Origin of the sequence: Salmonella sp. 32100201201700099SM, assembly GCF_017572645.1 — a bacterium.
GTDB classification, from domain to species: Bacteria; Pseudomonadota; Gammaproteobacteria; order Enterobacterales; family Enterobacteriaceae; genus Salmonella; species Salmonella enterica.
This window is the reverse complement of sequence record NZ_JAGERQ010000010.1, coordinates 1-57,671: the sequence shown is the minus strand read 5'-3', so window position 1 is coordinate 57,671 and position 57,671 is coordinate 1. Positions and strand designations below refer to the sequence as shown.

61 protein-coding genes and 1 pseudogene (1 of these 62 running past the window's edge) are annotated in these 57,671 nt (G+C 53.5%); 42 read left to right on the top strand and 20 right to left on the bottom strand.

Features of this window, described 5'->3' with window-relative positions; all coding sequences use genetic code 11:
* Positions 1-1,604 carry the 3' portion of a glucans biosynthesis glucosyltransferase MdoH gene (gene mdoH, locus J4685_RS16395; RefSeq protein WP_001044610.1) on the top strand. Its footprint begins 940 nt before the window's first position, so only the last 1,604 of its 2,544 coding nucleotides appear in the window; its start codon lies off the left edge, out of view; the stop codon is at positions 1,602-1,604.
* A gap of 73 nt (positions 1,605-1,677) precedes the next feature.
* Entirely contained in the window at positions 1,678-1,905 is a 228-nt protein-coding gene (locus J4685_RS16390) for a YceK/YidQ family lipoprotein (RefSeq protein ID WP_001217832.1), read from the top strand.
* On the opposite strand, the gene J4685_RS16385 is transcribed toward J4685_RS16390, so the two are convergent.
* From J4685_RS16385 to J4685_RS16375, 3 genes are all read right to left on the bottom strand, one after another.
* A complete protein-coding gene (locus J4685_RS16385) occupies positions 1,906-2,280 on the bottom strand; it encodes a MysB family protein (protein WP_000180071.1) in 375 nt (124 codons plus the stop codon).
* Positions 2,281-2,361: 81 nt separating this feature from the next.
* Positions 2,362-3,576, bottom strand: coding sequence for a multidrug efflux MFS transporter MdtG (mdtG, locus tag J4685_RS16380; protein ID WP_000075043.1), 1,215 nt, complete (start codon positions 3,574-3,576; stop codon positions 2,362-2,364).
* Positions 3,577-3,730: 154 nt separating this feature from the next.
* Positions 3,731-4,651 carry a Kdo(2)-lipid IV(A) acyltransferase gene (locus J4685_RS16375; protein WP_000163977.1) on the bottom strand — a complete coding sequence of 307 codons (921 nt, stop codon included), beginning with the start codon at positions 4,649-4,651 and terminating at the stop codon, positions 3,731-3,733.
* A 219-nt stretch (positions 4,652-4,870) separates the two neighbouring features.
* Between J4685_RS16375 and J4685_RS16370 the strand changes: the two genes are divergently transcribed.
* Positions 4,871-5,923: a rhodanese-related sulfurtransferase gene (locus J4685_RS16370; RefSeq protein WP_001144637.1), complete on the top strand. Its 1,053-nt coding sequence runs from the start codon at positions 4,871-4,873 to the stop codon at positions 5,921-5,923.
* A 51-nt stretch (positions 5,924-5,974) separates the two neighbouring features.
* On the opposite strand, the gene J4685_RS16365 is transcribed toward J4685_RS16370, so the two are convergent.
* The 10 genes from J4685_RS16365 to mdtH all read right to left on the bottom strand — a co-directional run bounded on the left by J4685_RS16365 (position 5,975) and on the right by mdtH (position 13,384).
* Entirely contained in the window at positions 5,975-6,550 is a 576-nt protein-coding gene (locus J4685_RS16365) for a YceI family protein (protein WP_000739886.1), read from the bottom strand.
* Complete coding sequence (locus tag J4685_RS16360) at positions 6,547-7,119, bottom strand: cytochrome b (RefSeq protein ID WP_001159778.1); 573 nt, start codon at positions 7,117-7,119, stop codon at positions 6,547-6,549. Before J4685_RS16360 ends, J4685_RS16365 begins: the two co-directional genes overlap by 4 nt.
* Positions 7,120-7,381: 262 nt before the next feature.
* Positions 7,382-7,495: a YceO family protein gene (locus tag J4685_RS16355; protein WP_001253282.1), complete on the bottom strand. Its 114-nt coding sequence runs from the start codon at positions 7,493-7,495 to the stop codon at positions 7,382-7,384.
* 40 nt (positions 7,496-7,535) lie between these two features.
* Positions 7,536-8,654, bottom strand: coding sequence for an N-methyl-L-tryptophan oxidase (gene solA, locus J4685_RS16350; RefSeq protein ID WP_000873577.1), 1,119 nt, complete (start codon positions 8,652-8,654; stop codon positions 7,536-7,538).
* Between the two features lie 112 nt (positions 8,655-8,766).
* Positions 8,767-9,021, bottom strand: a complete 255-nt coding sequence (gene bssS / locus J4685_RS16345) for a biofilm formation regulator BssS (protein ID WP_000414441.1) — start codon at positions 9,019-9,021, stop codon at positions 8,767-8,769.
* A gap of 289 nt (positions 9,022-9,310) precedes the next feature.
* Positions 9,311-9,556: a DNA damage-inducible protein I gene (dinI, locus tag J4685_RS16340; RefSeq protein ID WP_001217763.1), complete on the bottom strand. Its 246-nt coding sequence runs from the start codon at positions 9,554-9,556 to the stop codon at positions 9,311-9,313.
* 73 nt (positions 9,557-9,629) lie between these two features.
* A complete protein-coding gene (gene pyrC / locus J4685_RS16335) occupies positions 9,630-10,676 on the bottom strand; it encodes a dihydroorotase (RefSeq protein ID WP_000126589.1) in 1,047 nt (348 codons plus the stop codon).
* 103 nt (positions 10,677-10,779) lie between these two features.
* Positions 10,780-11,340 carry a lipoprotein gene (locus J4685_RS16330; RefSeq protein ID WP_000713054.1) on the bottom strand — a complete coding sequence of 187 codons (561 nt, stop codon included), beginning with the start codon at positions 11,338-11,340 and terminating at the stop codon, positions 10,780-10,782.
* Between the two features lie 124 nt (positions 11,341-11,464).
* Positions 11,465-12,112, bottom strand: a complete 648-nt coding sequence (grxB, locus tag J4685_RS16325) for a glutaredoxin 2 (RefSeq protein WP_000780893.1) — start codon at positions 12,110-12,112, stop codon at positions 11,465-11,467.
* Positions 12,113-12,175: 63 nt separating this feature from the next.
* A complete protein-coding gene (gene mdtH / locus J4685_RS16320) occupies positions 12,176-13,384 on the bottom strand; it encodes a multidrug efflux MFS transporter MdtH (protein WP_000092178.1) in 1,209 nt (402 codons plus the stop codon).
* 236 nt (positions 13,385-13,620) lie between these two features.
* On the opposite strand from mdtH, the gene rimJ reads away from it, so the two are divergent.
* From rimJ to murJ, 4 genes are all read left to right on the top strand, one after another.
* Positions 13,621-14,205: a ribosomal protein S5-alanine N-acetyltransferase gene (gene rimJ, locus J4685_RS16315; RefSeq protein WP_000468204.1), complete on the top strand. Its 585-nt coding sequence runs from the start codon at positions 13,621-13,623 to the stop codon at positions 14,203-14,205.
* Positions 14,206-14,240: 35 nt separating this feature from the next.
* Positions 14,241-14,888 (top strand): YceH family protein, encoded by a 648-nt coding sequence (locus J4685_RS16310; RefSeq protein ID WP_000873044.1) that lies wholly within the window; start codon positions 14,241-14,243, stop codon positions 14,886-14,888.
* 1 nt (position 14,889) lies between these two features.
* A complete protein-coding gene (locus tag J4685_RS16305; RefSeq protein ID WP_001259728.1) occupies positions 14,890-15,813 on the top strand; it encodes a Gfo/Idh/MocA family protein in 924 nt (307 codons plus the stop codon).
* Positions 15,814-16,116: 303 nt separating this feature from the next.
* On the top strand, positions 16,117-17,652 hold the full coding sequence (gene murJ, locus J4685_RS16300) for a murein biosynthesis integral membrane protein MurJ (protein WP_001537775.1): 1,536 nt from the start codon (positions 16,117-16,119) through the stop codon (positions 17,650-17,652).
* Positions 17,653-17,733: 81 nt separating this feature from the next.
* Here the strand turns inward: murJ and flgN are convergent, their stop codons facing one another.
* From flgN to flgA, 3 genes are all read right to left on the bottom strand, one after another.
* A complete protein-coding gene (gene flgN, locus J4685_RS16295; protein WP_000197547.1) occupies positions 17,734-18,156 on the bottom strand; it encodes a flagella biosynthesis chaperone FlgN in 423 nt (140 codons plus the stop codon).
* A gap of 4 nt (positions 18,157-18,160) precedes the next feature.
* Positions 18,161-18,454 (bottom strand): flagellar biosynthesis anti-sigma factor FlgM, encoded by a 294-nt coding sequence (flgM, locus tag J4685_RS16290; RefSeq protein ID WP_000020893.1) that lies wholly within the window; start codon positions 18,452-18,454, stop codon positions 18,161-18,163.
* A 91-nt stretch (positions 18,455-18,545) separates the two neighbouring features.
* Complete coding sequence (gene flgA, locus J4685_RS16285) at positions 18,546-19,205, bottom strand: flagellar basal body P-ring formation chaperone FlgA (RefSeq protein WP_001194088.1); 660 nt, start codon at positions 19,203-19,205, stop codon at positions 18,546-18,548.
* A 156-nt stretch (positions 19,206-19,361) separates the two neighbouring features.
* Between flgA and flgB the strand changes: the two genes are divergently transcribed.
* The 11 genes from flgB to flgL all read left to right on the top strand — a co-directional run bounded on the left by flgB (position 19,362) and on the right by flgL (position 29,212).
* Positions 19,362-19,778: a flagellar basal body rod protein FlgB gene (gene flgB / locus J4685_RS16280; protein ID WP_000887046.1), complete on the top strand. Its 417-nt coding sequence runs from the start codon at positions 19,362-19,364 to the stop codon at positions 19,776-19,778.
* A gap of 3 nt (positions 19,779-19,781) precedes the next feature.
* On the top strand, positions 19,782-20,186 hold the full coding sequence (gene flgC / locus J4685_RS16275) for a flagellar basal body rod protein FlgC (protein ID WP_001196448.1): 405 nt from the start codon (positions 19,782-19,784) through the stop codon (positions 20,184-20,186).
* 11 nt (positions 20,187-20,197) lie between these two features.
* Positions 20,198-20,896 (top strand): flagellar hook assembly protein FlgD, encoded by a 699-nt coding sequence (gene flgD, locus J4685_RS16270; protein ID WP_000020450.1) that lies wholly within the window; start codon positions 20,198-20,200, stop codon positions 20,894-20,896.
* Between the two features lie 26 nt (positions 20,897-20,922).
* A complete protein-coding gene (gene flgE / locus J4685_RS16265) occupies positions 20,923-22,134 on the top strand; it encodes a flagellar hook protein FlgE (RefSeq protein WP_000010566.1) in 1,212 nt (403 codons plus the stop codon).
* Positions 22,135-22,154: 20 nt separating this feature from the next.
* Entirely contained in the window at positions 22,155-22,910 is a 756-nt protein-coding gene (locus tag J4685_RS16260; protein ID WP_000349280.1) for a flagellar basal body rod protein FlgF, read from the top strand.
* A 13-nt stretch (positions 22,911-22,923) separates the two neighbouring features.
* On the top strand, positions 22,924-23,706 hold the full coding sequence (flgG, locus tag J4685_RS16255) for a flagellar basal-body rod protein FlgG (RefSeq protein ID WP_000625851.1): 783 nt from the start codon (positions 22,924-22,926) through the stop codon (positions 23,704-23,706).
* A gap of 54 nt (positions 23,707-23,760) precedes the next feature.
* Positions 23,761-24,459, top strand: a complete 699-nt coding sequence (flgH, locus tag J4685_RS16250; protein WP_001174897.1) for a flagellar basal body L-ring protein FlgH — start codon at positions 23,761-23,763, stop codon at positions 24,457-24,459.
* Between the two features lie 11 nt (positions 24,460-24,470).
* Positions 24,471-25,568, top strand: a complete 1,098-nt coding sequence (locus J4685_RS16245) for a flagellar basal body P-ring protein FlgI (RefSeq protein WP_001518955.1) — start codon at positions 24,471-24,473, stop codon at positions 25,566-25,568.
* Entirely contained in the window at positions 25,568-26,518 is a 951-nt protein-coding gene (gene flgJ / locus J4685_RS16240) for a flagellar assembly peptidoglycan hydrolase FlgJ (RefSeq protein WP_000578685.1), read from the top strand. Before J4685_RS16245 ends, flgJ begins: the two co-directional genes overlap by 1 nt.
* A gap of 64 nt (positions 26,519-26,582) precedes the next feature.
* Positions 26,583-28,244, top strand: a complete 1,662-nt coding sequence (flgK, locus tag J4685_RS16235; protein ID WP_000096425.1) for a flagellar hook-associated protein FlgK — start codon at positions 26,583-26,585, stop codon at positions 28,242-28,244.
* Positions 28,245-28,258: 14 nt separating this feature from the next.
* The gene (flgL, locus tag J4685_RS16230) at positions 28,259-29,212 is read left to right on the top strand and encodes a flagellar hook-associated protein FlgL (RefSeq protein WP_001223032.1); all 954 of its coding nucleotides are present in this window, start codon (positions 28,259-28,261) and stop codon (positions 29,210-29,212) included.
* A 258-nt stretch (positions 29,213-29,470) separates the two neighbouring features.
* Here the strand turns inward: flgL and rne are convergent, their stop codons facing one another.
* A complete protein-coding gene (gene rne, locus J4685_RS16225) occupies positions 29,471-32,674 on the bottom strand; it encodes a ribonuclease E (RefSeq protein WP_016505392.1) in 3,204 nt (1,067 codons plus the stop codon).
* Between the two features lie 573 nt (positions 32,675-33,247).
* Between rne and rluC the strand changes: the two genes are divergently transcribed.
* Complete coding sequence (rluC, locus tag J4685_RS16220; RefSeq protein ID WP_000846323.1) at positions 33,248-34,207, top strand: 23S rRNA pseudouridine(955/2504/2580) synthase RluC; 960 nt, start codon at positions 33,248-33,250, stop codon at positions 34,205-34,207.
* A gap of 82 nt (positions 34,208-34,289) precedes the next feature.
* On the opposite strand, the gene J4685_RS16215 is transcribed toward rluC, so the two are convergent.
* The gene (locus J4685_RS16215; RefSeq protein WP_001137603.1) at positions 34,290-34,874 is read right to left on the bottom strand and encodes a Maf family protein; all 585 of its coding nucleotides are present in this window, start codon (positions 34,872-34,874) and stop codon (positions 34,290-34,292) included.
* A gap of 197 nt (positions 34,875-35,071) precedes the next feature.
* Between J4685_RS16215 and yceD the strand changes: the two genes are divergently transcribed.
* From yceD to ptsG, 14 genes are all read left to right on the top strand, one after another.
* On the top strand, positions 35,072-35,593 hold the full coding sequence (gene yceD, locus J4685_RS16210; RefSeq protein WP_001174494.1) for a 23S rRNA accumulation protein YceD: 522 nt from the start codon (positions 35,072-35,074) through the stop codon (positions 35,591-35,593).
* 51 nt (positions 35,594-35,644) lie between these two features.
* On the top strand, positions 35,645-35,818 hold the full coding sequence (gene rpmF / locus J4685_RS16205) for a 50S ribosomal protein L32 (protein ID WP_000290727.1): 174 nt from the start codon (positions 35,645-35,647) through the stop codon (positions 35,816-35,818).
* A gap of 133 nt (positions 35,819-35,951) precedes the next feature.
* Positions 35,952-37,031, top strand: a complete 1,080-nt coding sequence (gene plsX / locus J4685_RS16200; protein WP_001518286.1) for a phosphate acyltransferase PlsX — start codon at positions 35,952-35,954, stop codon at positions 37,029-37,031.
* Between the two features lie 79 nt (positions 37,032-37,110).
* Positions 37,111-38,064, top strand: coding sequence for a beta-ketoacyl-ACP synthase III (gene fabH / locus J4685_RS16195; RefSeq protein WP_000288147.1), 954 nt, complete (start codon positions 37,111-37,113; stop codon positions 38,062-38,064).
* A gap of 15 nt (positions 38,065-38,079) precedes the next feature.
* A complete protein-coding gene (gene fabD, locus J4685_RS16190; protein ID WP_000191345.1) occupies positions 38,080-39,009 on the top strand; it encodes an ACP S-malonyltransferase in 930 nt (309 codons plus the stop codon).
* A 12-nt stretch (positions 39,010-39,021) separates the two neighbouring features.
* Positions 39,022-39,756, top strand: a complete 735-nt coding sequence (gene fabG, locus J4685_RS16185; protein WP_000007236.1) for a 3-oxoacyl-ACP reductase FabG — start codon at positions 39,022-39,024, stop codon at positions 39,754-39,756.
* 155 nt (positions 39,757-39,911) lie between these two features.
* Positions 39,912-40,148, top strand: coding sequence for an acyl carrier protein (acpP, locus tag J4685_RS16180; protein WP_000103754.1), 237 nt, complete (start codon positions 39,912-39,914; stop codon positions 40,146-40,148).
* A gap of 85 nt (positions 40,149-40,233) precedes the next feature.
* Positions 40,234-41,475 (top strand): beta-ketoacyl-ACP synthase II, encoded by a 1,242-nt coding sequence (fabF, locus tag J4685_RS16175; protein WP_000044664.1) that lies wholly within the window; start codon positions 40,234-40,236, stop codon positions 41,473-41,475.
* Positions 41,476-41,598: 123 nt separating this feature from the next.
* Positions 41,599-42,408 carry an aminodeoxychorismate lyase gene (gene pabC / locus J4685_RS16170; protein ID WP_000478651.1) on the top strand — a complete coding sequence of 270 codons (810 nt, stop codon included), beginning with the start codon at positions 41,599-41,601 and terminating at the stop codon, positions 42,406-42,408.
* A 2-nt stretch (positions 42,409-42,410) separates the two neighbouring features.
* On the top strand, positions 42,411-43,433 hold the full coding sequence (gene yceG / locus J4685_RS16165) for a cell division protein YceG (RefSeq protein ID WP_000736459.1): 1,023 nt from the start codon (positions 42,411-42,413) through the stop codon (positions 43,431-43,433).
* Positions 43,423-44,064 (top strand): dTMP kinase, encoded by a 642-nt coding sequence (gene tmk / locus J4685_RS16160; RefSeq protein ID WP_000535396.1) that lies wholly within the window; start codon positions 43,423-43,425, stop codon positions 44,062-44,064. Before yceG ends, tmk begins: the two co-directional genes overlap by 11 nt.
* Positions 44,061-45,065, top strand: coding sequence for a DNA polymerase III subunit delta' (gene holB, locus J4685_RS16155; protein WP_000872458.1), 1,005 nt, complete (start codon positions 44,061-44,063; stop codon positions 45,063-45,065). Before tmk ends, holB begins: the two co-directional genes overlap by 4 nt.
* 10 nt (positions 45,066-45,075) lie before the next feature.
* Positions 45,076-45,873 (top strand): metal-dependent hydrolase, encoded by a 798-nt coding sequence (locus J4685_RS16150; RefSeq protein ID WP_000480272.1) that lies wholly within the window; start codon positions 45,076-45,078, stop codon positions 45,871-45,873.
* Between the two features lie 294 nt (positions 45,874-46,167).
* Positions 46,168-47,601 carry a PTS glucose transporter subunit IIBC gene (ptsG, locus tag J4685_RS16145; RefSeq protein ID WP_000475692.1) on the top strand — a complete coding sequence of 478 codons (1,434 nt, stop codon included), beginning with the start codon at positions 46,168-46,170 and terminating at the stop codon, positions 47,599-47,601.
* Between the two features lie 84 nt (positions 47,602-47,685).
* Here ptsG and fhuE read toward each other — a convergent pair.
* Positions 47,686-49,860 (bottom strand): annotated as a pseudogene (gene fhuE / locus J4685_RS22585) (ferric-rhodotorulic acid/ferric-coprogen receptor FhuE).
* Positions 49,861-50,201: 341 nt separating this feature from the next.
* Between fhuE and hinT the strand changes: the two are divergent.
* From hinT to J4685_RS16095, 8 genes are all read left to right on the top strand, one after another.
* Positions 50,202-50,561: a purine nucleoside phosphoramidase gene (gene hinT, locus J4685_RS16130; protein WP_001532068.1), complete on the top strand. Its 360-nt coding sequence runs from the start codon at positions 50,202-50,204 to the stop codon at positions 50,559-50,561.
* 2 nt (positions 50,562-50,563) lie between these two features.
* The gene (locus tag J4685_RS16125) at positions 50,564-50,938 is read left to right on the top strand and encodes a YcfL family protein (RefSeq protein ID WP_000589562.1); all 375 of its coding nucleotides are present in this window, start codon (positions 50,564-50,566) and stop codon (positions 50,936-50,938) included.
* Positions 50,939-50,951: 13 nt separating this feature from the next.
* Positions 50,952-51,590, top strand: a complete 639-nt coding sequence (gene lpoB / locus J4685_RS16120) for a penicillin-binding protein activator LpoB (RefSeq protein ID WP_000164355.1) — start codon at positions 50,952-50,954, stop codon at positions 51,588-51,590.
* Entirely contained in the window at positions 51,571-52,395 is an 825-nt protein-coding gene (thiK, locus tag J4685_RS16115) for a thiamine kinase (protein ID WP_001257343.1), read from the top strand. Before lpoB ends, thiK begins: the two co-directional genes overlap by 20 nt.
* A 10-nt stretch (positions 52,396-52,405) precedes the next feature.
* A complete protein-coding gene (gene nagZ, locus J4685_RS16110; RefSeq protein WP_000529339.1) occupies positions 52,406-53,431 on the top strand; it encodes a beta-N-acetylhexosaminidase in 1,026 nt (341 codons plus the stop codon).
* A gap of 24 nt (positions 53,432-53,455) precedes the next feature.
* Positions 53,456-53,998 carry an alpha/beta hydrolase YcfP gene (ycfP, locus tag J4685_RS16105; protein ID WP_000587944.1) on the top strand — a complete coding sequence of 181 codons (543 nt, stop codon included), beginning with the start codon at positions 53,456-53,458 and terminating at the stop codon, positions 53,996-53,998.
* A 253-nt stretch (positions 53,999-54,251) separates the two neighbouring features.
* Entirely contained in the window at positions 54,252-55,556 is a 1,305-nt protein-coding gene (gene ndh, locus J4685_RS16100) for an NADH-quinone dehydrogenase (protein WP_000211052.1), read from the top strand.
* A 178-nt stretch (positions 55,557-55,734) separates the two neighbouring features.
* Positions 55,735-56,274 (top strand): glycine zipper 2TM domain-containing protein, encoded by a 540-nt coding sequence (locus J4685_RS16095; RefSeq protein WP_001043449.1) that lies wholly within the window; start codon positions 55,735-55,737, stop codon positions 56,272-56,274.
* Positions 56,275-56,348: 74 nt separating this feature from the next.
* On the opposite strand, the gene comR is transcribed toward J4685_RS16095, so the two are convergent.
* On the bottom strand, positions 56,349-56,984 hold the full coding sequence (gene comR / locus J4685_RS16090; protein ID WP_000205979.1) for a TetR family copper-responsive transcriptional repressor ComR: 636 nt from the start codon (positions 56,982-56,984) through the stop codon (positions 56,349-56,351).
* Between the two features lie 241 nt (positions 56,985-57,225).
* On the opposite strand from comR, the gene bhsA reads away from it, so the two are divergent.
* Positions 57,226-57,483, top strand: coding sequence for a multiple stress resistance protein BhsA (bhsA, locus tag J4685_RS16085; RefSeq protein WP_000800159.1), 258 nt, complete (start codon positions 57,226-57,228; stop codon positions 57,481-57,483).
* Positions 57,484-57,671: the final 188 nt, after the last annotated feature.

Below are 57,671 nucleotides of genomic sequence, written 5' to 3'. Positions count from 1 at the left end.
ACCGTCGCCGCCGCCGCCGTATGAAACGCAAAAGCGGCAATATTGACGATTTTTGCCGCCGCTGGGGCAATCAGTACAGCTATATGGTGGTGCTGGACGCGGACTCAGTGATGAGCGGCGAGTGTCTGAGCGGCTTGGTGCGCCTGATGGAAGCGAATCCAAACGCCGGGATTATCCAGTCTTCGCCGAAAGCGTCGGGGATGGATACTCTGTATGCCCGCTGCCAACAGTTCGCGACCCGCGTCTATGGGCCGCTGTTTACCGCCGGGCTGCACTTCTGGCAGTTGGGGGAGTCGCACTACTGGGGGCACAATGCCATTATCCGCGTGAAGCCGTTTATCGAGCACTGCGCTCTGGCGCCGCTGCCGGGAGAAGGTTCGTTCGCCGGATCGATTCTTTCCCACGACTTTGTGGAGGCGGCGCTAATGCGTCGGGCAGGGTGGGGCGTCTGGATTGCCTACGATCTCCCCGGCTCCTATGAAGAGCTGCCGCCAAACCTGCTGGATGAGCTTAAACGCGACCGCCGCTGGTGTCACGGCAACCTGATGAACTTTCGTCTGTTCCTGGTGAAAGGAATGCACCCGGTGCATCGCGCCGTGTTCCTGACGGGGGTAATGTCATATCTGTCCGCGCCGTTATGGTTTATGTTCCTCGCGCTTTCTACCGCGCTGCAGGTCGTTCATGCGTTAACAGAGCCGCAATATTTCCTTCAGCCGCGCCAGCTTTTTCCGGTCTGGCCGCAGTGGCGTCCGGAACTGGCAATCGCGCTGTTTGCGTCAACGATGGTGCTGCTGTTCCTGCCGAAGCTGCTCAGTATTATGCTGATCTGGTGTAAAGGCACCAAAGAGTATGGCGGTTTCTGGCGCGTTACGCTGTCGCTGTTGCTGGAAGTGCTGTTCTCCGTGTTGCTGGCGCCGGTACGTATGCTGTTTCATACCGTATTTGTGGTCAGCGCGTTTCTCGGCTGGGAAGTGGTCTGGAACTCACCGCAACGCGACGATGATTCTACGCCGTGGGGAGAAGCCTTTATGCGTCACGGCTCTCAACTGCTGCTGGGGCTGGTCTGGGCGGTGGGTATGGCGTGGCTGGATTTACGCTTTCTGTTCTGGCTGGCGCCGATTGTCTTTTCGCTGATTCTGTCGCCATTTGTTTCGGTGATCTCCAGTCGTTCAACGGTAGGATTACGCACCAAACGCTGGAAGCTGTTCCTGATCCCGGAAGAGTATTCGCCGCCTCAGGTGTTGGTCGATACCGATAAATATCTGGAGATGAATCGCCGCCGTATTCTGGACGATGGCTTTATGCATGCGGTATTTAACCCGTCGCTTAATGCGCTGGCGACCGCGATGGCCACTGCGCGTCACCGCGCCAGTAAGGTACTGGAAATAGCCCGCGATCGTCATGTGGAGCAGGCGCTAAACGAAACGCCGGAGAAACTGAACCGCGATCGGCGTCTGGTTTTGCTCAGCGATCCGGTGACGATGGCGCGTTTACACTATCGGGTCTGGAATGCGCCAGAGAGATACTCTTCCTGGGTAAACCATTATCAGTCTCTCGTCCTGAATCCGCAGGCGTTGCAGGGACGAACATCGTCAGCGAGATAAGGTCTTCAGGTCTGGAGTGAGGTGAAAAATACCGGCGTGATGCCGGTATTTTTATAGTGAAATGAGGTATCAGGTGCGTATATTCGCGGTGAGCATAATGGTGATTACCCTGAGCGGCTGCGGCAGTATTATCAGCAGAACGATCCCCGGACAAGGACACGGCAACCAGTATTACCCTGGCGTGCAGTGGGATATGCGTGATTCCGCATGGCGCTATATCACTATCCTCGATCTGCCCTTCTCACTGATCTTCGATACATTGCTGCTGCCGCTCGATATTCACCACGGGCCTTATGAGTAATTAACGCTCATCCCATTCGTCTGCCGCAGTACGGCCTTCCTCGGTATCAAGCGGGGGTTCAAGCTGGAATTCCCCTTCATCCCATTCATGCAAAGTATTCTCTTCCTGCCACTCCTGGCGGATCTCTATCTCATCATAATCACCGTCAAACACGCTCTGCGCGGCTTCACCACTCAGCATCGGCAGACATTCGCCATCTTCACCTTCATCGGCGAAAAATTCGACCTGCCACATGATGTCCCCATCCTGCAGTACATATTTCTGAACGTTGAACTGCTGCACATTCGCTTCATCTTGTTCGAGGCCTGGATGGTTAGCCAGAAATTCTTCCCGGGCTGCATCGATAGCTTCTTCCAGCGTGGCATACATGGTCATCAGTGTCTCCCTTTGATTTGACGAGGTATTTAGGGAAAGAATAGCTGATTCTGTAATATTGCAAGTATGAAAGCGCAAAAATTATTCTATTGCCAGTCTGCGCCGTCGTAAGCTGTTCCATGAATAGATAGCATTGAACAACACCACGCCTGCCGTGACGCAGAATACGGCGCGGAAGCCATAGCTCGCGGAAATTGCGGCGCCCATGAGAGGGCCGGTGACGTTGCCGATATCGCGGAAAGATTGGTTGTAACTGAATATGCGCCCGGCTATCTGGTTGGTAGAGTTGTAAACCAGCAGAGTTTGAACGGCTGGCAGCAGCGCGCCATCCGCCGCGCCAAGCAGAAACCGCAATAGCGCGAGCTGCCACGGCGTTTGCACAAAAGACATTGGAATCAGCAGCAGTACGGAAATAATCAGCGCGACGATAAGGATCTTTTCCGGGCCAATTCTGTCGCCGAGCTTGCCGAGCCGGGGGGCGCTAAGTAATGCCGCCACGCCGGGAACGGACGCTATCATTCCGCTAATGAACGCAATATTACTGACATTGCCTGCGAGTTCGCGCACATAGAGCGTCAGGATGGGCGCAATAGACCCCGTCGCCACCTGAATAATCAGCGTGGTGACAAACAGGCTTAACACCAGGCGGGGATTTTTTAACGAGGCGACCACTTCCCGAACGTGAAGCATCTCTTTTTTGCTCACCGGCAGGAAATTCTCGCGAATAAAAAAGAAGGTGAGCAGAAAACAGATAAACAAAACGCTGGCGGTAATAAAAAAGACCGGGCGAAGGCCGTAATGGTCGGCGAGCAGACCGCCCGCAAGTGGGCCAAGCAGAGCGCCGCTGACGCCGCCAGTAGAGAGCGTCCCTAACGCCCAGCCGCTTTTGTGGCGCGGCGCCTGAGTGGCGATGAGCGCATTGGCGTTGGGAATAAATCCGCCCAGCAGGCCTAATAACGCGCGGAGGATCAGAAATTGCCAGATATTTTGCGCCATGCCCATTAACAGCATCACAATGGCCATGCCGAGAGCGGAACGCAACAGCATGATCTTACGCCCTTTACGATCCGCCAGGCCGCCCCAAAAAGGGGAAGCAATAGCTGAAAAGAGGAACGTAATACTAAAGACCAGCCCGGACCACATGTTGAGCGCGCTATGGCCTGTTACGCCGAGTTGCTCAACGTAGAGAGGGAGAAAAGGCATGACCAAGCTGAATGCCGCGCCGGTTAAAAAACAGCCCAGCCAGGTAACAGTTAGATTGCGTTTCCAGTTTATGGGGACATCAGAGGGTGACATAGCGTTCCACAGTATGATGCGCGTTTTGCGCTATCATCAATTTAATTATGAGCGTACTAATTATAATTATGCGCCGACCTTACCAGCCTCGCAATGTGGGGAGCTTTTAAAGCTAAAAGAGGGGAAAAATTGCAGCCTGACGGCTGCAATCCTGTCAATAGCGCGACGGTACGCCTTCAGGGCGAGTTTTAAAGCGGCGATGCAGCCACATATACTGCTCTGGCGCCATCATAATGCACTGCTCAACAATCTTATTCATCCATGCGGCAGTCGCTTCTGCGCTCTCCAGCGGAGGCGAATATTCTGCAGGAAGAATGATCAGTTCGTAGCCTTTCCCATCGGGTTTACGGCGAGGAACGAAGGGGATAATACAGGCTTTAGACATGCGCGCGAGCATCCAGGTACCGGAGGTCGTAGCGGCCTGGTCGACGGCGAATAATGGTACAAAAACGCTGGCGCGCGGGCCATAATCGTGATCCGGCGCATACCAGATCAATTCGCCGCTTTTCAATGCCTTAACCATGCCTTTCAGATCTTTGCGATCCAACATCGATTTATTGGAGCGTAAGCGTCCCCAGGTCTGTAACCAGTCGAGCAACGGATTATCATTCGGGCGATAAACTCCGATCCCCGGGTTATGCATACCAAACATGCGGGCGCCAAACTCAAGGGTAAGGAAATGTATTCCTACCAGAATGAACCCCAGCCCCTGCGCTTTAACTTCACGGATATGCTCCAGACCGCTCGCTTCCATCCAGCGGTTCACTCGCCGATCGGGCCAGAACCAGGCCATGCCGGTTTCCATCACGCCCATACCGACGGATTCAAAGTTTTTGACCACCATGGTGTGGCGTTCCTGCGCGGTCATTTCCGGAAAGCATAATTCAAGGTTGCGATAGGCGATTTTCGCGCGGCGTTTCATTACGCGTCGCGCCAGGTGGCCCAATGCGCAACCCAATTTATAGATGACCGGGTAGGGGAGTTGCACGACCAACCAAAGCGCGCCTATACCCAACCAGGTTAACCAATAGCGCGGATGCAGTAAGGCCACGGAGAACTTAGGCAACTTCGTCATTTCTATCCTGTCTTTCAACGAACAATTCCCCGTATTCTCGCATCTTTTTGCGTTGAGCAAAAATATGTAGCAGGAGAGTGGCGATTAAATCGACAATTGTTGTTAATTATTTAGTGTAAAGCAGGAAATGTAGCGCAAAATGTGTGGATGTAAATTGGCGAGACTTGCCTTATCATGCCTGCCCACTTTATTTTTTGCTGATTGCAGGATACGTACACTATGCCAGTGTTACACAACCGCATCTCTAATGACGAGCTGAAAGCCAAAATGCTGGCGGAAAGCGAGCCGCGTACGACAATTTCTTTTTATAAATATTTCACTATCGCCTCGCCGCAACAGACGCGGGACGCGTTGTATCAGGTGTTTACGGCGTTGGACGTTTTTGGTCGCGTTTACCTGGCGCATGAGGGCATCAATGCGCAAATCAGCGTGCCGCAAAGCAAGGTCGAGACCTTTCGTCAACAGCTTTATACGTTCGACCCCGCGCTGGACGGGCTGCGTTTAAATATCGCGCTGGAGGATGACGGAAAGTCATTTTGGGTGCTGCGTATGAAAGTTCGCGACCGTATCGTCGCTGACGGAATTGACGATCCGACTTTTGACGCCAGTAATGTCGGCGATTATCTGAAGGCGGCAGATGTGAATGCGATGCTGGACGATCCTGATGCGGTCTTTATTGATATGCGCAACCACTATGAGTATGAAGTCGGCCATTTCGAAAATGCTCTGGAAATCCCGGCGGATACGTTTCGTGAACAGTTGCCAAAAGCGGTTGAAATGCTGCGGGAACATGCAGATAAAAAGATAGTGATGTACTGTACCGGCGGTATTCGTTGTGAGAAAGCCAGCGCCTGGATGAAACACAACGGTTTCAATAAAGTCTGGCATATTGAGGGTGGCATCATTGAATACGCCCGTCGCGCGCGCGAGCAGGGGCTTCCCGTTCGCTTTATCGGCAAAAATTTTGTATTTGATGAGCGAATGGGCGAACGAATCTCGGATGAGGTTATCGCGCATTGCCATCAGTGCGGCGCGCCCTGCGATAGCCATACCAACTGCAAAAATGACGGTTGCCATCTGCTGTTTATCCAGTGTCCGCAGTGCGCCAGTAAATTTAACGGCTGCTGTAGTGAACAATGCTGTGAAGAGTTGGCCTTGCCGGAGGAAGAACAGCGCCGACGTCGTGCGGGTCGCGAGAACGGCAACAAAATTTTTAATAAATCGCGTGGTCGGCTTAATAGCAAACTGAGCATTCCCGATCCGGCTGAGTAATATTTTGCCGGATAGCGGCGTAAAGGCCGCTATCCGGCATTTCGCCAGGCGTTACTTCTGCTGAACGCCTTCTACTGAGATGATAAGCTCCACCTCTTGTGAGGCTGGGCCGAGATCGGTAGTTATATTGAAATCCTTCAGCTTAATTTTTCCTTCGGCCTCAAAGCCCGCGCGCTTACCGCCCCACGGATCGTCGCCCTGGCCCATCAGCTTCGCTTCCAGCGTCACCGGTTTAGTCACGCCATTGAGCGTCAGATTGCCGGTAATATCCAGTTCATCGCCCTCTTTTTTCACGCTGGTAGAGGTGAAGGTTGCCTGCGGGAATTTCGCAACATTAAGAAACTCCGCGCTACGCAGGTGTTTGTCACGTTCGGCATGGTTAGTGTCGACGCTATTGGTGTTAATGGTCACGTTCACTTTGTCTGCCGACGGATTTTTTTCGTCAAAAGTGAACGTGCCGTCGAAATCTTTAAAGGTGCCGTATAGCCAGCTGTAGCCCAGATGCTGGATGCGGAAATTGACGAACGCATGTTGGCCTTCTTTATCAATTTTATACTCCGCCGCCACGGCGGAACCGGTCGTGAATAACAAGGATGCGAGGGTGAATCCCAGTAGGTTTTTTTTCATTTTTGAGCTCCATAGTCAGATGACGACATTCCTGTCATACGTTTCAGAGTGTCGTCTTTATCGATGAAATGGTGTTTTAGCGCCATAACCCCATGCGAGAGCGAGATAATGACCAGCGACCAGGCAAACCACAGATGCAGTGTTCCGGCGATGTCAGCCTGCGCGCCCGCGTCCGTAAGCGTGGCCGGAATCTCAAACCAGCTAAAGACGCTAATCGGTTTACCGTCGGCGGTGGAAATCAGGTAGCCGCTAATGATTATCGCAAAGAGCAGGAGATACAGGAGGAGATGACCCGCGGCGGCGCTAGCGCGCGTTAAACGGGAATAGCTGGTCAACGCAACGGGCGGCGGAGAATAAAGCCGCCAGATAATACGCACGATCAGCGCCATCATCAGTAATATGCCAATACTTTTATGTATTTCCGGTGCCTGGTGATACCAGCCGTCGTAATAACTGAGCGTGACTATCCATAAACCCAACGCAAACATGCCATAGACCACCAGGGCGGTCAGCCAGTGGAGCGCGGCGGAAACCACGCCATAACGCTGTGGAGTATTTTTAAATTGCATAAACACACCAATGAATATTTCACGAGAGAATGAAAATGGCGTGGAAAAGCGCCGAATGCAACTTATAAATAAGAATTTGAATGATATTTATTTTTATTTCAATAATTTTGATGTTGTTTGCGGTTCAGCTTCAGAAGTTTCGAGATATTTCCCCCTGATAACCGCGCAACGGCAGGAACTGGCATTATTACCGTGCTTCAACATTATGAAATAAAAAGTGAGGAATTTTCAGGAAGTGTCAGTTAATGTCAATGAAAAGCCATCAGAAGAAAAGGAGATAAACAATATCCATCACTGCCAGCAGCGACCAAAGAATAACGTAAAGCATGAAATGTTCGCGAATATTATTCATCAGAAAATGAAAGAGACGACGCATAGCTTACCTTAATAAACAGCCCCTTTACGGGGCCGACAAATTATTGGCTAAAACGGGAAAGCCGGAACGGCGTCAGATCAAAGGAGGGCGTTTTTCCCAACGCAAAATCCGCAGCGATTTCTCCTAACACCGGGGCGAATTTAAAACCATGTCCGCTGAGTCCAGTGATGACAAGCGTATTCTCATGGCCAGGCAGCGTATCGATAATAAAATCCTCGTCCGGCGAATTATCATAGGTACATGCCGCCCCATGTAAACAACCGCCGATACCCGGCAGTACGTTACGCAGGAAAGGAAATGCTTCCGCGCCATCGCTGGCAACGGCGGCAAAGGGCTTGCGCTCTTCCGGTGCCTGTATTCGCTGCCCGCCATTGTGTTTGCCGATTTTTAACTCGTCGTTCTCCGCCGGGAAACCGTAATAGTGATCGCCGTTGGGCATTTCGCCGGTAAAGGCCGGAAAGCGGTTTTTAGTGCTGTAACGTCCATCCGCCTTAAACCAGGCAAAAACTTTACGTACGGGCTGAACGGGCAGCTCCGGTACCAGCGTTTTGACCCAGGTGCCCGCGCTAATCAGCGCTTTGCTGGCGTGGTAGCAGCCTTCACTCGTCTCTATCGTCACACCGTTATCATCATGGTGAATATGGCTTACCGGGCTGTTGAATAGCTGTGCGCAGCCTGCCTCTCGGGCCAGACGAAGCCATGTGGTAATGGCTAATTCGCTGCGCAGGAAACCGGAGTCAGCTTCAAACAGCCCGATATAATTATCGGGCACGCGAATTTCCGGCCAGCGCGTCATGAGGGCCGTCGCGTCCAGGCGCTCGACGTTCAATTGCCACTGTTGCGTGCTTCGTGCGACGTTGGCTAAGAAAGCGGAATCGGCCGGGCCGAGGTTGACGACGCCGGAGCGGACAAAAATAGGCTCTTCATTGTGTGTGGAGAGTTCATCCCAAAGCGTCTGGGCGCGAAGCACCAGCGGGACATATTTTTCGCCTTCACCATAAGCGTGGCGGATAAGACGGGTATCGCCGTGGTGGCTGCCCTGTTGATGAGGCGGCATATGCGCATCGGTCATCAGGACCTTTAGCCCGGCGCGGGTGGCGTAATAACCAGCGGCGGCGCCAACCGAACCGCTGCCGATAATAATAAGGCCGTATTTCATCAGCTTCTCTCTGCTATCGCGATGATTTCAGGGTAAATAACTGCGCTGAGATATACAAGCCAGAAATAAGTGAGGCACCTTACGGTGCCTGAGAGAGGGGGAGCGCGTCACGCTAATGGCGACGATACTCGTTTTCCTGGTAATCGCCTGATTCTATTTTGGCGATGCCGGCTTCTAATATTGAAATAAATTGCCTGGCTACATCTGTCGTTAACCAGAGCGTTTGACCAACTTCAGTCCCTTCCGGTTCCGGACGATTTGGGGTCTGGTAGTGTAAACGCAGCATCAGCGCATCATAGCTATCGACGGTGCTGATGTCCCATCCTACAAGCGGATGGGTCTGAATGACTTCATTATTCTTTTCCATCATGCCCCCCTGGTACGTGTTATAAGACAACGGTTCTCGAGGTTCAATGCGTGTTTTTCTTCTGAAGCAACTTCAGTATACCAATTAATAAGGCTATTCACTGCGTTTTTAAAGAGACCGGAGGATAAATTTCTCTTTTTAAGAATTATATGAACAGTAAAGCGGCAGTTCATTCATATTTTTTTAGGATGTTGTGCAATTATTTTGAGGGTCAGGTGAAATATTCATCAGTTGCGCAAATAAAAAAGCCGGGGCGACCCGGCAAACATACATCACTGCATATCATTTTTTATTCATTGATGAACCAGTCATCAGCGCTCTCCCAGGTCTCCTGGAGAATCTCGCTAATGCGTTCTTTGTCCTCTTTTGATGCGCCAATGACGGACAAGTTGTTGGCGGTAGCGTAACGCACGGTGACGTTCCCCAAGTTCTCAGGAAAATGATGGCTAATACGACGGGAGAGTTCGCCCGCCAGCGCATCAATCGCACCGGCAGGCAGAGGTGACGTTTTGGCTATAGTGACTTCAATACGCATAATGGCCCCCTGTTGAATATACTGGATATATATACAGTTAAATCCAATATATAGCAACAGGTAAGCGCATTTTTTATTTTTTTACTGACCAGCGTACTGTTTCACCCGCTAAAAAAGGCACCAGCGAATCATCAGCCAGCGCGATATTTTCCGGTATCTGTTGTTCATCGCGAACCAGTTCCACCCACCCCGTATTCACCGGCAGGCCATAGAATTGCGGGCCATTCAGTGAACAGAACGCTTCAAAGTGCGCCAGCGCGTTCATTTCCTCAAACACGGCGGCATAACTGCCAAGAGCGGAGGGGGCGTTGAAACAACCGGCGCAGCCGCAACGGGTCTCTTTACGATGACGTGAATGCGGCGCTGAATCCGTCCCCAGGAAGGCGCGCGTAAAACCACTGGCGACCAGGTCGCGTAACGCCTGCTGGTGAATATTGCGTTTCAGAATCGGCAGACAGTACAGGTGAGGACGAATGCCGCCGACCAGCATATCATTACGGTTAAACATTAAATGTTGAGGCGTAATGGTCGCCGCCAGGTTGTCGCTGCCGTCACGTACATACTGCGCGGCATCTTTGGTTGTGATGTGTTCAAAGACCACTTTAAGCGCGGTCAGACGCTGGCGTAGCGGTTCCATTACGGTGTCGATAAAACGCGCTTCGCGATCGAAGATATCAACATCCGCATGGGTCACCTCACCGTGGACCAGCAATGGCATTCCGAGTTTTTCCATCCGCTCCAGTACCGGCATGATAGCGTCGACTGACGTTACGCCATGACTGGAGTTAGTGGTGGCATTGGCCGGGTAAAGCTTGGCCGCAGTAAACACGCCTTCATGGAAACCACGCTCCAGTTCATCGGCATCGAGCGAATCCGTTAAATAGCAGGTCATTAACGGCGTGAAATCATGCCCGGCGGGCACCGCATCGAGAATACGCTGGCGGTAGGCGATCGCTGCATCAACGGTCGTGATGGGGGACGCCAGGTTCGGCATCACGATAGCGCGACCATAAATTTCGCTGGTATAGGGTACGACCGTTTTTAACATGTCGCCATCGCGAAGGTGAACGTGCCAGTCGTCCGGGCGGCGGATCTTTAAAACCTGGGATGGTGCAGTCATTAATAAGCTCCGGCTGAGGAATAGTCTTTTTGCCGGAAACAAAGGATAAGCGGAAACGTTTTCGTTTGCACGTAAAAAAAGGGCGCGAGCGCGCCCTCCGAAATCAATTGGTGAAAGGAATAACGATTTCACCAGGTTTAACTTCAATGCCTTTCGCGAGTTTCTTTGCTAACGCTTCGCCTTTACTGCTGTCCTCACGCAACACGTAAGCGGGCCGCTGGTTAAAGTAGCTACGTAAAGACTGATTTAAATAAGGCAGGAGCGTTTGTAGCACCGATTGCATTTTCTCCGGCGTCACGGTGGCGTCTACTACTTCCATCTCCTGAAGATAGATGGCGCCTTTTTCTTTATCAAAGACCGGCAGGGCTTTTAGCTTGAGTTTCATCGTCGCTTTTTGACTGCCAAACAGGGAATTCATATCCAGCCTGGCATCGCCAGTAAGGGTGACTTTATTAGGTTCTTCCCGACCAATCTGGCTGGCAAGGTTAGTCAATACGATATGCGCGTCGGCAATGCCGGGCAGACCAATATCTTTTGAGAAATTATTCCGTTTTTCAAGCGCTTGATTGATTTCTTGTTCGCTAATGGTGTATTGCGTAAGTTGATTACAACCCACTAACAGGCCGCTAACTACCAGCGCAGCGGCAAAAAAAAACTTTTTCATGGCGTTCCTTAGCATGTTGCCTGTGCCCTAATCTTGACACAAAGCAGCATGTCGCGCCAGCGGACATGGCACCACTAAAAAAAGCTGAAAAAGGCGGCAAGAAAGGGTTGCCGCCTGGCGGGCGTTAGATAGCCATTGAGGAGAGTAAATTAATTTGCGTCTGCTTCGCCATATTATCGCGATAGTCCGCGACTTTTGTCGGCCAGTGAATACCGGCGACCAGCGTCAGATTACGCAGAAGCGGAAACAGATGAATATCATCTTCCGATAATTCGCCGTTAACGGCGTTAGGCTGTACGATGAGTTTATCCAGCAAACGTAAATCATCGCCGATCTTTTTAATCAGTCCGGCAGAGTGCGCAAGATGGTTGTCAAAACTGCCAGATGAGGCCTCTTTTTTGCGGATAAAATACTGGCGCGCCGCAGGGGTAGAAAATTCATCGAAAGCGGATTTTGCAAATCGCGGCAGCAGTAGCTGATTAACGTAACCGTTAACTTTGCGCAACCACTCTTCAATGGCTGGATTACGTTTCCCGGTTAACAGCGGTTTGCCGTCGAGGTTGTCGACATAATGTACAATATCCATACTTTCAGGAAGGTAGCGACTATCATCTTTTTGCAGGATGGGCACCATCTTTTGACCAATCATCCGGGTGGGCGTCGCCTCGTCGTCATTTTGTAACACGTTAAGTTCAACGGGGATGTTCTTCAGGCCGAAAATCATGCGGGCTTTAACGCAGAAAGGGCAATGATCGTAAATATAAAGCTTCACGTTTCTCCTCCATTTGACTGTCGGTTCCTGACCAGTATGGAGGAGATAGCGACAGGTATCAAATCAGGCGCCGGGTTCCAGCATCCGGCGCGGCGTGCGCTTATGACTAAATTGCCAGCCTAAAGCCAAAAAGGTGATAAAGCCGATAATACCGAGCATCATCCACGGTAGTTCAGGCTGCGCAAGCGCTTTCCCCATATCAAACAACCAGCCGCCGCCGATATAACCAATCGCGCCGCCAATGGCTAATCCCAGACGGCTAAAGCCCATATAGCTTCCCCGCGCCCTCGCGTCCGCGAGCGACGCGCTGAGCGTTTCGCGCGCCGGTTCGGCGATAACCGAGCCGATGTAGAAAGCGCAAATAAGCGTAAAAAGCTGCTGTAAATTGCCCACCATCCCGATGGGGAGCATGCTCAGCGACATGACGAGCAAACCGGCCATCAGCCGATGCTCCAGCCGAAAACGCTTTTCGCTCCAGCGGGCAATCGGGTAGAGCAACGTCAGCGAGAGACACGCCTCAATAGCGTACATCCATTTCACGGCAGCAGGCGAACCGGCGATATCGTTTACCATAATCGGCAGCATTAACATGACCTGTACCGCCAGCATATAGTAGCCCGCCAGCGTCAGCACGTAGGTGACAAACCTTTTATCGCTCATGACGCGGCGCATTCCTTCACGCACCGGCGTTCTGACCGTTGATAGCTTCCAGGCCGGAAGCAGCCATGCATTGAAAAGGGCGCATAATATGAACAAAATAGCACCTGTCGCGCAGACCAGGCGAAAATCGTATTGTAGCAACCAGCTTCCCAGCAGCGCGCCAATCACCGCGCCCGCGCTGTCCTGCATCATCAACAGAGAGAAGAAGCGGCCCCGTTGCTCCGGACGAATTAATTTGACCACCAGCGCTGAACGCGGCGGGTCGAAAAGCGTACCGCCGAGACCGGAAAGAAAGCAGGAAAACCACAAGAGCCAGGGCTCATGCGCGATACCCATGGTGGCAAAGCCTGCGGCGCGCATCAGCATACCGGTGACAATCATCGGTTTCGCGCCAAAGCGATCGGCGATGGCGCCGCCAAAAATGCCCAGACCTTGTTGAATAAACTGGCGCAGGCCGAGCGCGATCCCTACCATTACGGCAGCCCACCCCATTTGATCGACAAAGCGAATAGAGATGAGCGGGAAGACGACGAAAAAACCCAGCACCACTAACATGTTATCGATGAGAAGAAAATATTTACCCAGGTTCCTCGCCTGCGAGACGCGCGACATTTCCCCTCCCGGGAAATAAAAGATGAGCGTCTTCTATTCTGCGGCGGCGTTTCGTTTTTTCCTACCGTTAGCGGGACAATATTTTTTTATCAAAAGTCCTTTTTAATCGAGAGTTTTCATCAAAATGTGGCAGCAATTCAAAAAATGACGATTTGCGCTTTTCACAGAGCCTGGTTGCGCAGGTATAGTAATGTTACTGGCGTGCTGAAGACGTTACAGGAAGGAGTAGGTATAGAATGTTTGGCTATCGTAGTAACGTGCCAAAAGTGCGCTTAACCACCGATCGTCTGGTGGTACGTTTAGTGCATGAGCGTGATGCCTGGCGTCTGGCCGATTATTACGCGGAAAATCGTCATTTTTTAAAACCCTGGGAACCGGTCCGTGATGAAAGTCATTGTTATCCTTCAGGATGGCAGGCGCGTCTGGGAATGATCGGTGAATTTCACAAACAGGGCTCCGCCTTCTATTTCGCGCTACTTGATCCGGAAGAAAAAGAAATTATCGGCGTGGCGAATTTTTCCAATGTGGTGCGCGGTTCTTTTCATGCCTGTTATCTGGGCTATTCCATTGCGCAGAAGTGGCAGGGGCAGGGGCTGATGTTTGAAGCCTTAACCGCTGCGATTCGCTATATGCAGCGCACTCAGCATATCCACCGTATCATGGCGAACTATATGCCGCACAACAAACGTAGCGGCGCGTTGCTGGCGCGGCTTGGCTTTGAGAAAGAAGGCTATGCGAAAGATTACCTGTTGATTGATGGACAATGGCGCGACCATGTCCTGACGGCGTTAACCACGCCGTTATGGACGCCGGGGCGTTGAGCGGCTTACGGAATGAGAGGCAAAGGGAGAAAACGATGAAATATGAATTAACTGCCACTGAAGCGCGAGTGATTGGGTGTCTGCTGGAAAAGCAGGTGACAACGCCGGAACAGTATCCGCTTTCCGTCAACGGCGTGGTGACAGCCTGTAATCAGAAAACCAACCGTGAACCAGTGATGAACCTGACGGAACAAGAGGTACAAGAACAGCTCGATAACCTGGTGAAACGCCACTTTTTGCGTACGGTCAGCGGGTTTGGCAATCGCGTCACCAAATATGAACAGCGTTTCTGTAATTCCGAATTTGGCGATCTGAAACTTAGCGCGGCGGAAGTGGCGCTTGTCACTACGCTGCTGCTGCGCGGCGCGCAAACGCCCGGCGAGTTGCGTAGCCGGGCGTCGCGGATGCATGAATTCAGTGATATGGCGGAAGTTGAATCCACGCTGGAACGGCTTGCCAGTCGTGAGGACGGCCCGTATGTCGTCCGTCTGGCGCGTGAACCGGGTAAGCGCGAAAGCCGTTATATACACCTTTTTTGCGGCGACGTCGATGAACTGTCTCTCCAGACGTCTGCGCCGGAAAGTGCGTCGGGCGATCTTCAGTCGCGCGTCGAAGCGCTGGAAAGCGAAGTGGCGGAGTTAAAGCAGCGGCTGGATTCTTTGTTAGCTCACCTGGGAGAGTAATGTGAGAACATTACGGATTGGCATTGTCGGATTAGGCGGTATTGCGCAGAAGGCCTGGCTGCCGGTATTAACCAACACCGCCGGATGGACGTTACAGGGCGCCTGGTCTCCTTCGCGGGATAAAGCCTTACGTATCTGCGAAAGCTGGCGCATACCGTATGTGGATTCGCTGGCGAATTTAGCGTCCGGCTGCGATGCGGTCTTCGTCCACTCCAGTACCGCAAGCCATTATGCCGTGGTCAGCGAACTTCTCAATGCCGGCGTCCATGTTTGCGTGGATAAACCGCTGGCGGAAAATCTACGTGATGCCGAACGGCTGGTGGCGCTGGCGGCGCAAAAAAAATTGACGCTGATGGTTGGCTTTAATCGCCGTTTCGCGCCGCTGTACCGCGAACTGAAGACGCGCCTCGGCACTGCGGCGTCACTGCGTATGGATAAACATCGTACCGATAGCGTCGGGCCGCACGACTTACGTTTTACTTTGCTCGATGACTATCTGCATGTCGTGGATACCGCTCTGTGGCTGGCGGGCGGCGAGGCGCGCCTTGCCAGCGGCACGTTGCTCACCAGCGAGTCCGGCGAAATGTGCTATGCGGAACATCATTTTTCCGCCGACAAACTACAAATTACCACCAGTATGCACCGGCGCGCCGGAAGTCAGCGTGAATCGGTCCAGGCCGTCACCGACGGCGGGTTGTATGACGTGACGGATATGCGTGAATGGCGCGAAGAGCGCGGGCAGGGTATTCTCATCAAACCCATTCCGGGTTGGCAAACGACGCTTGAACAGCGTGGTTTTGTCGGATGCGCGCGGCATTTCATTGACTGCGTACAAAATCAGACGGTTCCGGAAACGGCGGGGGAGCAGGCGATTTTGGCCCAGCGCGTCGTGGAGGCGCTGTGGCGGGACGCCATCAGCGAATAACCCTCTGTAACATCTGGCGGTAGTAATTCATCGTAATCCAGGTACTATACCCTCAATAATTCGAGTTGCAGAAAAGCTAACGCACATGCAGCTCGAAGTATGGCGGGTATATATGCCCACTCTACATAATACCTCTTTTCACAGTGAATAATGGCAAACCGTGGGGAGTCTGTAAGGCCTGATAAGACGTTTTGACGTCGCCGTCAGGCGCGGTGATACAGCCGGATACGGCAGAAGTTGCGTTATCCGGTCGATGGATCAGCCATGCAGGAGTTTTACGCCAGGGTCTGGAATACAAAAGAAATGAATTTATTGAAATCGCTGGCTGCCGTCAGCTCGATGACTATGTTTTCACGCGTGTTGGGCTTTGCCCGTGATGCGATTGTCGCCAGAATTTTTGGCGCAGGGATGGCGACCGACGCCTTTTTTGTGGCGTTTAAACTCCCTAATTTACTACGCCGGATCTTTGCCGAAGGCGCTTTTTCTCAGGCCTTTGTGCCTATCTTGGCGGAATATAAGAGCAAGCAGGGTGAAGAAGCGACGCGGATCTTTGTCGCTTACGTTTCCGGCCTGTTGACGCTGGCATTGGCCGTCGTGACGGTGGCCGGTATGCTGGCCGCCCCGTGGGTGATTATGGTAACCGCGCCGGGTTTTGCCGATACTGCGGATAAATTCGCGCTGACGACGCAACTGCTGCGGATTACGTTTCCCTATATTCTGCTGATCTCTCTGGCTTCACTGGTTGGCGCCATTCTCAACACCTGGAATCGCTTCTCTATTCCCGCTTTTGCGCCGACATTTCTTAATATCAGCATGATCGGTTTTGCATTATTCGCCGCGCCATACTTTAATCCGCCGGTGCTGGCGTTAGCCTGGGCAGTCACCGTCGGCGGCGTGCTGCAACTGGTGTATCAACTTCCGTATTTGAAAAAGATCGGTATGCTGGTGCTGCCGCGCATTAACTTTCGCGACACCGGGGCGATGCGGGTGGTCAAACAGATGGGGCCGGCGATTTTGGGCGTTTCCGTCAGTCAGATCTCCCTTATCATCAATACCATTTTCGCCTCGTTTCTGGCCTCCGGCTCGGTCTCATGGATGTACTATGCCGATCGGTTGATGGAGTTCCCGTCCGGCGTGCTGGGCGTGGCGTTGGGGACCATCCTGTTGCCGTCATTGTCGAAAAGCTTTGCCAGCGGCAATCATGATGAGTACTGCCGCCTGATGGACTGGGGGCTGCGTTTGTGCTTTTTACTGGCGTTGCCGAGCGCGGTAGCGTTAGGCATTCTGGCGAAGCCGCTGACGGTCTCGCTGTTTCAGTACGGTAAATTCACCGCCTTTGATGCGGCGATGACGCAGCGGGCGTTAATCGCCTATTCGGTGGGGCTGATTGGCTTGATCGTCGTAAAAGTGTTGGCCCCGGGCTTCTATTCTCGCCAGGATATTAAAACGCCGGTGAAAATCGCCATCGTGACGTTAATCATGACTCAGTTAATGAACCTGGCGTTTATTGGACCGCTGAAACACGCCGGGCTGTCGCTCTCTATTGGTTTGGCGGCATGTCTCAATGCGTCGCTGCTGTACTGGCAACTGCGCAAACAGAATATCTTTACGCCACAACCGGGGTGGATGTGGTTCCTGATGCGTCTGATCATTTCCGTACTGGTAATGGCCGCCGTATTGTTCGGCGTGTTGCATATTATGCCGGAGTGGTCGCAAGGGTCGATGTTATGGCGTTTGCTACGTTTGATGGCGGTAGTGATCGCGGGTATCGCGGCCTATTTCGCCGCGCTTGCCGTGCTGGGCTTTAAAGTGAAAGAGTTTGTTCGTCGGACGGCGTAAATTCAGTGCCTGATAGCGCTGTGCTATCAGGCCTACAAGGCATTCAGGCCGGAAAGGCGCAACGTCGCCATCCGGCAATGATTAGATAGAAATTTTTTTACCGCCGCGGTGAGAGACGGAGGTCTGACCGTCAGCCCCGTACAAGGTCGGCTCCTGGTGAGGTTTCAGCACCTCCAGCGCCTGTTGATTACGCTCGATTTGCCCTTCCAGCAGCCAGCCGTTGTGCTGGTTGAGGTCGCGAAGATGCTGCGTTTTTTCGGTAATCGCCTGCCAGCGCTCTGCAATGTCATCGTTTGCGCTACGCTGCGCGTTCTGCTCCAGACGGCGCTGTTGTTCCAGATAATCCAGCGTCGCCAGCAACGAGCTTTTTTCTTCTGTAATACGCTGTAGCTGGCTGCCGTTAATCTGGCCTACGGAAAGCTGTTGTTGCTCGGCGTCCATCACCGTCTTCAGGTCATTCAGGACGGTGGTCATCTGGTCAAGTATTTCTGACAAACGAGTCATACGCTTATTTACTCTGTAAGTAGCTCTGCGCCTCGCGAATGAGCGAGTCTGCTATTTTTCCCGTATCCATTTTTAACTCACCGTTACGGATAGCCGTTTTTAATGCTTCGACGCGTTCCATATTAATGTCGCTGACGCCTGGCTGCATGAGCTTCGCTTGCGCGTCGCTTAACGTTACGCTGGCGCTCGTCGCGGCGGACGTTTTTTCCTGACGCGTTTTTTGTACCGGCGTGTCGCTGGTTTCGCGCGTCTGGACAGTGCTAACGGGTTTCAAAGGTGAGGTACGGTCAATGCTCATTTATTTATCCTCATCGAGGGTTACGTTGTAGCGGCCAGCTACCATCATGGTTGAATATCTCATCGGCAGCCGCGACAAAATCTTTACACAATTATAGGTTAATAAGAATATTCCCATCAGAATCGACGGTTCCACTCACGATTTGACCCGATGTCATGCGCACGCGCGCATTTTGCGCGACGGCGGCATTATTCATCGCCTGGCCTTCCGCATTGACGCTAAACCCCTCGCCATTGGCGATGACCTGTACTCGTTGCCCCGCTTTGACGCGCCAGGCCTGACGTATCATCGTAAGCTGTACCGGCTGCCCGGGAGCGAGATCGCGCAAACTGACGGCATCCTGAATCTGACGGATATCCAGTACCGTTCGCGGCGGTAACTGATCCAGCCTGCCACGTTTTAACGTGACGTTGGCCGACGTCAATTTTCCGCCGCGCGCGACGGGCGCGGCAACGGCGACATAATTGCCGGTCGCTTGCACATTCACCTGCAAATAACGTTTTTCATTGGCGCAGCGCGCCACCACATTGACGTTGCCCCACAGCTTCGCGCTGCCCGTCATGCTGAAGGCTGGCTGTTCGCAGCTCGGTAGCAGATTGGGCGATGAACGGAGCGTGACAACCACCTCGTCGCTGAAGCCAGCCAGACGCTGGGAAAACCACGTGGTCAGCTGGGCGTTGATGTCCTGCGCCATTGTCAGGGGGCTGAACAGCAAAGCCGCCACGGCGAATCCTCGTTTTAACGTTTGCATGGTACTTCCCCCTGGTTGATGTCATGGCAGGATTCTACCCGTGTGAAGCAGGCATCAACGCAATAAATAGCGACGCATTTTGCGTTTATTCCGGCGATAACGCGCGCGTGAAGGCATTTAAGCTGTCGGCTGAATTTTGCCATTTGCGGAGGAGATATGCTCGACAGGCTCGATGCCGCCTTACGATTTCAGCAGGAAGCGCTAAATCTGCGCGCGCAACGTCAGGAAATATTAGCGGCGAATATCGCCAATGCCGATACGCCGGGGTATCAGGCGCGCGATATTGATTTTACCAGTGAGTTAAAAAAGGTGATGGTGCGTGGACGGGAAGAAACCGGCGGCGTCGCGTTAACGTTGACTTCCTCTCACCATATTCCCGCCCAGGCGGTCTCTTCTCCCGCAGTGGATCTGCTTTACCGCGTACCCGATCAGCCTTCTTTGGATGGTAACACCGTAGATATGGACAGGGAACGTACGCAGTTTGCGGATAACAGTCTCAAATATCAGATGGGGCTTACCGTTCTGGGTAGCCAACTCAAAGGCATGATGAATGTGCTACAGGGAGGAAACTAATTCGTGGCGCTGTTAAACATTTTTGATATTGCCGGATCGGCGCTTGCCGCGCAGTCCAAGCGGTTGAACGTTGCGGCCAGTAACCTGGCGAATGCGGATAGCGTCACCGGCCCGGACGGACAGCCTTATCGCGCCAAACAGGTGGTTTTTCAGGTGGACGCCGCGCCGGGGCAAGCCACTGGCGGGGTAAAGGTCGCCAGCGTGATTGAAAGTCAGGCACCGGAAAAGCTGGTTTATGAGCCAGGCAATCCGCTGGCGGACGCTAATGGTTACGTCAAAATGCCCAACGTCGATGTGGTCGGCGAAATGGTCAACACGATGTCAGCCTCGCGCAGCTATCAGGCAAATATCGAAGTCCTGAATACCGTAAAAAGCATGATGCTTAAAACGCTGACATTAGGCCAGTAAAGGAGGCGCGTATGTCTATTGCCGTAAATATGAATGACCCGACCAACACGGGCGTCAAAACGACGACCGGCAGCGGGTCGATGACCGGAAGCAACGCTGCCGATCTGCAAAGCAGTTTCCTGACCTTACTGGTCGCGCAATTGAAGAACCAGGACCCGACTAACCCATTACAAAATAATGAGTTAACGACACAGTTGGCGCAAATCAGTACCGTGAGCGGCATTGAAAAACTGAATACGACGCTGGGGGCTATTTCCGGGCAAATCGATAATAGTCAGTCCCTACAGGCGACCACGCTGATTGGGCATGGCGTTATGGTGCCTGGCACCACAATTCTGGCGGGTAAAGGCGCGGAAGAAGGGGCCGTGACGTCCACGACGCCGTTTGGCGTGGAATTGCAACAGCCTGCGGACAAAGTGACGGCAACCATTACCGATAAAGATGGCCGGGTGGTACGGACGCTGGAGATCGGTGAGTTGCGAGCCGGGGTACACACCTTTACCTGGGATGGTAAGCAAACGGACGGAACAACGGTACCGAATGGTTCTTACAACATTGCGATTACCGCCAGCAATGGCGGAACGCAACTGGTGGCGCAGCCGCTGCAATTCGCTCTGGTACAGGGCGTGACGAAGGGCAGTAACGGCAACCTGTTGGATCTGGGTACCTACGGCACCACCACACTCGACGAAGTTCGGCAAATAATCTAAGCCCTTACACTTATCAGGAGTCAGTCATGTCTTTTTCTCAAGCGGTTAGCGGCCTGAACGCTGCGGCCACCAACCTTGATGTTATCGGTAATAACATCGCCAACTCCGCCACCTATGGCTTTAAGTCCGGTACGGCATCATTTGCCGATATGTTCGCCGGTTCCAAAGTGGGGCTGGGCGTAAAAGTGGCGGGGATTACCCAGGATTTTACCGACGGTACGACAACGAACACCGGGCGCGGGCTGGATGTCGCGATTAGCCAGAACGGTTTTTTCCGCCTGGTAGACAGCAACGGTTCCGTGTTCTATAGCCGCAACGGCCAGTTCAAACTGGACGAGAACCGTAACCTGGTCAATATGCAGGGGATGCAGTTGACCGGCTATCCGGCCACCGGTACGCCGCCGACCATTCAGCAGGGGGCGAATCCTGCGCCGATCACCATTCCGAACACGCTGATGGCGGCGAAATCGACCACCACCGCGTCAATGCAGATCAACCTGAACTCAACGGACCCTGTACCGTCTAAAACGCCCTTTAGCGTGAGTGATGCGGATTCGTATAACAAAAAAGGCACCGTCACCGTTTATGACAGCCAGGGTAATGCCCATGACATGAACGTCTATTTTGTGAAAACCAAAGATAATGAATGGGCCGTGTACACCCATGACAGCAGCGATCCTGCAGCCACTGCGCCAACAACGGCGTCCACTACGCTGAAATTCAATGAAAACGGGATTCTGGAGTCTGGCGGTACGGTGAACATCACCACCGGTACGATTAATGGCGCGACAGCGGCCACCTTCTCCCTCAGCTTCCTTAACTCCATGCAGCAGAACACCGGGGCTAACAACATCGTCGCCACCAATCAAAACGGCTATAAGCCGGGCGACCTGGTGAGCTACCAGATTAACAACGACGGCACCGTGGTTGGCAACTATTCCAACGAGCAGGAGCAGGTGCTGGGGCAGATAGTGCTGGCTAACTTCGCCAATAACGAAGGTCTGGCATCCCAGGGCGATAACGTCTGGGCGGCGACGCAGGCCTCCGGGGCTGCGCTGCTGGGGACTGCCGGTTCCGGCAACTTCGGTAAGCTGACGAACGGCGCGCTGGAAGCCTCTAACGTGGATTTAAGTAAAGAGCTGGTGAATATGATCGTCGCGCAGCGTAACTACCAGTCGAATGCGCAGACCATCAAAACCCAGGACCAGATCCTCAATACGCTGGTTAACCTGCGCTAAGCGCCTGACGGGATAGCTTAATGGATCACGCAATTTATACCGCCATGGGGGCGGCCAGCCAGACGCTTAACCAGCAGGCGGTAACGGCCAGCAACCTGGCTAATGCCTCAACGCCGGGCTTTCGCGCGCAGCTTAACGCGCTACGCGCGGTGCCCGTTGATGGCCTCTCTTTAGCGACGCGCACGCTGGTTACGGCGTCGACGCCGGGGGCGGATATGACCCCGGGTCAGTTGGACTACACCTCCCGCCCGCTGGATGTTGCGTTGCAGCAGGACGGCTGGCTGGTGGTGCAAGCGGCGGATGGCGCTGAAGGATATACCCGTAATGGGAATATCCAGGTGGGTCCGACCGGGCAGTTAACCATTCAGGGACATCCGGTTATCGGCGAAGGCGGCCCGATTACCGTTCCTGAAGGGTCGGTAATCACCATTGCGGCAGACGGCACGATCTCCGCGCTCAATCCCGGCGACCCGCCAAACACGGTGGCGCCCGTTGGGCGACTGAAGCTGGTCAAAGCGGAAGGCAATGAAGTGCAGCGGAGCGATGACGGTTTATTCCGCCTTACCGCCGAGGCACAGGCTGAACGCGGGGCGGTACTGGCCGCCGACCCGTCAATTCGCATTATGTCGGGCGTGCTGGAGGGCAGTAACGTCAAGCCGGTTGAAGCCATGACCGACATGATCGCCAACGCACGTCGTTTTGAAATGCAGATGAAGGTTATCACCAGCGTAGATGAGAACGAAGGGCGAGCTAACCAACTGCTGTCGATGAGTTAATACAGGACATTTTATGATCAGTTCATTATGGATCGCCAAAACCGGTCTGGACGCGCAGCAAACCAATATGGATGTGATTGCCAATAACCTGGCAAACGTCAGCACCAATGGTTTTAAGCGTCAGCGCGCGGTATTTGAAGATCTGTTGTATCAGACCATCCGCCAGCCGGGCGCGCAGTCGTCCGAGCAGACGACTCTGCCTTCCGGGCTGCAAATCGGTACCGGCGTGCGTCCGGTCGCCACGGAGCGCCTGCACAGTCAGGGGAACCTGTCGCAGACCAACAACAGTAAAGATGTGGCGATTAAAGGGCAGGGCTTTTTCCAGGTCATGCTGCCGGACGGTACGTCTGCCTATACCCGCGACGGCTCTTTCCAGGTGGATCAGAATGGTCAACTGGTGACGGCGGGCGGTTTTCAGGTGCAGCCGGCAATCACCATTCCGGCCAACGCGTTAAGCATCACGATTGGCCGCGACGGCGTGGTCAGCGTTACCCAGCAGGGGCAGGCCGCGCCGGTTCAGGTCGGGCAGCTTAACCTGACCACCTTTATGAACGACACCGGGCTGGAAAGCATTGGCGAGAACCTCTATATCGAAACGCAATCGTCCGGCGCGCCGAACGAAAGCACGCCGGGGCTCAACGGCGCGGGGTTGTTGTATCAAGGGTATGTCGAAACGTCGAACGTTAACGTGGCGGAAGAGCTGGTGAACATGATTCAGGTTCAACGCGCCTATGAAATTAACAGTAAAGCAGTATCGACGACCGATCAGATGCTGCAGAAACTGACGCAACTCTAAGGGGCCGCCGGTGGGGGATACGCCACCGGCTCCCTGATTTTGAAGATGAAGGTAATGCAAAAATACGCGCTTCACGCTTACCCAGTTATGGCCCTGATGGTCGCGACGCTGACAGGATGCGCCTGGATACCCGCTAAACCGCTCGTGCAGGGGGCGACCACGGCGCAGCCGATACCTGGCCCGGTACCGGTGGCGAATGGCTCCATATTTCAGTCTGCGCAGCCGATTAATTATGGCTATCAGCCGCTTTTTGAAGATCGTCGACCGCGTAATATCGGCGATACGCTCACGATTGTGTTACAGGAAAACGTCAGCGCCAGTAAAAGCTCGTCAGCAAATGCCAGCCGCGACGGCAAAACCAGCTTTGGTTTTGATACGGTACCGCGTTATCTGCAGGGATTATTCGGTAATTCCCGCGCGGATATGGAGGCCTCCGGCGGCAACTCTTTTAACGGTAAAGGCGGCGCGAATGCCAGCAATACCTTTAGCGGCACGCTGACCGTGACCGTCGATCAGGTTCTGGCCAATGGCAATTTACACGTCGTGGGGGAAAAACAGATCGCGATTAATCAGGGAACGGAATTCATCCGCTTCTCCGGCGTGGTAAATCCACGCACCATCAGCGGCAGCAACTCCGTTCCCTCGACACAGGTGGCGGATGCACGGATTGAATATGTCGGGAACGGCTATATTAACGAAGCGCAAAATATGGGCTGGCTGCAACGTTTCTTCCTTAATTTGTCGCCGATGTAAGCGAGGTGTATGTGTTTAAAGCTCTTGCAGGAATCGTTCTGGCACTGGTTGCCACTCTGGCGCACGCCGAGCGTATCCGGGATCTGACCAGTGTCCAGGGAGTACGGGAAAACTCGCTGATCGGCTACGGGCTGGTGGTCGGGCTGGACGGTACGGGCGACCAGACGACCCAGACGCCATTTACCACCCAGACGTTGAATAACATGCTGTCACAACTGGGGATTACGGTCCCCACCGGCACCAACATGCAGTTGAAAAACGTGGCGGCGGTGATGGTGACGGCGTCGTATCCGCCTTTTGCGCGACAGGGACAAACGATCGATGTCGTCGTTTCCTCAATGGGGAACGCTAAAAGTCTGCGTGGCGGGACGTTATTAATGACGCCGTTAAAAGGGGTGGACAGCCAGGTGTATGCTCTGGCGCAGGGCAATATTCTGGTCGGCGGCGCGGGCGCTTCCGCAGGCGGCAGTAGCGTGCAGGTTAACCAGCTTAATGGCGGGCGCATCACTAATGGCGCGATTATCGAACGCGAGTTGCCGACTCAGTTCGGCGCTGGCAACACCATTAATCTGCAATTGAACGACGAAGATTTTACGATGGCGCAGCAAATTACCGACGCCATCAACCGCGCCCGCGGTTACGGCAGCGCCACTGCGCTTGATGCGCGAACGGTACAGGTACGCGTGCCCAGCGGCAACAGCTCGCAGGTGCGTTTTCTGGCGGACATTCAAAATATGGAAGTCAACGTGACGCCGCAGGATGCAAAAGTCGTGATCAACTCGCGTACCGGTTCGGTGGTCATGAATAGGGAAGTCACGCTGGATAGCTGCGCTGTGGCGCAGGGCAATTTGTCAGTGACAGTCAATCGCCAGCTCAACGTCAACCAGCCGAATACGCCATTTGGCGGCGGACAGACCGTGGTGACACCACAGACTCAGATAGATTTGCGTCAGAGCGGCGGATCGCTACAGAGTGTGCGTTCCAGCGCCAATCTGAACAGCGTAGTGCGCGCGCTGAATGCGCTTGGCGCGACGCCGATGGACCTGATGTCGATTTTGCAGTCCATGCAGAGCGCGGGCTGTCTACGCGCCAAACTGGAAATCATCTGATGATCGGAGACGGTAAATTGCTGGCCAGCGCGGCCTGGGATGCGCAATCTCTGAACGAACTGAAAGCGAAAGCGGGCCAGGACCCGGCGGCGAATATCCGTCCTGTGGCCCGTCAGGTGGAAGGGATGTTTGTGCAGATGATGCTGAAAAGTATGCGCGAGGCTTTACCCAAAGATGGTTTATTCAGCAGCGATCAGACGCGTCTGTATACCAGCATGTATGACCAGCAGATCGCTCAGCAGATGACCGCCGGTAAGGGACTGGGGCTGGCGGATATGATGGTTAAACAGATGACGGGCGGGCAGACGATGCCTGCGGATGACGCGCCGCAAGTACCGCTTAAATTCTCCCTGGAGACGGTAAACAGCTATCAAAATCAGGCGCTGACCCAACTGGTGCGCAAAGCCATACCGAAAACGCCGGACAGCAGCGATGCGCCGCTCTCCGGCGACAGTAAAGACTTTCTGGCCCGGCTTTCGCTCCCGGCGAGGCTGGCCAGCGAACAAAGCGGGGTGCCGCATCATCTGATTCTGGCGCAGGCGGCGCTGGAGTCCGGCTGGGGGCAACGGCAAATCCTGCGGGAGAATGGCGAACCCAGCTATAACGTATTTGGCGTGAAAGCGACCGCCAGTTGGAAAGGGCCGGTGACGGAAATCACCACCACTGAATACGAAAATGGCGAAGCGAAAAAAGTGAAAGCGAAATTCCGCGTCTATAGCTCGTATCTGGAGGCATTATCGGATTATGTCGCGCTGTTAACGCGTAACCCACGCTACGCTGCCGTGACCACTGCCGCCACGGCAGAGCAGGGCGCAGTGGCCCTGCAAAACGCCGGATACGCCACTGACCCGAATTACGCGCGTAAATTGACCAGCATGATTCAGCAGTTGAAAGCGATGAGTGAAAAGGTCAGCAAAACCTACAGCGCGAATCTCGACAATCTCTTTTAAATTGCTCAAGTCCACGTAGTCGCTGCCGATAACAACGAGTATTGAAGGATTAAAAGGAACCATCATGTCCAGCTTGATTAATCACGCCATGAGCGGACTTAACGCCGCGCAGGCCGCGTTAAATACGGTCAGTAATAACATCAACAATTATAACGTTGCGGGTTATACCCGGCAGACAACTATTCTGGCGCAGGCAAACAGTACGTTAGGGGCTGGCGGCTGGATAGGTAATGGCGTTTACGTTTCAGGCGTACAGCGCGAATATGATGCGTTTATCACTAATCAGCTACGCGGCGCGCAAAACCAGAGCAGCGGCTTAACCACGCGCTATGAACAAATGTCGAAAATCGACAACCTGCTGGCCGATAAATCCAGCTCACTGTCTGGTTCGTTGCAGAGTTTTTTTACCAGCCTGCAAACGTTAGTCAGTAATGCGGAAGATCCTGCGGCGCGTCAGGCGCTGATTGGTAAAGCGGAAGGGCTGGTAAACCAGTTCAAAACCACCGATCAGTATCTGCGCGATCAGGATAAACAGGTCAATATCGCGATTGGCTCCAGCGTGGCGCAAATCAACAATTACGCGAAGCAGATAGCTAACCTGAACGATCAAATCTCCCGTATGACGGGCGTAGGCGCGGGCGCATCGCCGAACGACCTGCTCGATCAGCGTGATCAGTTGGTCAGCGAGCTTAACAAGATCGTTGGCGTCGAGGTGAGTGTACAGGACGGCGGCACCTATAACCTGACGATGGCCAATGGCTATACGCTGGTGCAGGGGTCGACGGCGCGTCAGTTGGCGGCGGTTCCCTCCAGCGCCGACCCGACGCGAACGACTGTCGCTTATGTCGATGAGGCCGCCGGTAACATCGAAATTCCGGAAAAGTTGCTGAACACCGGTTCGCTCGGCGGATTACTGACGTTCCGTTCTCAGGATCTGGATCAGACTCGTAATACGCTGGGCCAGTTGGCGTTGGCGTTTGCCGATGCGTTTAACGCGCAGCATACCAAAGGTTATGACGCCGACGGCAATAAAGGGAAAGACTTCTTTAGCATTGGCTCGCCGGTGGTATATAGCAACAGTAATAATGCCGATAAAACGGTATCGCTAACCGCTAAGGTGGTCGACAGCACGAAGGTTCAGGCGACGGATTATAAGATTGTTTTTGACGGTACAGACTGGCAGGTTACTCGCACTGCGGATAACACCACCTTCACGGCGACAAAAGATGCTGACGGAAAACTGGAGATTGACGGTCTGAAAGTGACGGTAGGGACTGGCGCACAGAAAAACGACAGTTTTCTTCTCAAGCCGGTCAGCAATGCTATCGTCGACATGAACGTTAAAGTGACAAATGAAGCCGAGATTGCGATGGCGTCTGAGTCAAAACTCGATCCTGATGTGGATACCGGCGACAGCGATAACCGCAATGGTCAGGCATTGCTGGACTTACAAAACAGCAATGTAGTGGGCGGCAACAAAACCTTTAACGATGCTTACGCCACGTTGGTCAGCGATGTGGGTAACAAAACGTCAACGCTGAAAACCAGCAGCACCACGCAGGCGAATGTGGTTAAACAGCTTTATAAACAGCAACAGTCGGTTTCCGGCGTTAACCTCGACGAAGAATACGGCAATTTGCAGCGTTATCAGCAGTATTATCTGGCGAATGCGCAAGTATTGCAGACCGCGAATGCGCTGTTTGATGCGTTACTGAATATTCGCTAAAGGAGAAGGATGACATGCGTATCAGTACCCAGATGATGTACGAACAAAATATGAGCGGCATCACTAATTCTCAGGCCGAATGGATGAAGCTGGGCGAGCAGATGTCTACCGGTAAGCGCGTTACCAACCCATCTGACGATCCGATCGCCGCGTCGCAGGCGGTAGTACTCTCTCAGGCGCAGGCGCAGAATAGCCAGTACGCCCTGGCGCGTACGTTTGCCACCCAAAAAGTGTCGCTGGAAGAAAGTGTACTCAGTCAGGTGACGACGGCGATTCAAACCGCGCAGGAAAAAATCGTCTATGCCGGAAACGGCACGTTAAGCGACGATGACCGCGCGTCGCTGGCGACGGATTTACAGGGGATCCGCGATCAGCTGATGAACCTGGCAAACAGCACTGACGGCAATGGTCGCTATATCTTTGCCGGGTATAAAACGGAAGCGGCGCCATTCGACCAGGCGACAGGTGGTTATCATGGCGGCGAGAAAAGTGTTACCCAGCAGGTGGATTCCGCACGCACGATGGTAATTGGCCATACGGGAGCGCAAATTTTTAATAGCATCACCAGCAATGCGGTGCCGGAACCGGATGGCTCGGACTCCGAAAAGAATCTGTTTGTCATGCTCGATACGGCAATTGCCGCGCTCAAGACCCCGGTGGAAGGCAATGACGTGGAAAAAGAAAAAGCCGCTGCCGCCATTGATAAAACCAATCGCGGCTTAAAAAATTCGCTTAATAACGTCCTGACCGTTCGTGCGGAACTGGGAACGCAACTGAGCGAACTCAGTACGCTGGATTCACTGGGAAGCGACCGTGCGCTGGGACAGAAGCTACAGATGAGCAACCTGGTAGATGTGGACTGGAACTCGGTCATTTCCTCCTACGTCATGCAACAGGCGGCATTACAGGCGTCCTATAAAACGTTTACCGACATGCAGGGAATGTCGCTTTTCCAGTTGAACCGGTAACGCCTCTTTTTGAAACATATCACGAAACTGGATATGTTTTGTCTGCCCGCGCCATCCACCCCGGCGCGGGCATTTTTTTAGTCGTCATTGAGTTAGTGGTCATATTGTCGCGCCCGTAGCGACGCCATCCGTACGTATTATCCCGCCCGATCTCATAAACGCCTGGAGTGACTAAAAGACGCCATGGGGTGAGGCATCGCCCTGTAAGAGGCATAAAAAAAAGCCGACCTGGCGGTCGGCTTTGTATCAGCATTTACATCATTCTACCGGCTGTGGGCGTGTCGCCGGGGCGCTGGCGTGACGTGTGGCGCTGTGTCCGCCTGCTGCGCCTTTACCTTCAAAGTGGAAGGAAGGGCGCTGCCAGTCGCTATGGTGCGGGGTTTCCGGCACATATTCCGGCGCTGGCGCACGCGTCATCGGCGCGCTGGCGTGGTTATGATCGTCAACGCAGACAACGTCCTGCGGCTTTTCCACCACCTGGGCCGGTGCGATAACGGTTTCTTCTGCCGTGTGCTCCACAACAGCCGCTTCCGCTTTTGTCTCTTCTTCTGGCTCGACAACGGCAACATCAGCTACGTTTTCAGCCACCGTAATGGACGCGTCGGCGGTTTCTGCTACCGGTTCGGCGTCAGCAATAACCTCTTGCGCTTCCGGCGTATCGCTTTCGGCAATCAGTTGCGGCTGTTCATCAACCGGCGCGGCAATCACTTCCGGATGCGTTGTCTCGACCTTGACGACTTCCGGCGCCTGTGGTTCGGCGACGGTCTGCGGTTCAACGGCAACGTTTTCTACCGCCTGTACCGACGCTTGTGGTTCGAGCGCTACGGTCGCAGCGATAACCTGCGGTTCAGCGACAACCGGTTGTGGCAGCGCCAGATCTGCTTCACGCTGCTCTTCAACAACCTGCGTTTCCTGAGGACGGACAATCGGGTAGCGGATCCAGACTTTACCGGACGCCATTTCTGGCGACGCGCAGGCGACGGTTAACGGCATCGGCGATTGTGTCGGGTAGCGCTCGTCACGATAGCGACGGCGACGCTGACCGCTTACGCGCAGGTGGCGCGGAGAACGGCGGGAGCGACGCGGCATACCGGTATTATCGCGAGGTTCTACGCTATCATCCTGCTCCGGCGCGATATCGGCAACGACAGGTAAATCAACTTTCGCCAGCTCGGTACGCGGCGCTGGAACGGGCTGTTCAACGTTTTCAACCGGGCGTGGTTCGTCGACGACGACCGGCGTGTCAACCGTTTCAACCACTGTGCTGTTGGTAAAGCGGACTTTCTGATTAAGCTGACGTTGCTTACGGCGCGGCTGAACCTGCTGAACGCGTTCTTCCTGCTCGGTCTCCTGGACAGGCTGTTCTTCGCGGTTAAGCGCTTTTACTTCCTGCTGCGCCTGGCGTTTGTCATCATTGCGGCGGCGGCTGCGTTCGCGACGCGGCGTCTGTTGCTGCTCATCGCCGGTTTTCACTTTTTCCGCCGTTTCCTGCTGGCGGGTATCGCGCGCTTCCGCATTTTGCTGCTGCGCCTGGCGACGGTTACGACGATTATCGTCGCGGCTCTCGCCGCCGTCACGTCCGGCACGGTTATCACGGGTGTCGCGGCGTTCGTTACGATCGCGACGGTTGTTCTGTCGTGGCTTGCGACGATCCTGCTGACGCTCCGCTTTTTCTTCCGCTTTCGGCGCGGCTGTTTCGACGGTTTTCGTTTCTTCACCGCTGAACAGTTGTTTCAGCGCGTTAAGGAAGCGGCTAAACAGACCCGGCTGGGCAGGCTGCTCGGCGGCAACATTATCCTTTTTCGCCGTAGCAACGCTAACCGCCGGTTCGACAGGCGTCGGCGCCGGAGGCACATCTGGCATAGCGAATGTCGCCAGCGCAGGCTGTTCCGGGCGTTTACGCTCGGCGTACTCTTCTTCAGAAGGCAGCGCCATCGCTTCTTCGTGCAGCTTCGGCAGCATGTAGCTCAGGGTCGGCGTTTCTTCCCCTTTGCGTACGCGTAGCACGGAATAGTGCGGCGTTTCCATCTGATCGTTCGGGACGATGACACAGCGGACGCCATCCTGACGCGTCTCAATAGCGTTAACTGCCGTCCGTTTTTCGTTAAGCAGATAAGAGGCGATCGGCACCGGAACAATGGCATGGACTTCCTGCGTATTCTCTTTCAGCGCTTCTTCTTCAATCAGGCGCAGAATGGACAGCGACAGAGATTCGTTATCGCGCACGGTGCCGGTACCGCTACAGCGCGGACACACGTGATGGCTGGATTCGCCCAGCGACGGGCTCAGGCGCTGACGCGACATTTCGAGCAGGCCGAAGCGGGAAATATGGCTAATCTGAATACGCGCCCGGTCCTGACGCACCGCTTCACGCAGGCGGTTTTCTACCGCGCGCTGGTGACGTACCGGCGTCATATCGATAAAGTCGATAACGATCAGGCCGCCCAGGTCGCGCAGACGCAACTGGCGGGCAATCTCATCGGCCGCTTCGAGATTGGTGTTGAACGCGGTTTCTTCGATATCGCCGCCGCGAGTTGCGCGGGCGGAGTTGATATCGATAGCGGTTAACGCTTCGGTGCTGTCAATGACGATGGAGCCGCCGGAGGGCAGGCGCACTTCACGCTGGAACGCAGACTCGATCTGCGATTCGATCTGGTAATGGCTGAACAACGGGATTTCACCGGTGTATAGCTTAATTTTGCTGCTAAAATCCGGGCGGCCCAACGCGGCGATATGCTGACGCGCCATTTCCATCACTTTTGGATTGTCGATTAGGATTTCACCGATATCCTGACGCAGATAGTCGCGAAACGCGCGTACGATGACGTTGCTTTCCTGATGGATCAGGAACGGCGCGGGACGGCTTTCAGCGGCTTTCTGAATGGCTTCCCAGTGTTTCAGGCGGAAGCTTAAATCCCACTGCAACGCTTCGGCGGATTTACCCACGCCCGCGGTACGTACGATAAGCCCCATCCCTTCAGGAAGTTCCAGGCTGGCCAACGCTTCTTTTAACTCGGTACGATCGTCGCCTTCAATGCGACGGGAGATACCACCCGCGCGCGGGTTATTCGGCATCAGTACCAGGTAGCTGCCCGCCAGACTGATAAAGGTGGTTAACGCCGCGCCTTTGTTGCCGCGCTCTTCTTTATCGATTTGAACAATGACTTCCTGGCCTTCGCGTAACACGTCTTTGATGTTCGGGCGACCATGAGCGCTGTAGTTAGCGGGGAAATATTCGCGGGCAATTTCTTTTAACGGGAGGAAACCGTGGCGTTCTGCGCCGTAATCAACAAAAGCCGCTTCCAGGCTCGGTTCAATACGGGTAATTTTGCCTTTATAGATGTTCGCTTTTTTCTGCTCGTGTCCGGGGCTTTCTATATCCAGATCGTACAGACGCTGCCCATCTACAAGGGCGACGCGCAACTCTTCCTGCTGAGTCGCGTTGATTAACATTCTTTTCATCGTAACTTACTCATTATTCTTACGTTGACGACTAAGCTGCGGGCATGGTGACGCCTTACCGGGCATGAACCGATGGCCTCGTGACTATTTCGCGTCGCCAACCTCACGGTTATCGTCAGCTCAAAGAGGCGCAGAGTGTCGGTTGCCTGTATTTCATACGGAAACACAGCGCAATTATCAGGGAAGCAGCCTGGGCATTACTCTCCAGAGAAGATCCTATCTACCGGTAAGGACTGCAACCCGCAGCCCGCTAACTGTCTGAAAAATCAATACGTCTTACGCCATTGCTGCGTTGATGATCGGTCAGACAAAATGGGTTATTCCGCTAAACTTTTTGTTTTAACAAGTTTCGGTGCGGAAACCGCATCATTATTCCACTGCTAACCTTGTTATAGCAAGATGACTTTTACCATTTATCACCCGCTTACTCACAGTTTTTTCACCAGCGCGAGCCAATCGCTTTAATAACCAGCAAAACCGCAGTGAAAAATGTTCATCCACTGGCGTAGACGTCTCTATAAGCATAGAAAAATGTGTGGCGCGAATCTCACAGGCTATTTAGAATCGCCCCCCATGAAAACAGAAACGCCATCCGTAAAAATTGTTGCTATCGCCGCTGACGAAGCGGGGCAACGCATTGATAACTTTTTGCGCACCCAACTGAAAGGGGTACCAAAAAGTATGATTTATCGCATCTTGCGTAAAGGCGAGGTACGGGTGAACAAAAAACGCATTAAACCGGAATACAAACTGGAATCGGGCGATGAAGTCCGCATTCCGCCGGTTCGCGTTGCTGAGCGCGAAGAAGAGGCTGTGTCGCCGCATTTGCAAAAAGTGGCGGCGTTGGCGGACGTCATTTTGTATGAAGACGACCATATTCTGGTGCTGAATAAGCCTTCCGGCACCGCCGTACACGGTGGGAGCGGGTTAAGTTTCGGCGTCATCGAAGGGCTGCGGGCGTTGCATCCGGAAGCGCGATTCCTGGAACTGGTGCATCGTCTTGACCGCGATACTTCCGGCGTGCTGTTGGTGGCGAAAAAACGCTCCGCGCTGCGTTCGCTGCATGAGCAACTGCGCGAAAAGGGAATGCAGAAAGATTATCTGGCGCTGGTGCGCGGCCAGTGGCAATCACACGTTAAAACCGTACAGGCGCCATTATTAAAGAACATTCTGCAAAGCGGCGAACGCATTGTCCGCGTGAGCCAGGAAGGCAAACCTTCAGAAACGCGCTTCAAGGTGGAAGAGCGTTATGCCTTCGCCACGCTGGTGCGCTGTAGCCCGGTCACGGGCCGTACGCATCAGATTCGCGTACATACCCAATATGCCGGTCACCCTATTGCGTTCGACGATCGCTACGGCGACCGTGAGTTTGATCAACAGCTTACCGAAGCGGGAACCGGTCTTAAACGTCTCTTTCTGCACGCCGCGGCGCTGAAGTTCACGCATCCGGGAACGGGCGATGTCATGCGCATTGAAGCGCCAATGGATAAGCAATTGAAGCGCTGCCTTGAGGTATTACGTAGTAAAGCCTGATGCGCGTTGCTTATCAGGCCTACAATCGTGTGATGCACCGTAGGCCTGATAAGACGCATCGCGTCGCCATCAGGCAGATTAATCAGGCATTCAGCGGGTTCATCTCTTCCCGTCGCAGCATCTGGCACAGGGCAATAAGCGGCAAGCCGATCAGCGTGTTCGGATCGCGGCCCTCTAAGCGCTCAAATAATGCAATGCCTAAACCTTCGCTTTTAAAACTTCCCGCGCAGTGCAGCGGATGCTCTTTACGGACATAGTCGTCTATTTCCGCTTCGCTTAAATGGCGAAAATGAACGTCAAAAGGCTCCACTTCGGTTTGTAAGTGCCCGGAGGCGGAGTTATACAGTGCCAGTCCGGTATAAAACGTCACAATATTTCCGCTGGCTTTGGCTAATTGCTGACGCGCTTTTTCTTCCGTCAGCGGTTTGCCGGTGATTTCGCCGTCCAGAACACAAATTTGGTCGGAGCCAATAATCAAATGATTCGGGAAACGCGCGGCGAGCGATTGCGCCTTCGCCTGCGCCAGCCGCAGCACCAACTGACGCGGCGCTTCGCCCGGCATGGGGGTTTCATCAACATCCGGCGCGGCGCATTCGAAAGGAATCGTCAGCTTTTCCAGCAGCGCGCGACGCCAGGGAGAGGTAGACGCAAGGATGAGACGGGGCATATTTTTTCCCTCAGATATAGCGTAATGATGAGAGCCATCTTAAACTATGCTCTTCGGTCTTCAAGCCTGTCATACTGACTCGTCTTGAGCGAAAATAAGTCTGTAACCCGCAATGTGTGCGAATTATTGGCAAAAGGCAACCGCAGGCTGCCTTTTTCTTTGACTATATGACGTTACGAAGTTAATATGCGCGCCCTATGCAAAAGGTAAAATTACCCCTGACTCTTGATCCGGTTCGTACCGCTCAAAAACGCCTTGATTACCAGGGTATCTATACCCCCGATCAGGTTGAGCGCGTTGCCGAATCTGTAGTCAGTGTGGACAGTGATGTGGAATGCTCCATGTCGTTCGCTATCGATAACCAGCGTCTCGCCGTTTTGACCGGCGATGCGGTCGTTACGGTGTCGCTCGAATGCCAGCGTTGCGGGAAACCGTTTACCCATCAGGTTCACACAACGTATTGTTTTAGCCCTGTCCGTTCCGACGAGCAGGCTGAAGCACTGCCGGAAGCGTATGAGCCGATTGAGGTAAACGAATTCGGCGAAATCGATCTGCTGGCGACGGTTGAAGATGAAATCATCCTCGCCTTGCCGGTAGTTCCGGTGCATGATTCTGAACACTGTGAAGTGTCCGAGGCGGACATGGTCTTTGGCGAACTGTCTGATGAAGCGCAAAAGCCAAACCCATTTGCCGTATTAGCCAGCTTAAAGCGTAAGTAATAGGTCTTCCCCGCGGACGCAGGGATAAACCGTAATTGAGGAGTAAGGTCCATGGCCGTACAACAGAATAAACCAACCCGTTCCAAACGTGGCATGCGTCGTTCCCATGACGCTCTGACCGCAGTCACCAGCCTGTCTGTAGACAAAACTTCTGGTGAAAAACACCTGCGTCACCACATCACTGCCGACGGTTACTACCGCGGCCGTAAGGTCATCGCTAAGTAATCGCGCGATACTCGATGCCTTTTGCATCACAGGCGTGCCTGTGGTGTAAAAGCCGAAGAGTACAAGCGTGATAAAGCTTAGTGAGGATTTCTCCGCGTAAGCGGAGAACACCGAACCAGGCAGCGACGATACCTTGACACGTCTAACCCTGGCGTTAGATGTCATGGGGGGCGATTTTGGTCCTTCCGTGACGGTGCCTGCAGCATTGCAGGCACTGAACGCTAATTCGCAGCTCACTCTTCTTTTAGTCGGGAATCCCGATATTATCACGCCATTACTTGCCAAAGCTGACTTTGAACAACGTTCGCGTCTGCAGATTATCCCTGCACAGTCAGTTATTGCCAGTGATGCCCGGCCTTCGCAGGCGATCCGCGCCAGTCGCGGGACATCCATGCGTGTGGCCCTGGAGCTTGTGAAAGAAGGCCGAGCCGAAGCTTGCGTTAGCGCCGGTAATACCGGGGCGCTGATGGGGCTGGCGAAATTATTGCTCAAGCCTCTTGAGGGGATTGAGCGTCCGGCGTTGGTGACGGTATTACCGCACCAGCAAAAGGGCAAAACGGTAGTGCTTGATTTGGGGGCCAACGTCGACTGCGACAGTACCATGCTGGTGCAGTTTGCCGTGATGGGCGCCGTTTTAGCGGAAGAAGTCGTCGGGATTAAAAATCCCCGCGTGGCGCTACTCAATATCGGGGAAGAAGAAACCAAAGGCCTTGACAGTATTCGCGAAGCCTCTTTAATGTTAAAAACAGTCCCAACCATCAATTATATCGGCTACCTTGAGGCGAATGAGTTACTGACGGGAAAAACCGATGTACTGGTGTGTGACGGCTTTACAGGCAATGTCACACTTAAAACGATGGAGGGGGTTGTCAGAATGTTCCTTTCACTGCTGAAATCACAGGGCGAGGGGAAAAAACGGTCGTGGTGGCTGCTGTTATTAAAACGTTGGTTACAAAAAAGCCTGACGAGGCGATTCAGTCACCTCAACCCCGACCAGTATAATGGCGCCTGTCTGTTAGGATTGCGCGGCACGGTGATAAAAAGTCATGGTGCGGCCAATCAGCGAGCATTTGCAGTCGCGATTGAACAGGCAGTGCAGGCGGTGCAGCGACAAGTTCCTCAGCGAATTGCCGCTCGCCTGGAATCTGTATACCCAGCCGGATTTGAACCGCTGGACGATGGCAAAGGCGTAAACCTGCGGGCGCACAGATAATATCGCTGTCTCCCCGGCGCCGCCAGCGTGCCAGACGTTTACAGGTAACGGTATATAACCGAAAAGTGACTGAGCGTACATGTATACGAAGATTATTGGTACTGGCAGCTATCTGCCCGAACAAGTGCGGACTAACGCCGATCTGGAAAAAATGGTTGAGACCTCTGACGAGTGGATTGTCACTCGTACAGGTATTCGTGAACGCCATATCGCCGCGCCGGATGAAACTGTCGCGACGATGGGCTTTACCGCTGCGAATCGTGCGATTGAGATGGCGGGGATCGATAAAGACCAAATTGGCTTGATTGTGGTGGCTACCACATCAGCAACGCATGCATTTCCAAGCGCGGCATGTCAGATTCAAAGTATGCTCGGTATTAAAGGTTGCCCGGCGTTTGATGTCGCGGCAGCGTGCGCAGGTTTCACCTACGCGTTAAGCATCGCCGACCAGTACGTTAAATCCGGCGCGGTTAAACACGCGCTGGTGGTCGGTTCCGATGTATTAGCCCGCACTTGCGATCCTGGCGATCGCGGTACGATCATTATTTTCGGCGATGGCGCAGGCGCGGCCGTACTGAGCGCTTCTGAAGAACCGGGTATTATCTCCACTCATCTTCATGCCGATGGCCGTTACGGTGAATTACTGACCCTGCCGAATGCCGATCGCGTAAATCCGGATAACCCGATTTACCTGACGATGGCGGGCAATGAAGTCTTTAAAGTGGCGGTCACTGAACTGGCGCATATTGTCGATGAGACGCTGGCGGCTAATAACCTGGATCGCTCAGAACTCGATTGGCTGGTGCCGCATCAGGCTAACCTGCGTATCATTAGCGCGACAGCGAAAAAACTCGGCATGTCGATGGACAATGTCGTCGTCACGCTGGACAGGCACGGCAATACCTCCGCGGCTTCTGTGCCGTGCGCGCTGGATGAAGCCGTGCGTGACGGGCGAATTAAAGCCGGTCAGCTGGTATTGCTTGAAGCCTTCGGGGGTGGATTCACCTGGGGCTCCGCGCTGATTCGTTTCTAGTATAAGGATTTAAACATGACGCAATTTGCATTTGTGTTCCCCGGTCAGGGTTCTCAGAGCGTTGGGATGTTGGCCGAAATGGCGGCAAATTACCCTATCGTAGAAGAAACGTTTGCTGAAGCTTCTGCGGCTCTGGGATATGATCTGTGGGCGCTCACCCAGCAAGGTCCAGCGGAAGAACTGAATAAAACCTGGCAGACGCAGCCGGCGTTATTAACCGCTTCCGTCGCTCTTTGGCGCGTTTGGCAGCAGCAGGGCGGTAAAATGCCTGCGTTAATGGCAGGTCACAGCCTGGGCGAATATTCCGCGCTGGTTTGCGCTGGCGTCATCAACTTTGCTGATGCCGTTCGTCTGGTGGAAATGCGTGGTAAATTCATGCAGGAAGCGGTTCCGGAAGGTACTGGCGGCATGTCTGCGATCATCGGGCTGGATGATGCCTCTATTGCTAAAGCCTGTGAAGAATCTGCCGAAGGGCAGGTTGTTTCGCCGGTTAACTTTAACTCGCCGGGACAGGTGGTTATCGCCGGGCATAAAGAGGCGGTAGAACGCGCGGGCGCAGCCTGTAAAGCCGCTGGCGCGAAACGCGCGCTGCCGCTGCCGGTGAGCGTACCGTCGCACTGCGCGCTGATGAAACCAGCGGCAGATAAGCTGGCGGTTGAATTAGCCAAAATTACCTTTAGCGCGCCAACGGTGCCGGTAGTAAACAACGTTGACGTGAAATGTGAAACCGATGTCGCCGCTATCCGCGATGCGCTGGTTCGCCAGTTGTACAATCCGGTACAGTGGACGAAGAGCGTGAAATTTATCGCGGCGCAGGGCGTTGAACATCTTTATGAAGTGGGTCCAGGTAAAGTCCTCACTGGTCTGACGAAACGTATTGTCGACACCCTGACAGCGTCGGCGCTGAACGAGCCGGCGGCGCTGTCTGCGGCACTTACGCAATAAAAGAGGAAAACCATGAGCTTTGAAGGAAAGATTGCGCTGGTGACTGGTGCAAGCCGTGGCATAGGCCGCGCAATTGCAGAGACTCTCGTTGCCCGCGGCGCGAAAGTTATCGGGACTGCGACCAGTGAAAATGGTGCGAAGAACATTAGCGACTATTTAGGTGCTAACGGGAAAGGTTTGATGTTGAATGTGACCGATCCTGCATCTATTGAATCTGTTCTTGAAAATATTCGCGCAGAATTTGGTGAAGTGGATATCCTGGTTAATAATGCCGGTATCACTCGTGATAATCTGTTGATGCGAATGAAAGATGATGAGTGGAACGATATTATCGAAACCAACTTATCATCCGTTTTCCGCCTGTCAAAAGCAGTAATGCGCGCTATGATGAAAAAGCGTTGTGGTCGCATTATCACTATTGGTTCTGTGGTTGGTACCATGGGAAATGCAGGTCAGGCAAACTACGCTGCGGCGAAAGCGGGCCTGATCGGTTTCAGTAAATCACTGGCGCGTGAAGTTGCGTCCCGTGGTATTACTGTCAATGTTGTGGCTCCGGGTTTTATTGAAACGGACATGACGCGTGCGCTGTCTGACGATCAGCGTGCGGGTATCCTGGCGCAGGTGCCTGCGGGTCGCCTCGGCGGCGCTCAGGAAATCGCCAGTGCGGTTGCATTTTTAGCCTCTGACGAAGCGAGTTACATCACTGGTGAGACTCTGCACGTCAACGGCGGAATGTACATGGTTTAATCACGATTGAAAAATATTTGCGTTATTAGGGCGAAAGGCCGCAAAATAACGTAAAATCGTGGTAAGACCTGCCGGGATTTAGTTGCAAATTTTTCAACATTTTATACACTACGAAAACCATCGCGAAAGCGAGTTTTGATAGGAAATTTAAGAGTATGAGCACTATCGAAGAACGCGTTAAGAAAATTATCGGCGAACAGCTGGGCGTTAAGCAGGAAGAAGTAACCAACAATGCTTCTTTCGTTGAAGACCTGGGCGCAGATTCTCTTGACACCGTTGAGCTGGTAATGGCTCTGGAAGAAGAGTTTGATACTGAGATTCCGGACGAAGAAGCTGAGAAAATCACCACCGTTCAGGCTGCCATTGATTACATCAACGGCCACCAGGCGTAAGTGAACATCTCCAGGCGGTCGTTCGACCGCCTGAGTTTTATCTTTTTGTCCCACTAGAATCATTTTCCCTCCCTGGAGGACAACCGTGTCTAAGCGTCGTGTAGTTGTGACCGGACTGGGCATGTTGTCTCCTGTCGGCAATACCGTAGAGTCTACCTGGAAAGCTCTCCTTGCCGGTCAGAGTGGCATCAGCCTGATCGACCATTTCGATACTAGCGCCTATGCAACGAAATTTGCTGGCTTAGTAAAGGATTTTAACTGTGATGACATTATCTCGCGCAAAGAACAGCGCAAGATGGATGCCTTCATTCAATATGGAATTGTCGCTGGCGTACAGGCCATGCAGGATTCTGGCCTTGAAGTGACGGAAGAGAACGCAAGCCGTATTGGCGCCGCTATCGGCTCCGGTATCGGTGGTCTCGGTCTGATCGAAGAAAACCACAGTTCGCTGGTAAAAGGCGGACCGCGTAAGATTAGCCCGTTCTTTGTCCCGTCGACGATTGTTAACATGGTAGCAGGCCATCTGACTATCATGTATGGCCTGCGTGGGCCAAGCATCTCTATTGCGACTGCCTGTACTTCAGGCGTGCATAACATCGGCCATGCCGCGCGTATCATCGCCTATGGCGATGCGGACGCGATGGTGGCAGGTGGCGCAGAAAAAGCCAGTACGCCGCTGGGCGTAGGTGGTTTTGGCGCAGCGCGCGCGCTGTCGACCCGCAACGATAACCCACAGGCGGCGAGCCGTCCGTGGGATAAAGAACGCGATGGTTTTGTACTGGGCGACGGTGCCGGTATGTTGGTGCTTGAAGAGTACGAACATGCAAAAGCGCGTGGTGCGAAAATCTATGCCGAAATCGTCGGCTTTGGTATGAGCAGCGATGCTTACCATATGACGTCGCCGCCGGAAAATGGCGCAGGCGCTGCGCTGGCGATGGTTAACGCGTTGCGTGATGCCGCGATTGAGCCTGCTCAGATTGGCTACGTCAACGCGCACGGCACGTCGACGCCTGCCGGCGACAAAGCTGAGACGCAGGCGGTTAAGTCAGTCTTTGGCGATGCAGCAAGCCGAGTGATGGTGAGCTCGACCAAATCGATGACCGGCCATCTGTTGGGCGCCGCAGGCGCAGTAGAGTCTATTTTCTCTATTCTGGCGCTACGCGATCAGGCCATTCCGCCAACCATTAATCTGGATAACCCGGATGAAGGTTGCGATCTGGACTTCGTGCCGCATGAAGCGCGCCAGGTCAGCGATCTGGAGTATGCTCTGTGTAACTCCTTTGGCTTTGGCGGAACTAACGGTTCCTTGATTTTTAAAAAGATCTAAGTTAAGTCAGAGACAGACATTAATAAAAAGGTCCGCTTGTCGGGCCTTTTTTATCAGGCATATCATCTCTTGTTCTGCGTTATTCATCCTGCCACACTAGCAGGCGACGGATAAGGAGCCACTATGTTTTTAATTAATGGCCATGCGCAGGATCAACTTGCTGTAAGCGACCGGGCGACGCAGTTCGGCGATGGCAGTTTTACGACCGCACGTATTGTTGATGGCAACATTTGCCATCTGGAAGCGCATCTTCAGCGCTTGCAGGTTGCCTGTGCAAAATTACGGATCGCTTTTAGCCATTGGGCGACCCTTCGGCAAGAGATGACAATGTTGGCCACAGGGCATGATTCAGGCGTGTTGAAAGTGATCATTAGCCGTGGCAGCGGCGGCCGGGGATACAGCGCCATGAATTGTCAGGCAGCTACCCGAATCCTCTCCGTTTCTGCTTATCCCGCTTATTATTCTCAGTGGCGTAAGCAAGGCATCACTCTTACCCTTAGTCCCATACCGCTTGGGCGCAATCCTTATCTTGCCGGATTAAAACATCTGAACCGCCTCGAACAGGTGTTGATTCGCTCTCATCTTGAGCAGACGGACGCCGATGAGGCGCTGGTTCTTGACAGCGAGGGATGGGTTACGGAATGCTGTGCGGCTAATTTGTTCTGGCGTACAGGCGACATTGTTTTTACGCCGCGTCTGGATCAGGCCGGGGTGAACGGCATTATGCGACAATTTTGTTTACGCCAACTGGCGCAATCTCCTTTCCAGGTTCTTGAAGTACAGGCGAGAGAGGAGGCAGTCAGGCAGGCGGATGAGATTATCATTTGCAACGCGCTAATGCCGATTATTCCCATACGCGCCTATCACGGGACGTCGTATTCTTCGCGAACACTGTTTCAATTTTTAGCCCCATTTTGTGAGCATCCGAATTAGTTATGAAAAAATTGTCAGGCGTTTTCCTTCTGCTGTTGGTTGTGCTGGGTATTGCCGCGGGCGTGGGGATGTGGAAAGTTCGCCATCTGGCGAACAGCACGTTACTTATTAAAAACGAGACTATTTTTACGCTCAAGGCGGGAACGGGGCGGCTGGCGCTTGGCGACCAGCTTTATGATGAAAAAATCATTAATCGCCCCCGGGTATTTCAGTGGCTGCTGCGCGTGGAGCCTGAGTTATCGCACTTTAAAGCGGGAACTTACCGTTTTACGCCCGGGATGACCGTACGGGAGATGCTTGAGTTGCTGGAGAGCGGCAAAGAAGCGCAATTCCCGTTGCGGTTTGTGGAAGGGATGCGCCTTAGCGATTACCTGAAACAGCTACGGGAGGCGCCGTATATTCGCCATACATTGCCGGATGATGACTACGCCACTGTCGCTCAGGCATTAAAGCTTGCGCACCCGGAATGGGTAGAAGGGTGGTTCTGGCCTGATACCTGGATGTATACCGCCAACACCAGCGATGTCGCTATTCTCAAGCGAGCGCATCAAAAGATGGTGAAAGCTGTCGATACTGTCTGGAAAGGTCGGGCCGAGGGGCTGCCTTATAAAGATCAGAACCAACTGGTGACAATGGCCTCGATTATTGAAAAAGAGACGGCTGTCGCCAGCGAACGCGATCAGGTGGCCTCAGTCTTTATTAATCGCCTGAGAATCGGTATGCGCCTTCAGACCGATCCCACCGTGATTTACGGGATGGGGACGAGTTATAATGGTAACTTGTCGCGTGCGGATCTGGAAAAGCCGACGGCTTATAACACGTATACCATAACCGGGCTGCCGCCAGGACCGATTGCATCGCCCAGCGAAGCGTCATTGCAGGCGGCGGCGCATCCGGCGAAAACGCCGTATCTCTATTTTGTGGCCGACGGTAAAGGCGGTCACACATTTAACACCAATCTTGCCAGCCATAATCGGTCAGTGCAGGAGTACCTGAAAGTGCTTAAGGAAAAAAATGGGCAGTAATTATATCGTCATCGAGGGCCTGGAAGGCGCCGGAAAAACCACTGCGCGCGACGTGGTGGTGGAGACCCTTGAGCAACTGGGTATTCGTAACATGATTTTTACCCGTGAGCCGGGCGGTACGCAGCTTGCCGAAAAACTACGAAGTCTGGTGCTGGATATTCGATCGGTAGGCGACGAAGTGATTACCGATAAAGCGGAAGTGCTGATGTTTTATGCCGCTCGCGTACAGCTCGTCGAAACGGTAATCAAGCCCGCGCTGGCGCAAGGCATATGGGTGATCGGCGATCGCCACGATCTCTCGACCCAGGCGTATCAGGGGGGAGGGCGCGGCATTGATCAAACCATGCTGGCGACACTACGCGATGCCGTGCTGGGCGATTTTCGCCCTGACCTGACGCTGTATCTGGATGTCACGCCGGAAGTCGGGCTAAAACGCGCCAGAGCGCGCGGCGATTTGGATCGCATTGAGCAGGAATCTTTTGATTTCTTTAACCGGACTCGCGCGCGCTATCTGGAACTGGCGGCGCAAGACTCGCGTATCCGCACCATTGACGCGACCCAGCCGCTGGATGCCGTCATGCGCGACATTCGCGCCACGGTGACGAAGTGGGTGCAGGAGCAAGCGGCATGAAATGGTATCCATGGTTACGGCCCGCCTATGAAAAACTGGTAGAAAGTTACCAGGCGGGACGTGGGCACCATGCGCTACTGATTCAGGCCTTACCTGGCATGGGCGACGAGGCGCTGTGCTATGCGCTGAGCCGTTATCTGTTATGCCAGCAGCCTGAGGGCCACAAAAGCTGTGGGCATTGCCGTGGCTGTCAGCTTATGCAGGCTGGCACGCATCCGGACTATTACACGCTGACGCCGGATAAAGGCAAAAGCAGCCTCGGCGTAGATGCGGTACGCGAGGTCAGCGAGAAATTGTACGAGCACTCCCGTCTGGGCGGCGCGAAGGTGGTGTGGATTGCGGAGGCGGCGCTATTAACCGACGCCGCCGCCAATGCGTTGCTCAAAACGCTGGAAGAGCCGCCGGAGCAAACCTGGTTTTTCCTTGCCAGCCCGGAGCCTGCTCGTCTGTTGGCGACATTACGCAGCCGCTGCCGGCTGCATCATCTGGCGCCGCCGTCCGAATCGTATGCGATGTCATGGCTATCGCGAGAAGTGACGGCGTCACAAGAAGCATTGCTCACGGCGCTACGCCTGAACGCGGGGTCGCCCGGCGCCGCGCTGGCGCTGTTGCAGTCTGAACGTTGGGCGCAGCGTGAGGCGCTGTGTCAGGCGTTGATGGACAGTTTACATACGGGCGACTGGTATGCGGTATTAACGGCGCTCAATCATGAGCAAGCCCCGGCGCGCCTGCATTGGCTGGCGACGCTGCTGGTAGACGCGCTGAAACGTCAGCACGGCGCGTCGTACCTGACAAACGTTGATGCGGACGCGGTTGTTGCCGCGCTGGCGGGGCCGCTATCCCCGGCGCGTATTCAGGCAATCCTGAACGATGTTTGCCATTGTCGTGATCAATTACTTCATGTGACCGGATTAAACCGCGAACTGGTATTAACCGATCTCATTCTCCGCATCGAGCATTACCTGCAACCAGGCACCTTGTTGCCTGTTCCTCATCTTTGAGAGAGACATTATGTTTTTAGTCGACTCACACTGCCATCTTGATGGTCTGGATTATCAATCTTTGCATAAGGACGTGGACGATGTGCTGGCAAAAGCCGCCGCGCGCGATGTGAAGTTCTGTTTAGCGGTGGCGACGACGCTGCCGGGGTATCGCCATATGCGCGAGCTGGTGGGCAAGCGCGATAATGTGGTCTTTTCCTGCGGCGTGCATCCGTTAAATCAGGATGAAGTATATGACGTAGAAGAACTGCGCCTCCTTGCTGCAGAAGACGATGTGGTGGCGATGGGCGAGGCCGGGCTTGATTACTTTTACACGCCTGAGACCAAAATCCGCCAGCAGGCGTCTTTTATTCATCATATCCAGATTGGCCGCGAATTGCATAAACCGGTGATTGTCCATACTCGCGACGCGCGCGCCGATACGCTGGCTATCCTGCGCGAAGAAAAAGTGACGGATTGCGGCGGCGTACTACACTGTTTTACAGAAGACAGAGAAACGGCCGGCAACTTGTTGGATCTGGGGTTTTATATCTCATTTTCCGGCATCGTAACGTTCCGTAACGCTGAGCAGTTGCGTGATGCGGCGCGTTATGTGCCGCTGGATCGGTTATTAGTCGAGACCGCTTCTCCTTATCTGGCGCCGGTGCCGCATCGCGGTAAAGAGAACCAGCCTGCGATGGTACGCGACGTCGCAGAATATATGGCGGTATTGAAAGGGGTTGCCGTTGAAGAACTGGCGCAGATCACCACCGATAACTTTGCTCGCCTGTTCCATATTGACGCGTCTCGCCTGTCATCAATCCGTTAAACGAGTTTTTTTAAAGCTCGTAATTAATAAGCAAAGCGCGTAAAGTTCACCGCCACAAAAGGGGCGGTGAGCGAGCTTATGGAAACATTCGGAAACTCATTTTGGCAGAATGTGATACTTTTTAGGCTATCTGGCGCTGAAACGTGATAGCCGTCAAACAAAATCAGACGTATTTATTTTACTCTGTGTAATGAATAAAAGGGCACTTAGATGTCCTGTCCACGGCGGGGTTCTCCCCCCTCGCCAATGCGTGAGAACGTAGAAAAGCACAAATACTCAGGAGCACTCTCAATTATGTTTAAGAATGCATTTGCTAACCTGCAAAAGGTCGGTAAATCGCTGATGCTGCCGGTATCCGTACTCCCTATCGCAGGTATCCTGCTGGGTGTCGGTTCCGCTAACTTCAGCTGGCTGCCAGCCGTTGTATCGCACGTTATGGCAGAAGCGGGCGGATCTGTTTTTGCCAATATGCCGCTGATTTTCGCTATCGGCGTGGCGTTGGGCTTCACCAACAACGACGGCGTTTCGGCTCTGGCGGCGGTAGTAGCGTATGGCATCATGGTGAAAACCATGGCTGTGGCTGCGCCGCTGGTTCTGCATTTACCTGCTGAAGAGATCGCCGCTAAACACCTTGCTGATACGGGTGTTCTCGGGGGGATTATCTCCGGTGCGATCGCAGCGTATATGTTTAACCGCTTCTACCGCATCAAACTGCCTGAGTATCTGGGCTTCTTTGCGGGCAAACGCTTCGTGCCGATCATTTCGGGTCTGGCCGCTATTTTTACCGGTGTGGTGCTGTCTTTCGTATGGCCGCCAGTCGGTACGGCTATCCAGGCGTTCTCGCAGTGGGCGGCTTATCAGAACCCGGTTGTCGCGTTTGGTATTTACGGTTTTATCGAGCGTTGCCTGGTGCCGTTTGGTCTGCATCATATCTGGAACGTTCCTTTCCAGATGCAGATCGGCGAATACACCAACGCCGCGGGTCAGGTATTCCACGGCGACATTCCGCGCTATATGGCGGGCGACCCGACGGCGGGTATGTTGTCTGGCGGCTTCCTGTTCAAAATGTACGGTCTGCCGGCTGCGGCCATTGCTATCTGGCACTCTGCTAAACCGGAAAACCGCGCAAAAGTGGGCGGTATCATGATTTCCGCCGCGCTGACCTCGTTTTTGACGGGTATTACCGAGCCTATCGAGTTCTCCTTCATGTTCGTGGCGCCGATCCTGTACATTATTCACGCGATTCTGGCAGGTCTGGCATTCCCGCTCTGTATCCTGCTGGGGATGCGTGACGGTACGTCGTTCTCCCACGGTCTGATCGACTTTATCGTGCTGTCCGGTAACAGCAGCAAATTGTGGCTGTTCCCGATTGTTGGCGCCGGTTATGCGATTGTGTACTACACCGTGTTCCGCGTGCTGATCAAAGCGCTGGATCTGAAAACGCCGGGTCGTGAAGACACTACTGATGACGCAAAAGCGGGGGCGACCAGCGAAATGACGCCGGCTTTGGTTGCGGCGTTTGGCGGTAAAGAGAACATCACTAACCTGGATGCCTGTATCACGCGTCTGCGCGTGAGCGTAGCCGATGTAGCGAAAGTGGATCAGGCTGGCCTGAAGAAACTGGGCGCGGCAGGCGTTGTCGTCGCGGGTTCCGGCGTTCAGGCTATTTTCGGTACGAAATCCGATAACCTGAAAACGGAAATGGATGAGTACATCCGTAACAGCTAAGCAGTAATGATGTTGGGGAGAATTAAGGCAGCCATTCGGCTGCCTTTTTTAATGGCGCTTTACATGCCGCTCTCCGACAGTCTGTCAGAACTGATAATTGGCGGTGAGGCTGACGTTACGCGGTGCGCCGTAAACAATGGAACCATCAATATTGGTGTCGTAGGTTTTATCAAACAGGTTGTTGATGTTTCCCTGTACGGAGAAATTTTTCGTCACCTGATAGCGGGTAAACAGATCGACCAGCGCATAGCTGCCCTGTTCGGCGCGGAAAGTGCCGTACGGCGTCGTGGTATCTTTGTAAACCCGATTCTGCCAGTTCACGCCGCCGCCGACCGTCAGCTCCGGTATCGCCGGCAGACGATAGCGGGTGAATAACTTCACGCTGGTGCGCGGAAGATTAGGGTTCACGGCGTTACCTTCATTGTCCTCGGCAACATACCGGGTAGCCCCGAAAGTCATCTGCCAGTTATCGGTAATTGCGCCGTTCACTTCAAATTCGACGCCTTTGCTCACCGTTCCGTCAGTAGACTTCCAGGCAAACTCCCCATTACTGCCAGGGATGGGAATAGTGGTTGCCTGAGCGACGTTATTCTGCTCAATGCGGAACACGGACAACGTGGTGGTGAGGCGACTGTTCATCCAGTCGGACTTCAGACCCGCTTCATAGTTATTACCGGTAATCGGAGCCAGATATTGACCCGCTTTGTCGCGTTTATTCTGCGGCTGAAAGATAGAGGTATAACTGGTATAAGCGGACCAGTTGTCGTTGATATCATAAATCAGCCCGGCATACGGCGTGGTATGGTTTTTCTCCATGCTGTAGGTCAGTGTATCAACACGCCAGTTGGTATAACGAGCGCCGAGAATCAGATGCAGCGGGTCGGCCAGCGAAATGCGCGTAGCGGCATACAGCGATTTCATATGCGTGGTATCGTCCTGCGCCAGATTTTGTGGCGCCCAGTGGGTTTGGGGGAAATTACCGTTAAAGGCGCTGAAGTTGCCAATGTCGTCCGGAAAGACGTTCGCCCAGGCGCTAAAATAGCGGTTATTCTGTTTACTATAACTGCCGCCAAACATCATATTGTGCTGGCGGCCAAACAGCTCATAAGCGCCATCGGCAAAGAGATCTATGGCATCTACTTTGCGCTTGCCGCTGTTCCAGCCCGTACCGCCGACCACGGGGTAGCTTGCGCCATAAGGACTCACCAGCGTACCTGTCTCTTTATCCACTAACGCATCGATATACATCATTTTACTGTCGAATTTGACCTCAGTATGGGTCGCATTCAGGGTCGCCTGCCAGCTTTCGGCAAAACGCTGCTTAAGCGTGACGAAGAATTTATTTATCTCTTTATTGTTATAAGCCCAGTCCGGGGCGGTACTACGCGCGCGGTCATAGCTATTTTTGCTGCCATCGGTGTTCCAGCGCGGCAGACCGCCCTAGGTCGGGCTGTTGACATCAATTTTTTGATATTCATAACCGGCTGAAAGGCTGGTGGTTGCACCCAGATCGGCATCGACAATTCCGGAAAAGAACGCTTTCTCACTGTTATAGCGGTCCAGCCAGGAATCATTATTCTGATAACCCGCCACGATGCGCCCACGGACATTACCGTCTGCGGTGAGCGGACTTTGCAGATCCATGACGTAACGCTGCTTATTCCAGCTACCGTATTCTGTGGAGACGTTACCTTTGAACTCCCGACTGGTGGCGTGTTTACGGATCATATTAATTGAGGCAGAAGGATTGCCGGTTCCGGTCATCAGCCCATTCGCGCCGCGAACCACCTCCACGCGCTCATACAGCGCGGTATCCGTTAGCGCATCGCCCAGATTCCAGCGGGACTCAAAATACGTTGGAATACCGTCAACCATATAGTTGTCAATTTCAAACCCGCGCGAGTAATAGCTGATGCGATCGGAGTCAGCCTGGCTTCCGCTGATCCCCAGCGTATTGGTCATCACCTCGCCCAGGGTTTGCAACTGCTGGTCTTCCATCCGCTGTTGGCTGACAATACTGACCGACTGCGGGATATCGCGCTGAGTCATCGGCATTTTGGTGTCCGCAGCGGTCGTTTTCACGCTGTAATCCTGTTCTTCACGGTTTACGGCGTCAGCGGTCGTCGCGCCCTCGACAATAACGGTATCCTCAGCCGCGAAGGCGGCAGGCATAAATGCCATCGCCATACCCATAGCTAACAGCGACGGTGCGGCGGTGGACGGAAGGTGTTTGTCCCGGCGGTATTGAATGAAAGACATCTGAAAATCCTTGCTTGTTATTGGGGTAAGTTCAGGACGTATGACGTTGAACCTTTTCATTCTTTGCTAGTTAATGCGCATAAAAATGCAAATGAGAAATATACGCATTTGTATTAAATGTGTAAAACGGTATAAACAGGGAAACTAGAAATATTTTTTAAGCGTACAAAGGCGTCATGGCAGGGGGATATGGCGGTAAGTCCAGCATGTAGTCATTTTTCGCTTAATAAATCGTGGGTTAAAGTTGAAAGAGCGTCGGTAACTCGCTCATACTCTATACTCGCAGTATGGCTCGGCGTAGCATGTGCGCTGCAAGGGCTATTATGAAAAAGGAAAACGTCGTGGCAGAAGAAACTATATTCAGCAAAATTATTCGTCGTGAAATCCCTTCGGATATCGTTTATCAGGATGAGCTGGTCACCGCCTTTCGTGATATTTCACCGCAGGCGCCGACGCATATCTTGATTATTCCCAATATCCTGATCCCAACCGTCAATGACGTGACGGCGGAACATGAACAGGCGTTAGGTCGGATGATCACCGTGGCGGCGAAAATCGCCGAACAGGAAGGCATTGCCGAAGATGGGTATCGTTTAATCATGAATACCAACCGCCATGGGGGCCAGGAGGTTTATCATATCCATATGCACCTACTGGGCGGCCGCCCGCTAGGCCCGATGCTGGCGCATAAAGGCTTGTAAGTATGATCAAAGGATGCATCGCGGTTTCTCTGGGCTTGCTGCTGCTTACCGGCTGCCGGTCACACCCTGAAATTCCGGTAAGCGACGCGCAGTCGCTGGTGATGGAGTCCACGGTTCTGGCGGCGGGCGTCACCGCAGAGCCGCCTGAACTGACGGCGTCTGATATCCAGCCATCAGCCTCTTCCCGCGTCTATAACGAAAGGCAAGAGCCCATAACCGTTCATTATCGGTTTTACTGGTATGACGCGCGGGGGCTGGAGATGCATCCGCTGGAGGCGCCGCGAAGCGTAACCATACCCGCGCATTCGTCGGTAACGCTATTTGGCAGCGCCAATTATCTGGGGGCGCATAAGGTTAGGCTTTATCTTTATTTGTGAGGAGTGAATTTTGATGACAAAAATGCATCGCTACGCTGCCATCGCTGCGCTGGCGATATTTCTCTCCGGGTGTATGGCGCAACGTCAACCTGCGCCAGTTGAAGAGGTAAAACCAGCGCCAGAACAACCCGCGCAGCCGCCGCAGCCTCCTGTTGTGCCGTCTGTGCCAACGATTCCACAGCAACCGGGGCCGATCGAACATGAAGATCAAACGGGCCAGCCAGCGCCTAAGGTGCGCCACTATGACTGGAACGGCGCGATGCAACCGCTGGTCAGCAAAATGTTGCAGGCTGATGGCGTGACGGCCGGAAGCGTATTGCTTGTCGACAGCGTGAATAACCGGACGAATGGGTCGTTAAATGCGAACGAGGCAACGGAAACGTTACGTAATGCGCTGGCGAACAACGGTAAATTTACGCTGGTCTCCGTACAGCAACTCGCGATGGCAAAACAGCAGTTAGGATTGTCTCCGCAGGATAGTCTGGGAACGCGCAGTAAAGCTATTGGCATTGCGCGCAATGTCGGGGCGCAATATGTACTTTACTCCAGCGCATCCGGTAACGTTAACGCGCCTGCATTACAGATGCAGTTAATGCTGGTGCAAACTGGCGAGATAATCTGGTCAGGTAAAGGTGCGGTCCAACAACAATAATCCCTTAACGCGCGACGAGATCCTGTCGCGCTATTTTCCCCAGTATCGTCCCGCCGTCACCGCATCGCAGGGGCTAAGCGGCGGGAGCTGTATTATTGCTCACGATACTCACCGTATCGTGCTGCGCCGTCATCACGACCCCGACGCTCCACCAGCCCATTTTTTACGTCATCACCGCGCCTTATCCCAATTGCCAGCCAGTCTGGCGCCGCGAGCGCTTTTTTATACGCCGGGCTGGATGGCGGTAGAATATCTGCATGGTGTGGTAAATTCCGCTCTGCCAGATGCCGACGAACTGGCGGCCTTACTGTATCATTTGCATCAACAGCCGCATTTTGGCTGGCGTATCGCGCTATCGCCACTATTGGCGCAGTACTGGTCGTGTTGCGATCCGGCAAGGCGTACGCCGTTTTGGTTGCGGCGGCTCAAACAGTTGCAAAAAAACGGTGAACCTCGCCCGCTGCGGCTCGCGCCTTTGCATATGGATGTCCATGGCGACAATATAGTATTAACGTCCGCCGGGTTGAGACTGATTGACTGGGAGTATGCCGGCGACGGCGATATTGCGTTGGAGCTGGCGGCAGTATGGGTTGAGGATGAACGCCAGCACCGACAACTGGCAGACGCTTATGCCGCGCGCGCGCGAATCGACGCCCGGCAGCTATGGCGACAGATACGATTATGGCACCCCTGGGTCATTATGCTAAAAGCAGGGTGGTTCGAATACCGCTGGCGACAAACCGGCGAGCAACAATTTATCAGGCTGGCCGATGAAACCTGGCGCCAGCTACGTATGAAAGGATAAGGAGAGCAGTGTGGGCCCAGTAATGTTGAATGTCGAAGGATGTGAGCTGGATGCGGAGGAGCGCGAGATACTGGCGCATCCGCTGGTTGGCGGGCTTATTCTGTTCACGCGTAATTACCATGACCCGGAACAGCTGCGCGAATTAGTGCGCCAGATTCGGGCGGCATCGCGTAACCATCTGGTGGTGGCCGTCGATCAGGAAGGCGGGCGCGTACAGCGTTTCCGTGAAGGGTTTACCCGCCTGCCCGCGGCGCAATCTTTTTTTGCGCTGCATGGGCTGGAAGAGGGGGGGCGACTGGCGCAGGAGGCAGGGTGGCTGATGGCCAGCGAAATGATCGCGATGGATATTGATATCAGTTTTGCGCCAGTGCTGGATGTCGGGCATATCAGCGCGGCAATTGGCGAGCGTTCTTATCATGCCGATCCCGCAAAAGCGTTGGCAATGGCAACACGCTTTATTGACGGTATGCATGACGCCGGGATGAAAACGACCGGTAAGCATTTCCCCGGCCACGGCGCGGTCACGGCGGACTCCCACAAAGAGACGCCGTGCGATCCACGTCCTGAAACGGACATCCGTGGCAAAGATATGTCGGTGTTCCGCGCGCTGATTAGTGAGAATAAACTGGATGCGATTATGCCTGCCCACGTAATCTACCGCGCTATCGATCCACGCCCGGCAAGCGGTTCGCCGTACTGGCTGAAAACGGTGCTGCGTCAGGAGTTAGGCTTTGACGGCGTCATTTTCTCCGACGATCTGTCGATGGAGGGCGCGGCGATTATGGGCAGCTATGCTGAGCGCGCTCAGGCGTCGCTGGATGCGGGTTGCGATATGATTCTGGTCTGCAATAATCGTAAAGGCGCAGTCAGCGTGTTGGATAATCTGTCGCCGATCAAAGCAGAACGTGTTACACGTTTGTATCATAAAGGTTCATTTTCACGCCGGGAGCTCATGGACTCAGCACGCTGGAAAACAGCCAGCGCCCAGCTCAACCAGTTACATGAACGCTGGCAGGAAGAAAAAGCAGGTCATTAACTCGAGTTTTCGTGAGGGTGCCAGATGATTATTTATTTACACGGTTTTGATTCAAATAGTCCGGGCAACCATGAAAAAGTGTTGCAATTACAGTTTATCGACCCGGATGTTCGGCTGGTAAGCTACAGTACGCGGCATCCTAAGCACGATATGCAGCATCTGCTGAAAGAAGTGGACAAAATGTTGCAGTTGAATGTGGACGAGCGCCCTTTAATCTGTGGCGTGGGGCTGGGCGGTTACTGGGCGGAGCGGATTGGCTTTTTGTGCGATATCCGTCAGGTGGTTTTTAACCCGAACCTGTTCCCCTATGAAAACATGGAGGGGAAAATCGATCGCCCGGAAGAATATGCGGACATCGCTACAAAGTGCGTGACCAACTTTCGCGAAAAAAATCGCGATCGTTGTCTGGTGATCCTCTCGCGTCATGACGAAGCGCTGGACAGCCAACGCTCAGCGCAAGCGCTTCACCCGTTTTATGAAATTGTGTGGGATGAGGAACAGACTCACAAATTCAAAAATATTTCGCCGTATTTGCAACGTATCAAAGCGTTTAAAACGCTGGGGTAACGCCCCCGGCAATATGGCGTTATCAGTGACCGGATAACCAGCCTTGCGGCTGGTTTTTTTATGCTCAATTCTCGCAAACTGTCTATCTTTTCAGCATGAAAACTTGATGCACATCAATTTTGGTATGACCAATGCACCGTTCATGCTATTCTCATATCAGAAGCTTATTCTCATTAACGTAACTTGTTGTTAATTAAAGGCTATACTAATAACTTTTAATTAACAATTGGTTAATAAATTTAAGGGGGTCACGTTGACTACACCATTAAAAAAGATCGTGATTGTCGGCGGCGGCGCTGGCGGACTGGAAATGGCGACGCAGTTAGGCCATAAACTGGGGCGCAAGAAAAAAGCGAAAATCACGCTGGTAGACAGAAATCACAGCCATCTGTGGAAACCATTGCTGCACGAAGTGGCGACTGGCTCTCTGGACGAAGGCGTGGATGCGCTGAGCTATCTGGCTCATGCGCGTAATCATGGTTTCCAGTTCCAACTGGGGTCGGTGATGGATATCGATCGCGAAGCGAAAACCATCACCATTGCCGAGTTGCGTGATGAAAAGGGCGAACTGCTGGTGCCGGAGCGCAAAATCGCGTATGACACGCTGGTGATGGCGCTGGGCAGTACCTCTAATGATTTCAACACGCCGGGCGTGAAAGAGCACTGTATCTTCCTCGATAACCCGCATCAGGCGCGCCGTTTTCACCAGGAGATGCTGAACCTGTTCCTCAAGTATTCGGCTAACCTGGGCGCGAACGGTAAGGTCAATATCGCCATCGTTGGCGGCGGTGCGACGGGGGTTGAGCTGTCGGCTGAACTGCATAATGCGGTAAAACAGCTGCATAGCTATGGTTATAAGGGGCTGACCAACGACGCGCTGAACGTGACGTTGGTTGAGGCTGGCGAGCGTATTCTGCCTGCGTTGCCGCCGCGTATCTCCAGCGCCGCGCATAATGAACTGACCAAACTGGGCGTTCGCGTGCTGACGCAAACTATGGTCACCAGCGCCGACGAAGGCGGTCTGCATACGAAAGAAGGTGAATATATTCAGGCCGATCTGATGGTGTGGGCGGCGGGTATCAAAGCGCCAGATTTTATGAAAGAGATTGGTGGTCTGGAAACGAACCGCATTAACCAACTGGTGGTGGAACCGACGCTGCAAACCACGCGCGATCCTGATATTTATGCGATTGGCGACTGCGCTTCTTGCGCACGTCCGGAGGGAGGTTTTGTGCCGCCTCGCGCTCAGGCGGCGCATCAGATGGCTACCTGCGCGATGAATAACATTCTGGCGCAGATGAATGGCAAACCGCTGAAAGCTTACCAGTATAAAGATCATGGTTCGCTGGTCTCTCTGTCCAACTTCTCTACCGTGGGTAGTCTGATGGGGAACCTGACCCGCGGTTCAATGATGATTGAAGGACGTATCGCCCGCTTCTTGTATATCTCGCTATACCGTATGCACCAGATAGCGCTGCATGGATACTTTAAAACCGGCCTGATGATGCTGGTGGGCAGTATTAACCGCGTCATTCGTCCGCGCCTGAAACTGCATTAATTTCTCTGCGCCTCACCGGCTGCTCGCGCCGGTGAGCGCTTCTCCATCTCTTGCTTCGGAGTTGTCCGAATCCTTCAGCTTTACCGCCTCATCCCGCATTTTTCATCCTCATTCCGATTGGCTTTGTTCGCATACTGGTTGCAAAATTGTTACCAATAGCAACGAAGGAGGAACTCCCGTGAATAAATCAATGTTGGCGGGTATAGGGATTGGCGTAGCGGCTGCGCTGGGTGTGGCGGCAGTGGCCAGTCTCAACGTATTTGATCGTGGTCCGCAATATGCGCAGGTGATATCGGCTAAACCGATTAAAGAGACGGTAAAAACGCCGCGTCAGGAGTGCCGTAATGTCACGGTCACGCATCGTAGACCGGTTCAGGACGAAAACCGTATTGCCGGCTCGGTGCTTGGCGCAGTAGCAGGCGGCGTGATTGGACATCAATTTGGCGGCGGTCGTGGTAAAGATGTGGCGACGGTCGTCGGGGCGCTGGGCGGCGGTTATGCTGGCAATCAAATCCAGGGATCAATGCAGGAAAGTGATACCTACACTACCACGCAGCAACGCTGTAAGACGGTGTATGACAAATCTGAAAAGATGCTTGGCTACGACGTGACCTACAAAATTGGCGATCAGCAGGGCAAAATCCGCATGGATAAAGACCCCGGAACGCAAATTCCCCTCGACGGCAATGGCCAACTGGTTCTGAATAACAAAGCATAAAAAAGCTGTACTCTGCAAGTTAGCCCCTCATTCGCTCAGGCTGAGGGGCTTTTTTTTATCCGAAGCCGCGTCGTTCAGGACTTGATCAGTTCAGGCCAGATGCGCAGAGTCGTACGCGTAATTTGCATCAGTTGTTCGAAGGTGGCACCTTCACGGGCGCTGATCGACATTCCCTGTAAAATACAGTTTATATATTCTGCGAGCGCCTGCGGGTTACAGTGCGCCGGAATTTCACCGCGCTCCTGACGTTGGCGCAGAAACTGGATGAGCGTCTGTTCCTGCATGGCGTGGCGTGATTTTACCGTGCGGGCGATATCGCGCGAGGAGGCGGCCAGGGTGGCGGACGTATTAATCATAAAGCAGCCAGCCGGCGTGTCTGTACTGGTAAAGCAGGCGGCAATTTCTGTGAAGTAATCTTCCAGCGCCGATTCTACGCTTTTCTCTTCACAAAAGAGCTGGGCTTCGTGTTTTGAGGCAAAGCGAGTGATGTAGCGATCCAGGGCAGCGCGAAATAATCCTTCTTTGTTAGTGAATTCCGCATAGAGAGTAGGCGCTTTCGCCCCGGTAGCCTCTACGAGATCGGCAAGCGAAGTTGCTTCATAGCCGTGCTGCCAGAAGAGAGTCATGGCCTTATCAAGCGCGGCTTCCCTGTCGAACACTTTTGGTCGGCCACGGCTTTTCTTCGCGCAACTCGTGGTATCCGTTGTCATGATGCCGTTGTACCTGTTTAAAGAGCGGTCTCTCTATTATAAAAACAAACCACTTCTGGCTCCAGAGTATTCATTAGAAAAATAAATCAATTCTATTCACATGAAAAATAACATCTTTATAAATTATATAACGATCATTATAAAAAGAAGTTGACGTGTGATGTAGATCACATCTATGATTAACTTATCGATCGTTAAGTTAATGCTTACGACACCTATTCATCTGCTAAAGGTCATCACTATGAAAAACGTAAAAACCCTCATCGCTGCTGCGGTACTGAGTTCGCTCTCATTCGCCAGCTTCGCCGCCGTTGAAGTTCAGGCAACGCCAGAAGGTCAACAGAAGTTCGGCACCATTTCCGCGAATGGCGGCACGAATCTGGGCTCGCTGGAAGATCAGCTGGCGCAAAAAGCGCAGGAGATGGGGGCGAAGTCTTTCCGTATTACCTCTGTTACCGGCCCGAATACCCTTCACGGTACGGCGGTAATCTATAAGTAAGCATTAACCCTCATTAATGCCGCTGCGATTGCCACAATAAAAAAAGAAAGCCTCGCGATGCTTTTTTGTCTATGGAAAACCCCCAGCTAGGCTGGGGGTTCCGGAAAGCTTTCAGCTTTAAGCCAGTTATTAAAACCCCTTTTGATTTGTTAAAACATCTTGCGGTCTGGCAACTGCAAAAGTTCAAC

Coding starts and splice junctions, on each gene's coding strand:
- J4685_RS16385 (WP_000180071.1), bottom strand. CDS start 2,280: ATGACCATGTATGCCACGCTGGAAGAAGCTATCGATGCAGCCCGGGAA.
- mdtG (WP_000075043.1), bottom strand. CDS start 3,576: ATGTCACCCTCTGATGTCCCCATAAACTGGAAACGCAATCTAACTGTT.
- J4685_RS16375 (WP_000163977.1), bottom strand. CDS start 4,651: ATGACGAAGTTGCCTAAGTTCTCCGTGGCCTTACTGCATCCGCGCTAT.
- J4685_RS16370 (WP_001144637.1), top strand. CDS start 4,871: ATGCCAGTGTTACACAACCGCATCTCTAATGACGAGCTGAAAGCCAAA.
- J4685_RS16365 (WP_000739886.1), bottom strand. CDS start 6,550: ATGAAAAAAAACCTACTGGGATTCACCCTCGCATCCTTGTTATTCACG.
- J4685_RS16360 (WP_001159778.1), bottom strand. CDS start 7,119: ATGCAATTTAAAAATACTCCACAGCGTTATGGCGTGGTTTCCGCCGCG.
- J4685_RS16355 (WP_001253282.1), bottom strand. CDS start 7,495: ATGCGTCGTCTCTTTCATTTTCTGATGAATAATATTCGCGAACATTTC.
- solA (WP_000873577.1), bottom strand. CDS start 8,654: ATGAAATACGGCCTTATTATTATCGGCAGCGGTTCGGTTGGCGCCGCC.
- bssS (WP_000414441.1), bottom strand. CDS start 9,021: ATGGAAAAGAATAATGAAGTCATTCAGACCCATCCGCTTGTAGGATGG.
- dinI (WP_001217763.1), bottom strand. CDS start 9,556: ATGCGTATTGAAGTCACTATAGCCAAAACGTCACCTCTGCCTGCCGGT.
- pyrC (WP_000126589.1), bottom strand. CDS start 10,676: ATGACTGCACCATCCCAGGTTTTAAAGATCCGCCGCCCGGACGACTGG.
- J4685_RS16330 (WP_000713054.1), bottom strand. CDS start 11,340: ATGAAAAAGTTTTTTTTTGCCGCTGCGCTGGTAGTTAGCGGCCTGTTA.
- mdtH (WP_000092178.1), bottom strand. CDS start 13,384: ATGTCGCGCGTCTCGCAGGCGAGGAACCTGGGTAAATATTTTCTTCTC.
- rimJ (WP_000468204.1), top strand. CDS start 13,621: ATGTTTGGCTATCGTAGTAACGTGCCAAAAGTGCGCTTAACCACCGAT.
- J4685_RS16310 (WP_000873044.1), top strand. CDS start 14,241: ATGAAATATGAATTAACTGCCACTGAAGCGCGAGTGATTGGGTGTCTG.
- murJ (WP_001537775.1), top strand. CDS start 16,117: ATGAATTTATTGAAATCGCTGGCTGCCGTCAGCTCGATGACTATGTTT.
- flgN (WP_000197547.1), bottom strand. CDS start 18,156: ATGACTCGTTTGTCAGAAATACTTGACCAGATGACCACCGTCCTGAAT.
- flgM (WP_000020893.1), bottom strand. CDS start 18,454: ATGAGCATTGACCGTACCTCACCTTTGAAACCCGTTAGCACTGTCCAG.
- flgA (WP_001194088.1), bottom strand. CDS start 19,205: ATGCAAACGTTAAAACGAGGATTCGCCGTGGCGGCTTTGCTGTTCAGC.
- flgB (WP_000887046.1), top strand. CDS start 19,362: ATGCTCGACAGGCTCGATGCCGCCTTACGATTTCAGCAGGAAGCGCTA.
- flgD (WP_000020450.1), top strand. CDS start 20,198: ATGTCTATTGCCGTAAATATGAATGACCCGACCAACACGGGCGTCAAA.
- flgE (WP_000010566.1), top strand. CDS start 20,923: ATGTCTTTTTCTCAAGCGGTTAGCGGCCTGAACGCTGCGGCCACCAAC.
- J4685_RS16260 (WP_000349280.1), top strand. CDS start 22,155: ATGGATCACGCAATTTATACCGCCATGGGGGCGGCCAGCCAGACGCTT.
- flgG (WP_000625851.1), top strand. CDS start 22,924: ATGATCAGTTCATTATGGATCGCCAAAACCGGTCTGGACGCGCAGCAA.
- flgH (WP_001174897.1), top strand. CDS start 23,761: ATGCAAAAATACGCGCTTCACGCTTACCCAGTTATGGCCCTGATGGTC.
- flgJ (WP_000578685.1), top strand. CDS start 25,568: ATGATCGGAGACGGTAAATTGCTGGCCAGCGCGGCCTGGGATGCGCAA.
- flgK (WP_000096425.1), top strand. CDS start 26,583: ATGTCCAGCTTGATTAATCACGCCATGAGCGGACTTAACGCCGCGCAG.
- flgL (WP_001223032.1), top strand. CDS start 28,259: ATGCGTATCAGTACCCAGATGATGTACGAACAAAATATGAGCGGCATC.
- rne (WP_016505392.1), bottom strand. CDS start 32,674: ATGAAAAGAATGTTAATCAACGCGACTCAGCAGGAAGAGTTGCGCGTC.
- rluC (WP_000846323.1), top strand. CDS start 33,248: ATGAAAACAGAAACGCCATCCGTAAAAATTGTTGCTATCGCCGCTGAC.
- J4685_RS16215 (WP_001137603.1), bottom strand. CDS start 34,874: ATGCCCCGTCTCATCCTTGCGTCTACCTCTCCCTGGCGTCGCGCGCTG.
- yceD (WP_001174494.1), top strand. CDS start 35,072: ATGCAAAAGGTAAAATTACCCCTGACTCTTGATCCGGTTCGTACCGCT.
- rpmF (WP_000290727.1), top strand. CDS start 35,645: ATGGCCGTACAACAGAATAAACCAACCCGTTCCAAACGTGGCATGCGT.
- fabH (WP_000288147.1), top strand. CDS start 37,111: ATGTATACGAAGATTATTGGTACTGGCAGCTATCTGCCCGAACAAGTG.
- fabD (WP_000191345.1), top strand. CDS start 38,080: ATGACGCAATTTGCATTTGTGTTCCCCGGTCAGGGTTCTCAGAGCGTT.
- fabG (WP_000007236.1), top strand. CDS start 39,022: ATGAGCTTTGAAGGAAAGATTGCGCTGGTGACTGGTGCAAGCCGTGGC.
- acpP (WP_000103754.1), top strand. CDS start 39,912: ATGAGCACTATCGAAGAACGCGTTAAGAAAATTATCGGCGAACAGCTG.
- pabC (WP_000478651.1), top strand. CDS start 41,599: ATGTTTTTAATTAATGGCCATGCGCAGGATCAACTTGCTGTAAGCGAC.
- yceG (WP_000736459.1), top strand. CDS start 42,411: ATGAAAAAATTGTCAGGCGTTTTCCTTCTGCTGTTGGTTGTGCTGGGT.
- tmk (WP_000535396.1), top strand. CDS start 43,423: ATGGGCAGTAATTATATCGTCATCGAGGGCCTGGAAGGCGCCGGAAAA.
- holB (WP_000872458.1), top strand. CDS start 44,061: ATGAAATGGTATCCATGGTTACGGCCCGCCTATGAAAAACTGGTAGAA.
- J4685_RS16150 (WP_000480272.1), top strand. CDS start 45,076: ATGTTTTTAGTCGACTCACACTGCCATCTTGATGGTCTGGATTATCAA.
- ptsG (WP_000475692.1), top strand. CDS start 46,168: ATGTTTAAGAATGCATTTGCTAACCTGCAAAAGGTCGGTAAATCGCTG.
- J4685_RS16125 (WP_000589562.1), top strand. CDS start 50,564: ATGATCAAAGGATGCATCGCGGTTTCTCTGGGCTTGCTGCTGCTTACC.
- lpoB (WP_000164355.1), top strand. CDS start 50,952: ATGACAAAAATGCATCGCTACGCTGCCATCGCTGCGCTGGCGATATTT.
- ycfP (WP_000587944.1), top strand. CDS start 53,456: ATGATTATTTATTTACACGGTTTTGATTCAAATAGTCCGGGCAACCAT.
- comR (WP_000205979.1), bottom strand. CDS start 56,984: ATGACAACGGATACCACGAGTTGCGCGAAGAAAAGCCGTGGCCGACCA.
- bhsA (WP_000800159.1), top strand. CDS start 57,226: ATGAAAAACGTAAAAACCCTCATCGCTGCTGCGGTACTGAGTTCGCTC.